This is a genomic window from Rhodopseudomonas infernalis, from assembly GCF_022271405.1.
Taxonomy (GTDB): Bacteria; Pseudomonadota; Alphaproteobacteria; order Rhizobiales; family Xanthobacteraceae; genus Rhodopseudomonas; species Rhodopseudomonas infernalis.
Genome location: NZ_JAJNAL010000003.1, coordinates 113,412 through 171,082 on the forward strand (window position 1 = coordinate 113,412; position 57,671 = coordinate 171,082).

Annotated in this window: 47 protein-coding genes and 1 pseudogene (2 of these 48 cut by a window edge); 21 read left to right on the forward strand and 27 right to left on the reverse strand. The window is 64.6% G+C overall.

Annotated features, from left to right (window positions below):
• Window positions 1–158, forward strand: the 3' portion of a protein-coding gene (locus tag LPW26_RS03945) for a GIY-YIG nuclease family protein (protein WP_238732978.1). The gene continues 127 nt to the left of window position 1, outside the view; 158 of the gene's 285 nt are visible here — the last part of the coding sequence; its start codon lies beyond the left edge, outside the window; it ends in the stop codon at window positions 156–158.
• 702 nt (window positions 159–860) lie between these two features.
• On the opposite strand, the gene LPW26_RS03950 is transcribed toward LPW26_RS03945, so the two are convergent.
• The 5 genes from LPW26_RS03950 to LPW26_RS03970 all read right to left on the reverse strand — a co-directional run bounded on the left by LPW26_RS03950 (window position 861) and on the right by LPW26_RS03970 (window position 5,372).
• Window positions 861–2,636: a B12-binding domain-containing radical SAM protein gene (locus LPW26_RS03950; protein ID WP_238732979.1), complete on the reverse strand. Its 1,776-nt coding sequence runs from the start codon at window positions 2,634–2,636 to the stop codon at window positions 861–863.
• Window positions 2,637–2,893: 257 nt separating this feature from the next.
• Complete coding sequence (locus tag LPW26_RS03955; RefSeq protein ID WP_238732980.1) at window positions 2,894–3,151, reverse strand: DUF3297 family protein; 258 nt, start codon at window positions 3,149–3,151, stop codon at window positions 2,894–2,896.
• The gene (locus LPW26_RS03960; protein WP_238732981.1) at window positions 3,148–3,624 is read right to left on the reverse strand and encodes a glutathione peroxidase; all 477 of its coding nucleotides are present in this window, start codon (window positions 3,622–3,624) and stop codon (window positions 3,148–3,150) included. Before LPW26_RS03960 ends, LPW26_RS03955 begins: the two co-directional genes overlap by 4 nt.
• A gap of 22 nt (window positions 3,625–3,646) precedes the next feature.
• Window positions 3,647–5,044, reverse strand: coding sequence for an amidase family protein (locus tag LPW26_RS03965; RefSeq protein WP_238732982.1), 1,398 nt, complete (start codon window positions 5,042–5,044; stop codon window positions 3,647–3,649).
• Window positions 5,045–5,114: 70 nt separating this feature from the next.
• Entirely contained in the window at window positions 5,115–5,372 is a 258-nt protein-coding gene (locus LPW26_RS03970; RefSeq protein ID WP_238732983.1) for a DUF6894 family protein, read from the reverse strand.
• 136 nt (window positions 5,373–5,508) lie between these two features.
• Here LPW26_RS03970 and pip point away from each other — a divergent pair, with 136 nt between their 5' ends.
• The 8 genes and pseudogenes from pip to LPW26_RS04010 all read left to right on the forward strand — a co-directional run bounded on the left by pip (window position 5,509) and on the right by LPW26_RS04010 (window position 15,094).
• Window positions 5,509–6,525, forward strand: coding sequence for a prolyl aminopeptidase (gene pip / locus LPW26_RS03975; RefSeq protein ID WP_238732984.1), 1,017 nt, complete (start codon window positions 5,509–5,511; stop codon window positions 6,523–6,525).
• Between the two features lie 21 nt (window positions 6,526–6,546).
• Window positions 6,547–7,214 (forward strand): annotated as a pseudogene (locus tag LPW26_RS03980) (hypothetical protein).
• A gap of 231 nt (window positions 7,215–7,445) precedes the next feature.
• Window positions 7,446–10,298, forward strand: a complete 2,853-nt coding sequence (locus LPW26_RS03985) for a bifunctional transaldolase/phosoglucose isomerase (protein WP_238732985.1) — start codon at window positions 7,446–7,448, stop codon at window positions 10,296–10,298.
• Window positions 10,299–10,459: 161 nt separating this feature from the next.
• Window positions 10,460–11,494 (forward strand): phosphogluconate dehydrogenase (NAD(+)-dependent, decarboxylating), encoded by a 1,035-nt coding sequence (gene gnd, locus LPW26_RS03990; protein ID WP_238732986.1) that lies wholly within the window; start codon window positions 10,460–10,462, stop codon window positions 11,492–11,494.
• Window positions 11,491–13,002 carry a glucose-6-phosphate dehydrogenase gene (gene zwf, locus LPW26_RS03995; protein ID WP_238732987.1) on the forward strand — a complete coding sequence of 504 codons (1,512 nt, stop codon included), beginning with the start codon at window positions 11,491–11,493 and terminating at the stop codon, window positions 13,000–13,002. Before gnd ends, zwf begins: the two co-directional genes overlap by 4 nt.
• Window positions 13,002–13,745 carry a 6-phosphogluconolactonase gene (gene pgl / locus LPW26_RS04000; protein WP_238732988.1) on the forward strand — a complete coding sequence of 248 codons (744 nt, stop codon included), beginning with the start codon at window positions 13,002–13,004 and terminating at the stop codon, window positions 13,743–13,745. The genes zwf and pgl overlap by 1 nt, the downstream gene beginning before the upstream one ends.
• A 25-nt stretch (window positions 13,746–13,770) precedes the next feature.
• Complete coding sequence (locus LPW26_RS04005; RefSeq protein ID WP_238733061.1) at window positions 13,771–14,277, forward strand: gluconokinase; 507 nt, start codon at window positions 13,771–13,773, stop codon at window positions 14,275–14,277.
• A gap of 4 nt (window positions 14,278–14,281) precedes the next feature.
• On the forward strand, window positions 14,282–15,094 hold the full coding sequence (locus LPW26_RS04010; protein ID WP_238732989.1) for an HAD family hydrolase: 813 nt from the start codon (window positions 14,282–14,284) through the stop codon (window positions 15,092–15,094).
• 6 nt (window positions 15,095–15,100) lie between these two features.
• On the opposite strand, the gene LPW26_RS04015 is transcribed toward LPW26_RS04010, so the two are convergent.
• A complete protein-coding gene (locus LPW26_RS04015; RefSeq protein WP_238732990.1) occupies window positions 15,101–16,906 on the reverse strand; it encodes a glycoside hydrolase family 15 protein in 1,806 nt (601 codons plus the stop codon).
• On the reverse strand, window positions 16,896–18,869 hold the full coding sequence (gene malQ / locus LPW26_RS04020; protein ID WP_238732991.1) for a 4-alpha-glucanotransferase: 1,974 nt from the start codon (window positions 18,867–18,869) through the stop codon (window positions 16,896–16,898). Before malQ ends, LPW26_RS04015 begins: the two co-directional genes overlap by 11 nt.
• Before the next feature lie 188 nt (window positions 18,870–19,057).
• On the opposite strand from malQ, the gene LPW26_RS04025 reads away from it, so the two are divergent.
• The 6 genes from LPW26_RS04025 to treY are packed head-to-tail and all read left to right on the forward strand — an operon-like array spanning window position 19,058 to window position 33,082.
• Window positions 19,058–21,013 (forward strand): alpha-1,4-glucan--maltose-1-phosphate maltosyltransferase, encoded by a 1,956-nt coding sequence (locus tag LPW26_RS04025; RefSeq protein WP_238732992.1) that lies wholly within the window; start codon window positions 19,058–19,060, stop codon window positions 21,011–21,013.
• 10 nt (window positions 21,014–21,023) lie between these two features.
• On the forward strand, window positions 21,024–24,320 hold the full coding sequence (gene treS, locus LPW26_RS04030) for a maltose alpha-D-glucosyltransferase (protein WP_238732993.1): 3,297 nt from the start codon (window positions 21,024–21,026) through the stop codon (window positions 24,318–24,320).
• Entirely contained in the window at window positions 24,317–26,467 is a 2,151-nt protein-coding gene (gene glgB / locus LPW26_RS04035; protein ID WP_238732994.1) for a 1,4-alpha-glucan branching protein GlgB, read from the forward strand. The genes treS and glgB overlap by 4 nt, the downstream gene beginning before the upstream one ends.
• Window positions 26,468–26,469: 2 nt before the next feature.
• Window positions 26,470–28,548 (forward strand): glycogen debranching protein GlgX, encoded by a 2,079-nt coding sequence (gene glgX, locus LPW26_RS04040; RefSeq protein WP_238732995.1) that lies wholly within the window; start codon window positions 26,470–26,472, stop codon window positions 28,546–28,548.
• On the forward strand, window positions 28,545–30,305 hold the full coding sequence (gene treZ / locus LPW26_RS04045) for a malto-oligosyltrehalose trehalohydrolase (RefSeq protein WP_238732996.1): 1,761 nt from the start codon (window positions 28,545–28,547) through the stop codon (window positions 30,303–30,305). Before glgX ends, treZ begins: the two co-directional genes overlap by 4 nt.
• The gene (gene treY, locus LPW26_RS04050) at window positions 30,305–33,082 is read left to right on the forward strand and encodes a malto-oligosyltrehalose synthase (RefSeq protein WP_238732997.1); all 2,778 of its coding nucleotides are present in this window, start codon (window positions 30,305–30,307) and stop codon (window positions 33,080–33,082) included. The genes treZ and treY overlap by 1 nt, the downstream gene beginning before the upstream one ends.
• A 43-nt stretch (window positions 33,083–33,125) precedes the next feature.
• Here treY and LPW26_RS04055 read toward each other — a convergent pair whose 3' ends face one another.
• On the reverse strand, window positions 33,126–33,437 hold the full coding sequence (locus tag LPW26_RS04055; RefSeq protein WP_238732998.1) for a polyhydroxyalkanoic acid system family protein: 312 nt from the start codon (window positions 33,435–33,437) through the stop codon (window positions 33,126–33,128).
• 175 nt (window positions 33,438–33,612) lie between these two features.
• Here LPW26_RS04055 and LPW26_RS04060 point away from each other — a divergent pair, with 175 nt between their 5' ends.
• A complete protein-coding gene (locus tag LPW26_RS04060; RefSeq protein WP_082364053.1) occupies window positions 33,613–33,777 on the forward strand; it encodes a DUF3309 family protein in 165 nt (54 codons plus the stop codon).
• A gap of 17 nt (window positions 33,778–33,794) precedes the next feature.
• Here LPW26_RS04060 and ligD read toward each other — a convergent pair whose 3' ends face one another.
• Window positions 33,795–36,515: a DNA ligase D gene (gene ligD, locus LPW26_RS04065; protein ID WP_238732999.1), complete on the reverse strand. Its 2,721-nt coding sequence runs from the start codon at window positions 36,513–36,515 to the stop codon at window positions 33,795–33,797.
• Between the two features lie 120 nt (window positions 36,516–36,635).
• Between ligD and ku the strand changes: the two genes are divergently transcribed.
• On the forward strand, window positions 36,636–37,514 hold the full coding sequence (gene ku, locus LPW26_RS04070) for a non-homologous end joining protein Ku (protein ID WP_238733000.1): 879 nt from the start codon (window positions 36,636–36,638) through the stop codon (window positions 37,512–37,514).
• A gap of 249 nt (window positions 37,515–37,763) precedes the next feature.
• Here the strand turns inward: ku and LPW26_RS04075 are convergent, their stop codons facing one another.
• Window positions 37,764–38,180: a DUF6496 domain-containing protein gene (locus LPW26_RS04075; protein WP_238733001.1), complete on the reverse strand. Its 417-nt coding sequence runs from the start codon at window positions 38,178–38,180 to the stop codon at window positions 37,764–37,766.
• 131 nt (window positions 38,181–38,311) lie between these two features.
• Window positions 38,312–38,578, reverse strand: coding sequence for a sulfurtransferase TusA family protein (locus LPW26_RS04080; RefSeq protein WP_238733002.1), 267 nt, complete (start codon window positions 38,576–38,578; stop codon window positions 38,312–38,314).
• A gap of 119 nt (window positions 38,579–38,697) precedes the next feature.
• Here LPW26_RS04080 and mobA point away from each other — a divergent pair, with 119 nt between their 5' ends.
• Both mobA and LPW26_RS04090 read left to right on the forward strand, forming a co-directional pair.
• A complete protein-coding gene (gene mobA / locus LPW26_RS04085; RefSeq protein ID WP_238733003.1) occupies window positions 38,698–39,318 on the forward strand; it encodes a molybdenum cofactor guanylyltransferase MobA in 621 nt (206 codons plus the stop codon).
• An 82-nt stretch (window positions 39,319–39,400) separates the two neighbouring features.
• A complete protein-coding gene (locus LPW26_RS04090; protein WP_238733004.1) occupies window positions 39,401–39,613 on the forward strand; it encodes a hypothetical protein in 213 nt (70 codons plus the stop codon).
• A 106-nt stretch (window positions 39,614–39,719) separates the two neighbouring features.
• On the opposite strand, the gene LPW26_RS04095 is transcribed toward LPW26_RS04090, so the two are convergent.
• Entirely contained in the window at window positions 39,720–40,772 is a 1,053-nt protein-coding gene (locus LPW26_RS04095; protein WP_238733005.1) for an alcohol dehydrogenase, read from the reverse strand.
• Window positions 40,773–40,848: 76 nt separating this feature from the next.
• Entirely contained in the window at window positions 40,849–41,811 is a 963-nt protein-coding gene (locus LPW26_RS04100; RefSeq protein WP_238733006.1) for an NAD(P)H-dependent flavin oxidoreductase, read from the reverse strand.
• 112 nt (window positions 41,812–41,923) lie between these two features.
• Between LPW26_RS04100 and LPW26_RS04105 the strand changes: the two genes are divergently transcribed.
• Window positions 41,924–43,486 carry an AMP-binding protein gene (locus LPW26_RS04105; protein WP_238733007.1) on the forward strand — a complete coding sequence of 521 codons (1,563 nt, stop codon included), beginning with the start codon at window positions 41,924–41,926 and terminating at the stop codon, window positions 43,484–43,486.
• Between the two features lie 148 nt (window positions 43,487–43,634).
• On the opposite strand, the gene LPW26_RS04110 is transcribed toward LPW26_RS04105, so the two are convergent.
• The 14 genes from LPW26_RS04110 to urtA form a co-directional block, all read right to left on the reverse strand.
• Entirely contained in the window at window positions 43,635–44,360 is a 726-nt protein-coding gene (locus LPW26_RS04110) for an urease accessory protein UreF (protein WP_238733062.1), read from the reverse strand.
• Entirely contained in the window at window positions 44,350–45,006 is a 657-nt protein-coding gene (locus LPW26_RS04115) for an urease accessory protein UreE (RefSeq protein WP_238733008.1), read from the reverse strand. Before LPW26_RS04115 ends, LPW26_RS04110 begins: the two co-directional genes overlap by 11 nt.
• Window positions 45,007–45,283: 277 nt before the next feature.
• A complete protein-coding gene (locus LPW26_RS04120) occupies window positions 45,284–45,583 on the reverse strand; it encodes a putative quinol monooxygenase (RefSeq protein WP_238733009.1) in 300 nt (99 codons plus the stop codon).
• A 35-nt stretch (window positions 45,584–45,618) separates the two neighbouring features.
• Window positions 45,619–45,918 (reverse strand): putative quinol monooxygenase, encoded by a 300-nt coding sequence (locus LPW26_RS04125; protein ID WP_238733010.1) that lies wholly within the window; start codon window positions 45,916–45,918, stop codon window positions 45,619–45,621.
• Between the two features lie 266 nt (window positions 45,919–46,184).
• Window positions 46,185–47,897, reverse strand: coding sequence for an urease subunit alpha (ureC, locus tag LPW26_RS04130; RefSeq protein ID WP_238733011.1), 1,713 nt, complete (start codon window positions 47,895–47,897; stop codon window positions 46,185–46,187).
• Window positions 47,894–48,430 (reverse strand): HD domain-containing protein, encoded by a 537-nt coding sequence (locus LPW26_RS04135; RefSeq protein ID WP_238733012.1) that lies wholly within the window; start codon window positions 48,428–48,430, stop codon window positions 47,894–47,896. Before LPW26_RS04135 ends, ureC begins: the two co-directional genes overlap by 4 nt.
• Entirely contained in the window at window positions 48,431–48,736 is a 306-nt protein-coding gene (locus LPW26_RS04140) for an urease subunit beta (RefSeq protein WP_238733013.1), read from the reverse strand.
• Between the two features lie 142 nt (window positions 48,737–48,878).
• Window positions 48,879–49,181: an urease subunit gamma gene (locus LPW26_RS04145; protein ID WP_238733014.1), complete on the reverse strand. Its 303-nt coding sequence runs from the start codon at window positions 49,179–49,181 to the stop codon at window positions 48,879–48,881.
• 47 nt (window positions 49,182–49,228) lie between these two features.
• Window positions 49,229–50,068: an urease accessory protein UreD gene (locus tag LPW26_RS04150; protein ID WP_406676956.1), complete on the reverse strand. Its 840-nt coding sequence runs from the start codon at window positions 50,066–50,068 to the stop codon at window positions 49,229–49,231.
• A 29-nt stretch (window positions 50,069–50,097) separates the two neighbouring features.
• Complete coding sequence (urtE, locus tag LPW26_RS04155) at window positions 50,098–50,793, reverse strand: urea ABC transporter ATP-binding subunit UrtE (protein ID WP_238733015.1); 696 nt, start codon at window positions 50,791–50,793, stop codon at window positions 50,098–50,100.
• A gap of 200 nt (window positions 50,794–50,993) precedes the next feature.
• Window positions 50,994–51,758 carry an urea ABC transporter ATP-binding protein UrtD gene (urtD, locus tag LPW26_RS04160; protein ID WP_238733016.1) on the reverse strand — a complete coding sequence of 255 codons (765 nt, stop codon included), beginning with the start codon at window positions 51,756–51,758 and terminating at the stop codon, window positions 50,994–50,996.
• Window positions 51,755–52,960 carry an urea ABC transporter permease subunit UrtC gene (gene urtC, locus LPW26_RS04165; protein WP_238733017.1) on the reverse strand — a complete coding sequence of 402 codons (1,206 nt, stop codon included), beginning with the start codon at window positions 52,958–52,960 and terminating at the stop codon, window positions 51,755–51,757. The genes urtD and urtC overlap by 4 nt, the downstream gene beginning before the upstream one ends.
• 175 nt (window positions 52,961–53,135) lie before the next feature.
• Complete coding sequence (gene urtB, locus LPW26_RS04170; RefSeq protein WP_249785050.1) at window positions 53,136–54,743, reverse strand: urea ABC transporter permease subunit UrtB; 1,608 nt, start codon at window positions 54,741–54,743, stop codon at window positions 53,136–53,138.
• A gap of 106 nt (window positions 54,744–54,849) precedes the next feature.
• On the reverse strand, window positions 54,850–56,166 hold the full coding sequence (gene urtA / locus LPW26_RS04175; RefSeq protein ID WP_238733019.1) for an urea ABC transporter substrate-binding protein: 1,317 nt from the start codon (window positions 56,164–56,166) through the stop codon (window positions 54,850–54,852).
• Between the two features lie 505 nt (window positions 56,167–56,671).
• Here urtA and LPW26_RS04180 point away from each other — a divergent pair.
• A protein-coding gene (locus tag LPW26_RS04180) for a DEAD/DEAH box helicase (RefSeq protein WP_238733020.1) crosses the window boundary here: on the forward strand, window positions 56,672–57,671 show its 5' portion. 476 nt of this gene lie beyond the right edge of the window; the window shows 1,000 of its 1,476 coding nt (coding positions 1–1,000); its start codon is at window positions 56,672–56,674; its stop codon lies beyond the right edge, outside the window.

A 57,671-nucleotide genomic window follows, 5' to 3' on the forward strand; every position in this document is an offset into this window, starting at 1 on the left:
GCACGGGCGCGCGCTCGACCCGCGGGCGAAGCTGGGTGCTGATCCACAGCGAACGCTTCACCAGCCGGCAGGACGCGATGAGCCGCGAATGGCACCTCAAGCGCGATCGCGCGTTCAGACGTAGCCTCGTTGCCAAGGCGCGGGGTCTGAAAGCCTGAGCGCTGGTTTCGGCGAAGCTGGTCTGTGCCGGTTTGCGACAGAGCCCCACCCGCATTTTAACGTTTGGAACAGCGGCGGAACGAACCGGGCCCGAATCGCATCGAATCAGCGTTCGGGCAGGTCTGGCCCCAAATGTAGGCCGCGATCCACAGGGCATGACACAAGCACTGCCATGATCGGGCGCAGCATGTGCGGTGCCGGTGCGCCAAGTGGTTAACGCAGATACGGACCACCAATCGCGATGCCCCCGCGGCTACGGGAGACTGACCGGAAAGATGCCCTTTGAAATCAGGCACTTTCGTCTGCACCCGTCATGCCCGGCCTTGTGCCGGGCATCCACGTCTTGCTGACGCAAACGCATCGAAGGCGTAGATGGCCGGGACAAGCCCGCCCATGACGGAATTTGTGCTCGGGATAACGGCTGCGCAATCGAGGAGACGGCGACGCTTAAATCAGTCCATTAAGCCCGCTCAAGGCCCCCGTGGATGACCAGACATGTCCCGCGGTGTGACAGGCGGGCAGCGCGACTTTAACGTATGGAACACGAGAAGAACGAAGCGGCGACGAATCACTACGAATCATCACTTGGCCGCTTTGGTTCCTACATGTCGGGGCCGATCAATCAGTCGAGACACAAGAACTGCACCAGGCAGCTCGCACTTTGCGTCGAAGCGCGGCTCAAACGTTAACGCTCGCGCTGGTCAGGCTGCGCCGCGGGTCAGGTTCAGCACCTTGGCGCGGTGCGCCACGGCCTGTTTGGCGGCTGCGGTGTGGGTGAACATCGCGAGCTCGGTCTCGTCGCCGTCCGACACCGGCGTCAGCGCTGCATCCATGTAGTCGTAGCGCTTGGGATCGCGCGCGACCCGGTAGGCGACCTTGCCGAGGCCCCACGCCGTCGACAGGATCACGCCCGTCTTGTGCGCCAGTTCGATCGCCAGCCGCGGCCAGAACAGCAGCGTATTTTCGCGCGGCAAGCCCGACCGCCGCTCGGAGGGATGCCGCAACCGGAACACGCCGCTCTGCAGCGGGTGAACGTTCTCGAGCGAGACCGCCAGCGAGAAGGTCAGCAGCAGCTTCACCATGCTGTCCATCTTGATGCCGGTCCTGCCGGCGCGGCGCAGCAGGGTTTCGATGTGGGCCGGTTCGTAATAGTGCCGCCAGGCCTGCTGATAGATATCTTCCCACTGCTGCTGCGACATTTTCGGGTGCGCGGTGCAGACGTGTTCGATGTCGTATTTGTTGAGGTCGGGATCCATCGCGATCCCGGCCTTCCACAGCTTCTGATGATCTTCCGACCCTGGGAGCGGCGTCAGGCAGAAGAACTCCAGGATGTCGATCGGAAGCTCGCGCTTGATGATGTCGAGATCGGTGAGAATGCTTTCGGGCGTATCGGCCGGAAAGCCGAGGATGTAGCCCGCCAGCGTGATGATGCCCTGCGCCTTCCAGGCCAGCAGCATTGCGCGATATTCGGTGATCTTGTTCTGCCGCTTGTTGGCGGCGAGCAGCGTCTCGGGATTGATACTCTCGAGGCCGAGAAACACGCGGGTGACGCCTGCGCGCTTCGCCTTCTCGATGAAGTTCGGGATCTTGTGACACAGCGTATCGACCTGGATCAGCAAGCCCAGCGGGATGCCCTGCTCTTCCTTCAACCAGATCAGCCGATCGAGGATCGCCTCCCAATCCTTGTTACGCGCGAAGTTGTCGTCGGTGATGAAGAACTTCGAAACGCCCTGCTTCCAGTTGGCGCGCACCAGCGCCTCGACATCGTCGGGCGAGCGATAGCGCGACTTGCGGCCCTGGACGTTGATGATGGTGCAGAACGAGCACTGATACGGGCAACCGCGGCCGGCATCGAAGGAGGTCGACAGACCGAGTGTGCGCTTCACGTTGGCGAGCGGCAGATATGGCACCGGCGTGCCTTCGATGCCGGGGAGATCGTCCAGATAGTTGTACAGCGGCTTCAGGTCCCCCTCGGCCGCGTCGCGCAGCAGCGTATCGATCCGGCCTTCCGCTTCGCCGGCGAAGATCGATACACCGAGGTCGCGGCAGGCATCGAGATCGACCGCCTTGCCGTCGAGCATCGACAGACAGCCCGAGACGTGAAAGCCACCGATCGCGACCGGGATGCCGGCCTGGCGGAACGGCCGGGCGATGTCGAGCGCGCGGGGATACTGGTTCGACTGCACGCCGATCAGTCCGACCAGGCCGAAATTGCCGTTCGCCGCGAACCTCTTCAGCAGCTTTGGAATGTCGATCCGGGTGTTGAACTCGTCCATCGCCTCGATGTCGATCTCGACATCCGGGCCGAGCACCTTCCGGGCGGCGCTTTCCTGCGCGATGCCATACACACTGGCCAGCGAGTTCGACGGGATGGTGGCGCGCCACCAGCGGATCACATAGCCGTCGTCGCCGTAGTGCGAAGGTTTGATCAGTAACAGCTGGAAGCGACGCTTCGGGCGGTCCTCGACTATCGACACCAGCCATCCCCCTGCAATCGACGTGATGAAACGAAGTCTGATCGGACGGCGTCGTTAACTAATTCAGCGGTGATGCTGCCGGGAATGAGGCGCCACCGCAAGCGCAAACGGCCCGCAGAGGCGCGGGCCTGCTATCCGCAGCCTCAACGTTGCGGAAATGCCGCAATTTCGCGGCCAAAACAGATCAAAACTGTCGTTACGATGTCACCAAGGCGCAATCAGTAACAAAACTCATCAGCGCGGGCGTGGTGGTGGCCTCAGCTGCGCGGCTTGATGAAGGGCTCGACGGGGCCATGGACCTTGATGGCAAGCTGGTTGCCGAAGCGATCCTTGGCGGTGCCGGCGGCGACGCGGATCCAGCCCTCGCTGACGCAATATTCGATGACGTTGGTCTTCTCCTGGCCCTTGAAACGGATGCCGACGTCGAGCGCGAGCACCGCTTCGTTGTAGTAGGGGCTGGATTCCTCGACCGAGAGGCGATCGGGCAGTTCGATGTTCTGAGTCTGGTCGGTCATAGCAACGTCTCGATTTCTTTGCCGAGCGATTCCGGCGTTGTGGTCGGCGCGTGACGCGATACCACACGGCCGCTCCGGTCGACCACAAATTTGGTGAAATTCCACTTGATCCCGGAGCCGAGCAGGCCGCCCTTCTCGCCCTTCAGGAATTTGTACAGCGGATGCGCCTGCGCGCCGTTGACGTCGATCTTGGCGAACATCGGGAAGCTGACGCCGTAATTGCGCGAACAGAACTGCGCGATCTGTGCCTCATCGCCCGGCTCCTGGGCGCCGAACTGATTGCAGGGAAAGCCGAGCACGGAGAAGCCGCGCGCCCCGTAGCGCTGCTGCAGAGCCTCGAGGCCCTTGTATTGCGGGGTGAAGCCGCAGGCGCTGGCTGTGTTGACGATCAGCAGAACCTGCCCTTCGAACTGTTTCAGCGAGATCTCTTCGCCGGCCAGCGTCTTTGCGGAAAAATCGTAGAGCGATGTCATCGCCTGGCGTCCTGTTACGTGTTCACTGCACCGGATCGATCGGCGAAGGCGGCGTGCCGCCGGCCTCGATCGCTTCACCGGCGAGCAGGCACAAATCCTCGCGATAGCGCCCGGCCACGAGCTGCACGCCGACCGGCACGCGCCCGACCAGGCCGGTCGACACCGTCAACCCGGGCAGTCCGACGAACGGGATGCCGACCTGCGGCATCTGCGCCGCCCAGACGCGCTTGAACGAGGCGTCGTCCTTGAGGTCGAGCCGCTGCGGGAACGGCAGTTCGCCCGATACCGGCATCAGCAGCACCGCGTAGCGCTGGAAGAACATCTCCCAGCCGCGCGTCAGCGTCGCGCGGCGGACCAGCAGCCGCGACAGCGTCGTCGCGTCGGTGATCTCGCGCGCGCGATTGCCGTTGAGGCAGGCGAGCGCACCCTCGTCGCCTTCGCGCTCGGCGGCATCGAGCATGCCCCGGTAGCCGTCGCCGAGCCAAAACTGCGCCTGCAGCTCGGCCGCCTCGCGCAGCGGCGGCGTGGCGTCGATCTGTTCGACCGCCCAGCCTGCGGCCTCGAGACGGCGTCCAGCGTCGATCACCGCCTCGCGGACTTCCGGTACGACCGCCAGATCGTCCGGCGCGACGCACAGCGCTGCACGCTTCTCGCGCGGCGGCCCCTGCAGCGGCGCCGGCACCCACCATGGGTCGCGCGCATCGGGCTGCGACAGGACCGCGAGCGCAAGCCGCAGGTCGGCGATGGTCCGCGCCAGCGGCCCGGAGACGGCGCTGATCTGCGGACAGATCGCGCGCTCCGGCGACGACGCGTTGTAGGCGGCGATACGGCCGAGCGTCGGCCGCAGGCCGTGGACGCCGCAGGCATAAGCCGGATAGCGCACCGAACCGGCGATATCGGTGCCGTGCGCGATGTGGCCGATGCCCGCTGTCAGTGCGGCGGCGGCTCCGCCCGACGAGCCGCCAGGCGTGATCGACGGATCGCGCGGGTTGAGGGTTTCGCCGTGCAGCTTGTTGGCAGTGAACCAGCGGTAGGAGAAGGCGGGCGTGTTGGTCCGGCCGACGATCACCGCGCCGGCCTTCAGCAGATTGTCGACCACCGGGTTGTTCGAGGCCGCGATCAGGTCGCGCTGCAGCGTTACGCCGTTCGTGGTGGCGAAGCCTTGCTGATCGACGTTGACCTTGACGGTGACCGGCACGCCGGCCAGCGGCCCGACATCGTCGCCGCGCTTGAACGCCGCGTCCACCGCATCGGCGCGTGCCCGCGACTCGTCGGGGCGGTGATCGATCACGGCGTTGATGGCGGGATTGACGGCGTCGAGCCGATCCAGCGCCGCCTGGGTCGCTTCGCGGGCGGAGAGCTTGCGGGCGCCGATCAGCGCGGCCAGTTCGGTAGCGGACAGTCGCCAGATCTCTTGCATGATCCCCCCGATTGACAATGACGTGATAATGCGAGCCTCGGCCCGGCGCCACCGTCAAATCGGGGACCCGTCAATGCCGATTCCGCGGCAGCACCGGCATATCGACCAGAGCTTCGCTGAAGGGAAAATCAAGCACGACCTGGCCCTCCTCGTCGGTGACTTCGAGGCTGGCGCGGATCAGGTCGACCTGCGCCGCTTCAGTCTTGATGATCTCCCTGATGGTGGCGCGCGCCACCTCCCAGGCGTGATCCGCGTCCCGCAGGTGTTCGCCTTCGGGATCGGGAATCAGCTCTGCGCCGATCCGAGTGTTGAAATAATACCTTGGCATCCAGCTTTCCGTTTTTCCTGGCGTCAAAAGTGAGGTCGCGCCCGGCGATCCGCAACCCTGTCCCCCGCATGGCCCCTTCCCGCGTCGCCGGCTTGCCATGCTCGCGTTCCGCCGCATTTGGCTGTAACCAAACGCCATGGCACCCGAAGCAGAACGCGAGATCCGTCTCGGCCACACCAGCGCGGCGGCGCCGCTTACCTCGCAGATGCTGGACGTCGGCGACGGTCATACAATCTATGTCGAGACCAGCGGCAACCCCAACGGTGTCGCGGCGGTGTATCTGCACGGCGGGCCCGGCAGCGGCTGTCAGCCGGATCATCGCCGGCTGTTCGATGCGAAACGCTTTCACGCCGTGTTGTTCGATCAGCGCGGTGCCGGCCGCAGCGGGCCGAAGGGCGGCCGCGAGGCGAACACGTTGCCGCACCTGATCGCCGACATGGAGGCGATCCGCAGCACGCTCGGCATCGCGCGCTGGCTGGTGGTCGGCGGCTCATGGGGGGCGACGCTGGCGCTGGCCTATGCGCAGGCGCATCCGGACCGCGTCAGCGGCATCGTGCTGCGCGCGACGTTCCTCGGCACGCGCGCCGAGCTCGAAGCCGCCTTCCTGGAAACGCTGCCGAGATTCTATCCCGACCTCCACGCCGACTTTCTGTCGCTGCTGCCCGAGGACGAACGCGCCGCGCCTCTCGATGCGTATTGGCGGCGCATCCTCGATCCCGATCCTGCGGTGCACGGCCCCGCCGCGCGCGCCTGGGGCGAAACCGAGTCGATCCTGTCGCAGATCGCGCCGAAGCGGACGCGGCTCGACCCACACAAGGCCGGCGATACACGGCCGATGCCGACGACGCCTTTCATGGAAGCGCACTACTTCGTCAATGACTGCTTCATGCGGCCGGATCAGCTGATGGCCGACGCGGACAAACTCGCCGGCATTCCGGGCATCATCGTGCAGGGCCGCTACGACCTGCTGTGCCCTCCCGCGACCGCACATCGGCTGAGCGCAGCCTGGCCCGGCACCGAGGTGCGCACCGTCGATGCCGCCGGTCATCTGCTATACGACCCGGGCATCCGCGACGCCGTGATCGCGGCGATCAACGACGTCGCGGACCGTAGCACTGGTTCCGGCTCGCGCAGCGGCCCATCATCGCATTGAAGGCAGGACAAGGATCGCTGGATGCCGCTCGTCGCCAAGGGAATGCTGCTGACGTCGATGGACATCGATGCCGCCGACGAGGCCGATTTCAACCGCTGGTACGACCGCGAACACCTCGCCGAGCGCGTTGCGATCGATGGCTTCCTGGAAGCGCGGCGCTACATCGCGGTGGATGCGGCGCCGAAATATCTCGCCTTGTACGCGACGCGTAGCTTCGATGTGCTGAGCAGCCCGCTTATCGAGTGGCACTTGCCAACCAGACCGAGTGGTCGAACCGCAATATCGCAAAGTTCAAAAACATGATCCGCGGTGTCGCACGGGTCACCGAAAGCCATGGTCAGGGCCGCGGCGCAGTGATCGGACTGGCGCGGCTGCGGCCTCGTGCCGGCAACGAGGCCGCGCTACGCGCCACGATCCTTGCCCCGCGCGACCTGCTGTCGCGAGACGGCCTGATCGCGATGCATCTGCTGGAGAACGATCCGACCTTGTCGCGGCCCCTGACCGACCCGCCGGGCGTCACTAGCCCGGGGGCCTCAGACTGGTTCGTGGTGGTCGAGGGCACCGACGAGGCCGCCGTCAAGACTGCGATGGCCGAACGGTTCGACAGCACCATTGGGCCGGAGCTGATTTCGGCGGGCGTGTACAAATTGCTGTGGGACCTTGCCCGGAGCGACCTTGCAGCGTCGTAAGAACGCAGCTTCCGGCGAATTGCCCGATCGGCAGGCAATCGTTCGGCCGGACTTTCATCCGGCCATCACAGCTTTGCGATAGCTCCTCATTCGGAACCCTTTGGCGGTTTGCGCGTCAACAAGCTTGGCAATGTCCGTCCGCACCCTATCGGGATGGATGTGTTGACAAGTTTCCGCTCTCGGACGGAAATGCAGGCGAGGCTTCCTCGCACCGAATGACAGACACAGAACATGAATCCCGTCAAAGCGCTCGAACAACACGGCCAGGCTATCTGGCTGGACTTCCTGGCCCGCGGCTTCATTGCCAAGGGCGATCTGAAAAGACTGATCGACGAAGACGGTGTGAAGGGCGTGACGTCCAATCCCTCGATCTTCGAAAAGGCGATCGGCTCGTCGGACGAATATGACGGCGCGATCGGCGCCGCGCTGAAGCAGGGCGATCGCTCGGTCGGCGAATTGTATGAAGGCATCGCGGTCGAAGACATTCAGCACGCCGCCGATGTGCTGCGCCCGACTTACGACCGGCTCGAAGGCCGCGACGGCTTCGTCAGCCTGGAAGTGTCGCCCTATCTGGCGCTCGACACCAAGGCCACCATCGTCGAAGCCGAGCGGCTGTGGGCCGCGGTCAAGCGCGAAAACCTGATGATCAAGGTGCCGGCGACCCGCCAGGGTCTCGCCGCCATCAAGCATCTCATTTCGAAGGGCATCAGCGTCAACATCACGCTGCTGTTCTCGCAGCAGGTTTACCGCCAGGTCGCGGAAGCCTATCTGTCCGGCCTGGAAACGCTGATTGCCAATGGCGGCGATCCGGCGCGGGTCGGCAGCGTCGCGAGTTTCTTCGTCAGCCGCATCGACAGCGCAGTCGACAAACAGCTCGACGACAAGATCGCGCAGGCCAACGATCCGGAAGAAAAGGCGCGGCTCGAAAAGCTCAAGGGCAAGATCGCGATCGCCAACGCCAAGCTTGCGTATCAGGACTACAAGCAGATGTTTTCCGGCGATCGCTGGGCCAAGCTGGAAGTTTGCGGGGCCAAGCCGCAGCGACTGCTGTGGGCTTCGACCGGCACCAAGAACAAGGCCTACAGCGACGTTCTCTACATCGAAGAACTGATTGGCCCCAACACGGTCAATACCGTGCCGCCGGCCACGCTCGACGCCTTCCGCGATCACGGCAAGCCGCGCGATAGCCTGGAAGAGGATGTCGATGAAGCAGCCGCGGTTCTGAAGGATCTCGAGAACGCCGGCATTTCGCTGCAGAAGATCACCGAAACGCTGGTCACCGAAGGCCTGCAGCTATTCTCCGATTCGTTCGACAAGCTGCTCGGCGCGGTCGCGTTCAAGCGCAACACGGTGCTGGCCGGCGAGGTCGGCACCCAGAACATCGCCCTGCCCGCCGATCTGGAGAAATCCTACAAGGCGCAGGCCGACGAGTGGCGCAAGACCGGCAAGATCCGTCAGCTCTGGGATCACGACAAATCGGTGTGGACCGGCGGCGACGAAGACAAGTGGCTCGGCTGGCTGAACGCCGCCGAGGCGGAGGCCGGCAAGCTCGCCGACTACGCCGACTTCGCCAAGTGGGTGAAGGCCCGCGGCTTCACCGACGCGGTCGTGCTCGGCATGGGCGGCTCGAGCCTCGGTCCCGAAGTGCTCGCGCAGACCTTCCCGCAGCAGAGCGGCTTCCCGAAGCTGCACGTGCTGGACTCGACCGATCCGGCGCAGGTGCGCGCGCTGGAGGCCGGCGTGTCGCTGGGCACCACGCTATTCATCGTCTCATCGAAGTCGGGCGGCACCACCGAGCCCAACGTGATGAAGGACTACTTCCTGTCGCGCGTCGGTGAGACCGTCGGGGCCGATAAAGCCGGCCAGCACTTCGTCGCCGTCACCGATCCGGGCTCGTCGATGGAGAAGGTCGCGACCGAACAGAAATTCGCCCGCATCTTCCACGGCGACCCGACCATCGGTGGCCGCTACTCGGTGCTGTCGCCGTTCGGCATGGTGCCGGCCGCAGCGGCCGGGATCGACCTCGCCAAGCTGCTCGAACTGACGCTGACGATGGTGCGGTCCTGCGGGCCGGACGTGCCGCCCAGCGAGAACCCGGGCGTCCAGCTCGGCCTCGCCATGGGCTGCGCCGGCCTCGCCGGTCGCGACAAGGTCACGATCAATTCGTCCAAATCGATCGCCGACTTCGGCGCTTGGGCCGAGCAGCTGATCGCCGAGTCGACCGGCAAGGATGGCAAGGGACTGATCCCGATCGACGGCGAGCCGCTGGCGGAGCCGTCCACCTACGGCAACGACCGGGTGTTCGTCGATCTGCGCGTCGAGGGCGAGACTGACGCCGCGCACGACACCAAGCTCAAGGCACTGGAAGCGGCCGGGCATCCGGTGGTGCGGATCGTGCTGAAATCGCCGGTCCATATCGGTCAGGAGTTCTTCCACTTCGAACTCGCTACAGCGGTGGCGGGCGCGATTTTGGGGATCAATCCGTTCAATCAACCGGACGTCGAGTCTGCCAAGATCAAGACCCGCGAATTGACCGCGGCGTTCGAAACATCCGGCGAGCTACCGGCGGAGAAGCCCGCGATGTCGACAGCCGATGTCGATCTCTACACCAGCGAGTCGAACGCGGCGGCACTCCGCGAAGCCGGCGCCAACGGCACGCTCGACTCCTGGATCAAGGCGCATCTGTCGCGTGCCAAGGCCGGCGACTACGTCGCCCTGCTGGCCTACATCGCGCGCAATGCCGAACATATCGATACGCTGCAGGGCATGCGGCTCGCCATCCGCGATCGCCGCCATGTGGCGACCTGCTCCGAATTCGGCCCGCGCTTCCTGCACTCCACCGGACAGGCCTACAAAGGCGGACCGGACAGCGGCGTCTTCCTGCAGATCACCGCGGACGATGCCCAGGACCTGCCGGTACCGGGCCAGAAGGCCAGCTTCGGCGTGATCAAGGCGGCGCAGGCGCGCGGCGATTTCGACGTGCTGACCGAACGCGGCCGTCGTGCCCTGCGGGTTCACCTCAAGGGTGATCTCGAAGGCGGACTGAAGGCCCTCGACGCCGCGGTCCGCGCGGCGCTGAACTGATAGCAAAGGCCCGTCATTGCGAGCGAAGCGAAGCAATCCAAACCACACGTTCTGAGCTGGATTGCTTCGTCGCTTCGCTTCTCGCAACGACGACAACTTTTGCAGAGCGACAACGAGGCTGCGCAATCAAGCGCAGCCCGAGGACAGCTGGAGACTTCGGCATGCAGCTCGGCATGGTCGGCCTCGGACGAATGGGCGGCAACATCGTTCGCCGCCTTCTGAAAGATGGCCACAGCGCCGTGGTTTATGACCGGGATCCGGCAGCGATCGAGGCGTTAGTTAAGGACGGCGCGACGGCCGCCAGCAGCCTCGAGGATCTCGTCGGCAAGCTCGACGCGCCGCGTGCGGTGTGGGTGATGCTGCCGGCAGGCCAAATCACCGAGACGACGATCGAACAGGTCGGCAAGCTGCTCAGCCCGGATGACGTGATCATCGACGGCGGTAACACCTTCTGGCAGGACGACATCCGCCGCGCCAAGGCGCTGCGCGAAAAATCGGTCGCCTATGTGGATGTCGGCACCTCCGGCGGCATCTGGGGTATCGAGCGCGGCTACTGCATGATGATCGGCGGCGACAAGACCGTCGTCGACCGGCTCGACCCGATCTTCGCGACGCTGGCGCCGGGTATCGGCGACATTCCGCGCACGCCCGGCCGCGACGACCGCGACCCGCGCGCCGAACAGGGCTACATCCACGCCGGCCCGGTCGGCGCCGGTCACTTCGTCAAGATGGTCCACAACGGCATCGAATACGGCCTGATGCAGGCCTATGCCGAAGGCTTCGACATCCTCAAGAACGCCAATATCGACGCACTGCCGAGCGAACATCGCTTCGATCTCGATATCGCCGACATCGCCGAAGTGTGGCGACGCGGCAGCGTGATCCCGTCCTGGCTGCTCGACCTCACCGCCTCGGCGTTGGCCCGCAACGTGGCGCTCGATAGCTACTCGGGCTTTGTCGAGGATTCCGGCGAAGGGCGCTGGACCATCAACGCCGCCATCGACGAAGCCGTGCCGGCCGAAGTACTCACTTCGGCGCTGTTCGCCCGCTTCCGCTCGCGCAAGGAACATACGTTCGCCGAGCGGATCCTGTCGGCGATGCGCGCCGGTTTTGGCGGCCACAAGGAGCCGCAGCAGCACCCCGACGCCGCTCATCAGGCCGCCCCGCAAGAGAAAATGAAATCGGAGAACGTGTGACCAGCCAGCCCAACGCGCAGATCCCGGAGGGCTGCGCCTTCGTCATCTTCGGCGTCACCGGCGACCTCGCCCACCGGCTGGTCATCCCGGCTCTCTACAATCTTGCGGAAGCCAATCTGCTTCCGGAGAAATTTTGCGTCGTCGGAATCACCCGCAAAGAAATGTCGAGCGAGGATCTGCGCGCCAGCCTGATGCATGGCCTGCGCAAATTCGCGACCCGACCGGTGAACGAAGACGTCGCCGACAAGCTGCTGTATTGCGTCACTTCGGTGAGCGCCGATCCGTCGGATCCCTCGTCGTTCGACCGCCTGCGCGAACGGCTTGAAAAGCTCGAGGCCAACCGCAACACCGGTGGCAATCGTCTGTTCTATCTGGCGACGCCGCCCGACGCGTTCGCGCCGATCTCGACCGAACTCGGCCGCGCCGGCCTGCTCAAGGAGGAAGACGGCGCCTGGCGCCGGCTGGTGGTCGAGAAGCCGTTCGGCACCGACCTCGCCTCCGCCAAGGCGCTCAACGAGCATCTGCTCGGCATCGTCAGCGAGCATTCGCTGTACCGGATCGATCATTATCTCGGGAAGGAGACGGTGCAGAACATCCTGGTGCTGCGCTTCTCCAACGGCATGTTCGAGCCGATCTGGAATCGCGAGCACATCGACCACGTTCAGATCACGGTCGACGAGAAGCTCGGGGTCGCGCATCGCGGCAGCTTCTACGACAAGACCGGCGCGCTGCGCGACATGGTGCCGAACCATCTGTTCCAGCTGCTGTCACTGGTCGCAATGGAGCCGCCGTCGCATTTCAACGCGCACTCCGTGCGCTCGGCGAAGGCCGAAGTGCTTGCCGCGATCCAGCAGCAGACCGAAGAAGAAGCACTGCGCAATTCCGTGCGCGGCCAATACACCGCCGGCAAGGTCGGCGACACCGAGATCGGCGACTATCGCGCCGTGCAGGATGTCGACCCGGGCAGCAGCACCGAGACCTACGTGGCGCTGAAACTGACGATCGACAACTGGCGCTGGGCCGGCGTGCCGTTCTATCTGCGCACCGGCAAGGCGCTCGGGACCAAGCGCACCGAGGTCGCGATCAAGTTCAAACAGGCGCCGTTCGCGATGTTCCGCTGCACGCCGGTCGAGGAGCTGTCGCAGAACTATCTGATCATCGGCATCGAGCCGGTCGAGGGCATCGCGCTGCAGTTCAATACCAAGATTCCAGGCCCGACGATCGCGATCGACGGCGTCGAGATGACGTTCCGTTACAAGGACTACTTCAAGGTCGCGCCGAGCAACGGCTACGAGACGCTGCTGCACGACTGCATGATCGGCGACAACATCCTGTTCCAGCGCGCCGACGGCGTCGAAGCCGGCTGGCAGGCGGTGCAGCCGTTCCTCGACGCGTGGGAGAAGGCCGGCGCCGAGGGTCTGGAGAGCTACCCGGCCGGCAGCGAAGGCCCTGAAGAGGCGGAGGCGCTACTGGAACGCGACGGCCGCAACTGGCGGGAGCCCGGCTAGTGCAGGTCGGTGATCGCCAGATCGTGGTCGCTGCCGACGCCGAGGCGCTGGCGCGGCTGGCGGCGCAGCGTCTGATCGCGCGCATTGCCCTGCATCACGATCGCCCGGCGATCTGCCTCACCGGCGGCTCCGGACCGCAGCGGATGTTCGAACTGCTGGCCACCGAATTCGAAGATCGAATTCCCTGGGCGCAGGTACATTGGTTCATCAGCGACGAGCGCGTGGTGTCGTTCGATGATCCGCTCAGCAACATGGGGACGGCGAAGCGCGCGCTGCTCGATGGCCGTGCACCTGCGGCGAACATCCATGCAATTCCGGCCAGCAATGGCGCCGACCCCGACGAGGTCGCGCGCCGCTACGAACGCGAGTTGCAGGAGTTCTACCGCGCAGCGACGCTCGATCCGGCGCGGCCGCTGTTCGATCTGGTGCTCGGCGGCGTCGGCCCGGATGGCCACACCGCGTCGCTGTTTCCCGGTTGGCCGCAGCTTTTGATCGCCGACCGCTGGACCGCGGGCGTGGACCACGCGCATGTCGAGCCGTTCGTGCCGCGCGTCACCCTCACCTTTCCGGCGCTCGCCTCGTGCAGCGAGATGCTGTTCTTGCTTCATGGCGCCGGCAAGCGCGGCATCGCCGAGCGCGTGTTCGCCGGCGAAGATCTTCCGGCCGGCCGCGCCCGATCGAACGGCGAGACCGTGTGGCTGATCACCGAGGACGCGCTGCCGGAGACCATTCGTGACCGCTGACGTGGCGCCGCGGGCGCTGATCGTGATGGGCGTGTCGGGCTCCGGCAAGACCTCCGTGGGCAAGGCGCTCGCCGACCGGCTCGGCTGGACCTACGAGGATGCCGACGACTTTCATCCTCCCGCCAACGTCGCGAAGATGAGCGCCGGTCACCCGCTCACGGACGACGACCGCTGGCCATGGCTGCGGGCGATCGCAGCCGAGATCGATCGTGTCGCCGAGGGCGGAGGCCATGTCGTGTTCGGCTGCTCGGCGTTGAAGCGCATCTATCGCGACATTCTCGTCCACGGCCGCGCCGATATCCGCATCGTCTATCTCGACGGCAGCCGCGAGGTGATTGCCGACCGGATCGCAGCGCGCCGCCACCACTTCATGCCGCCGGGTCTGCTCGACAGCCAGTTCGCAACGCTGGAGCCGCCGGGTGCGGACGAGAAGCCGATCGCGGTCGGCATCGACTGTTCGATCGAACAAATCGTCGACGGCATCGTGGCGCAGCTTCCGGCGGCCACAACCCATCGATCCGTCGTGGAGTAAACCAATGTCCCGCATCCGCCTCGTGGTTTCCGACGTCGACGGCACCCTCGTCACCTCCGACAAGCGTCTGACGGACGGCACGCGTGCGGCGGTAGCGAAGCTGCAGGAAGCCGGCATCGGCTTCACACTGACGAGCAGCCGACCGCCGGTCGGAATGCGGATGTTCAGCGAGCCGCTCGGAATTTCGCTGCCGCTGGGCCCATTCAACGGCAGTTCGATCGTCGATCCATCGCTGGCGGTGATCGAGCAGCATCTCATTCCCGCCGACGCGGCCGCCAAGAGCATCGCTCTGCTGGAGCGGCACGGTGTCGATATCTGGCTGTTCACCAACGACGACTGGTACATCCGCCGCGACGACGGCAAATACGTGCCGCACGAGCAGCGCACCATTCTGTTCGATCCGACTCAGATCGACGACTTCACGCCGCTGCTGGCGAAGGCCTGCAAGATCGTCGGCGCCAGTCCGGACTTCGCGCTGCTGGAGCGCTGCGAGCCGGAGCTGCAGGGCGTGCTTGGCGACAGCGCGCTCGCGGTCCGCTCGCAGGACTACTACCTCGACGTGACGCCGCCGGCCCAGAACAAGGGCACCTTCGTGCAGGCGATGGCGAAGCGGCTGAGCATTCCGGCCGAAACCATCGCGACCCTGGGCGACATGCAGAACGACCTTCCGATGTTCAAGGTCAGCGGCCTGCCGATCGCGATGGGCAATGCGTCCGGCAGCGTGCAGCGACTGGCGGCTCACGTCACCGGCAGCAACGACGAAGACGGCTTTGCGTCTGCCGTCGACTTCATCCTCGCCCGCAACGCGGCGAGCTGAGCTGCATCATTTCGAACGCTGCAGCGCCGGCTTGTCGCTCGCGCCCATCGCGGTGCAGAGATTGTCGGCCGTGACGATCAGCGCGATATGGGTCAGCGCCTGCGGGAAATTGCCGGTCTGCCGGCGCGCATCCGGATCGTACTCCTCGGCCAGTAGCCCGACATCGTTGGCGACGCCGACCACGCGGTCGAACAGCTCCTTGGCCTTGTCGAGCTCGCCGGCCAGCAAGTAAGCATCGGCCAGCCACAGGCTGCAGGCGAGAAATGCACCCTCGACGGGCAACGGCTCGTCCGGCGTTTCGCGCGGATCGTGGCGCAGCACGAAGCCGCGGTGCATCAGGTGTTTTTCGGTCGCCGCTAACGTTCCGAGCACGCGCGGGTCGTCGGGAGGGAGAAATCCGACGGCCGGCAGCAGCAGCAGGCTGGCGTCGAGCATCTGCGAGCCATAATGCTCGACGAACGAATTTTGCGCCTTGTCGAAGCCCTTGTCGCAAACGTCGCGATGGATTTCATCGCGCAGCGCGCGCCATTTATCGACCGGAGCTTTCAGTCCGAATTTTTCGGAGCTCTTGATGCCGCGATCGAATGCGACCCAACTCATCACCTTCGAGAAAACGTAGTGCTTGCCGGCACCGCGACGTTCCCAGATGCCGCTGTCGGGCTGTTGCCAGACCTCGGCCAGATGCTCGAGCACCGCGCGTTCCATCGACCAGGTCTCGCCGTCGAGCTCCAGACCCGCCATGCGCCATTGGTGAAATGAATCGATCAGCTCGCCATAGACGTCGAGCTGCAGCTGGCCGTGCGCGGCATTTCCAATCCGCACCGGCTGCGCGCCCTCGTAGCCAGGTAGCCAGTCGGCCTGCCATTCCAGCAGACGCCGATGGCCGTAGATCGAATACATGATCTGCAGCTCGGCGGGCGCGCCTGCCGCGGCACGCATCAGCCAGTCGTGCCAGTCGGACGCCTCGGCGGTGTAGCCATTGTTCATCAGCGCGAACAACGTGAATGTCGCGTCGCGCAGCCAGCAGAAGCGATAGTCCCAGTTGCGGGAGCCGCCGAGCTGTTCCGGCAACGACGTCGTCGGTGCGGCGACGATGCCGCCGCTGGGCCCGAAGGTCAGCGCCTTAAGCGTGATCAGCGACCGCATCACCAGTTCGCGATGATCGCCCTGGTACGTGCAGCGGCCGGACCACTCTGCCCAAAAGGCCTCGGTGTCGCTGAGCGCGTCGGCCGGATTGATGGGCTTCGGCACCGGCAAATGCGACGGTCCGTAGCTCAACACGAACGGGACGGTCTCGCCGGCGCAGACCGAGAAATCGGCGACCGTGGTCATCGCCTCGCCGTGAGTTAGAATCGGCGAGCGAAGGACGGCCATATCCGGCCCGCAGATCGCGAGCAGATCGCCGGCTTGTTCGCCGCGCTTCACCCAGGGGACGTTGACGCCGAAGCCGAACCGCAGCACGAGGTGCATCCGCACCTCGACCTGACCGGCGTCGCCACGCACCAGCCGTACGATATCGGAGGCTGAACCGCGCGGTGGCATGAAGTCGATCAGGGTGACGACGCCGCTGTCGGTCTCGAATCGCGTCTCAAGGATCAGGCTGTCACCGCGATAACGCCGCGACGTGCTGGTGATCGCGTGCTTCGGGCTAATCTGCCAGTGGCCATGGCTGTCGTCGCCGAGCAGCGCTGCGAAGCAAGCGTCGGAATCGAAATATGGCCAACACAGCCAATCCATCGAGCCGTTGCGCCCGACCAGCGCCGCCGTTTCGCAATCTCCGATCAGGGCGTAGTCTTCGATCTTACCCGGCAACGGCGTTCGCCGTGTGCCGGCGCTCCGATGTAGCGGCAATCAAGGCCTGCCTGTTGATTGCGGAGACGATCTCGTCGAGGCCAGCCGGCAATCGGCGGCGCCAGTTCGGATGCTCGAACACCGTCCCGGGCACGTTCGGCTGATCGATCACGCCGAGCAGATCTTCCAACGAGATCGCCAGGAGCCGCGACGGCGTGCGCGACAGGAAGGTGAGAACCGCGTAGATATCCTCGTGCTGAATTCCCTGCTGCCGCAGCACATCTCCCAGCATGTTCAGCGCATTCCGCCGCGCATCATCGCTCTCGCCTGGATCAACGCCAATCGAGCGCTTGAACTGCAGATCGGCGAAGCTTCGCCAGCCCGAATAGGTGGCGAGATCGTGCGTATTGAAGGTCACCAGCGCCTCGGGCAGGTAATGGTCGATGCCGTAGAACCAGCCCTGATGATAATCACGTTCGAACATCATCACGCGATACGACCAGATGCCCCAGTCGGCCAGGCGCTCGCGAAACCCCTCCGGGACCGTCCCGAGGTCCTCACCGATCACCACGCAACGATTGGCGACGCTTTCCTGCGCCGTGACGGCCAGCAGTGCGTCGAACGGCATGGTGACGTACACGCCGCTGTCGGCCGCATAGCCGTGCGGCACGAGATAAAGCCGGTTCAAGCCGAGGACGTGATCGAGCCGGATCGCGCCGGCATAGCGCATCGAGGCGCGCAACATCTCGCGGAAGGGCGCGAAGCCGGTCAGCTCGAGTCCCGCCGCGTTGAATCCGGCGAGCCCCCAATTCTGCCCGGCCGAGTTGAGTTGGTCCGGCGGCGCGCCGACCGACAGATGACGCGAGATCGCCACCTGCTCGTTCCAGGCGTCGAAGCCATCACTCTGCACCCCGACTGCGACGTCGAGATACAAGCCGACGTCCATGCCGCTGGCCGACGCGAGATCGTGACAGGCGCGAAGCTGGTCGTCCGCACACCACTGCACGTATTCGATGAATTCGATGTCCGCGCCATCTTTGCCCGCGCGTAGCTCGGCGCAGCGGGCATCGTCGGGATGCTGCCATTCCGCCGGCCATTCCCACCACGGCTTGCCGAATTTGTGGCGCAACGTTTCGAAGCAGGCGAACCGCGTCAGCAGCGGCGCGCGCTCGTGTCTGAATTCTTCGAAGGCGGCACGGCGGCCCGCACCAGGGGCCGCGCGGAAGGCCTCATAGGCGGCGCGCAGCCCGCGCCATTTCAGGTCGGCGACAGCGTGATAGTCGATCAGTTCGGCATCGCGTAAAAGCGCCGCCGCGTTCTCGGCACCGGGCAGTTCGAGATGGCTGAACTCGGGAAGCCCCTCGATATCGATATAAAGCGGATTGAGAAACAGCCGGCTGTTAGGCGAATATGGGCTGCAGTCGCCGGGCCGATCGTCAAACAGCACGTGCAGCGGGTTAAGCCCGATACCGCCCGCGCCGAGCTCTGCGGCAATCTCGATCAGCCGCGCCAGATCGGCGAAATCTCCAATTCCCCAATTGCGCGCCGATCGCAGCCCGTAAAGTTGGACGGCGACGATCCACGCTCGCTCGAAGCTGCCACGATAGGCCGCATCCGGCGACACCAGCAGCGGCGCGCTCTCGGTATGCCCCTGAGCGTCCGCGAGCTGCAGGCGGTAGGTGCCGGCCGCGAGATGCTCCGGCAACCCGAGGTCGCGCCCGGACGCGGTCCCGGACGCCAACGTCTGCTCGTCTGCGACAATTGTCCACGCCACCGGTCCGGAATTGTCCGAGCGAAGCTGCGGCCGTGCGCCATCGCCGTCACGCAGCACTGCGACGTGATCAAGCAACACATGCGGAGCACGCGCCGGCATAGCATCGAGAATAATCTGGAGAGCCGCCGGCGGGGTGACATGACGCTGCCCCTGACCGTCGAAAAACTCGGTTTGGATGCCGAGTTCAGCCGCTTTGGTGAACAAATCCATCAGGCACGCTGTCTGGGGGCAGCGCCGGGAGCGCCGCGAATCCGTCAATTCCGAACAGGATAGTCCTGTGCAACGCGATTGCGTAGGGTCGGTTCCCGGAACCTTGGCGTTCCAGAAGCTTTGTAACCGGACGACGGCCCGTTGTTCGTTTTTAAGGGGATGGGACGCCAGTCCTATACGGCATCACCGTGAACAAATCGACCCAAGCGATTCAGACCGCCACCACCGGCGGCGCTTTCCACATCGAAGACATCTACCCCATCATTGATGGCGGCCGTTTTCCAGTCAAAAGGATCGTCGGCGAGCCGATCGAGGTGTGGGCGGACATCTACCGCGACGGCCATGAGGTGATGGCCGCAGCCCTGATCTGGCGCCGCGAGCAGGATCAGGAATGGCAGCGGACGCCGATGCGGCATTTTGTCAATGACCGCTGGACCGCCACCTTCTCGCCGGATCGTATTGGACGATATGTCTATGCGATCGAGGCCTGGACCGACGAGTTCGCGACCTGGCGGCATGGTGTCGAGTTGAAGGTCAAGGCTGGCCAGGATGTCGCGCTGGACGCACTGGAAGGCGCCGGCATGCTCACCCGCGCCCTGCACGGCGGCGCCGAGGCGCTGGCCGTCGTGCATCGGTATTGCGAGGACTATTTGCAGACCGGCGAAGTCGCCCCCCTGCTGTCCGCAGAGTTGCGCGACGCCATGGCCGGGAGCCAGGGCCGTCCGGATCTGTCGCGATCCGACCTCCTGCCTTTGATGATCGACCGCGACCGTGCCCGCAACGGCGCGTGGTACGAAATGGTGCCGCGCAGCCAGAGCAAGGTGCCCGGTCAGCACGGCACCTTCCGCGATTGCGTCGAGCGGCTGCCCGACATCGCCGCGATGGGGTTCGACGTGCTTTACTTCACGCCGATCCACCCGATCGGCCGCGTCAACCGCAAGGGGCGCAACAATTCGCTCAAGGCCGAGGCCGGCGATCCCGGCAGCCCCTATGCGATCGGCGCCGAGGAAGGCGGCCACGACGCCGTGCATCCCGAACTCGGCACGCTGGACGATTTCCGCGCACTGCTCGATGCCTGCAAGCTGGTGAATCTCGAAGTGGCGCTGGACGTCGCCGTGCAGTGCTCGCCGGATCATCCGTGGCTGAAGCAGCATCCGGACTGGTTCAAGCGCCGGCCGGATGGCTCGATGAAATACGCCGAGAATCCGCCGAAGAAATACGAGGATATCGTCAATCCGGATTTCACCTGCGACGACGCCGGCTCGCTGTGGAATGCGCTACGCGATGTCATCCTGTTCTGGGTCGACCAAGGCGTGAAGATCTTCCGGATCGACAATCCGCACACCAAACCGATGCGGTTCTGGGAGTGGATGATCCGCGAGGTGCAACTGCGCCACCCGGACGTGCTGTTCCTGGCCGAAGCCTTCACCCGGCCCAAGCTGATGAAGGGCCTGGCCAAACTCGGCTTCAGCCAGTCCTACACCTATTTCACCTGGCGCACCCAAAAGTGGGAAATCGAGGAGTATCTGCGCGAGCTGACCCGCTATCCCGAGCGCGACTTCTATCGGCCGAACTTCTTCGTCAACACCCCGGACATTCTCCCCTTCCATCTGCAGGGCGGAGAGGTGTGGATGTTCAAGGCGCGCCTTGCTCTCGCCGCGACGTTGTCATCAACCTATGGCATCTACAACGGCTTCGAACTGATCGAGCACGAGCCGATTCCCGGCAAGGAGGAGTATCTCGACTCCGAGAAATACGAGATCAAAGTGCGGGACTGGGACAAGCCCGGCAACATCAAGCCTTATATCCGTGACATCAATCAGGCTCGGCGTGCCAACCCGGCGCTGCAACAGATCAGCAATCTCCGCTTCCTCGATATCCAAGATCCCAATGTGACCGGCTTCGTCAAATACTCGAACGATCTCACCAATGTCGTCGCTGTGGCCATCGCCCTGACCGGCGAGCCGCACGATGTGTGGTTTGCCCTTGGCGACACCCAGGTCGAGGTCGGCGGAGAGCGCCGCCCGGTCGCCGCGGTGGAAAACCTGCTCACGGGGGAGCGCTACCCTGTCGAATGGGGCGGGCTGAATTTACGGATCGACCCGCAACGCGATCCCGCCGTGCTTTTCCGCTGCCTCGCCTGACAGGTCCCACATGAATTTGATGTCTCCGATCGACCAAACCGCCACCGACACTGCGGCCAACGACGAGGTCTGGTACAAAGACGCCATCATCTACCAGCTGCACGTCAAGGCGTTCGCCGACAGCAACAATGACGGCATCGGCGATTTCGCGGGCCTGACCGAGAAGCTGGATTATCTGCAGGAGCTCGGCGTCAACACGCTGTGGCTGCTGCCGTTCTATCCGTCGCCCCAGCGCGACGACGGCTACGACATCGGCGACTACGGTTCGATCAATCCCGACTTCGGCACGATGAAAGACTTCCGCCGCTTCATTGCCGAAGCGAAGCGGCGTGGCCTGCGCGTGATCACCGAGCTGGTGATCAACCACACCTCGGATCAGCACGCCTGGTTCAAGCGGGCGCGGCGCAGCCCGAAGGATTCCAGCGCACGCGACTGGTATGTCTGGAGCGATACCGACCAGAAATATCAGGGCACGCGGATCATCTTCACCGACACCGAGAAGTCGAACTGGACCTGGGATCCGGAAGCCGGCCAGTATTACTGGCACCGCTTCTTTTCGCATCAGCCCGACCTCAACTTCGACAATCCCCGCGTGGTCAGCGCGGTGGTCAAGGTGATGAAGCGCTGGCTCGACACCGGCGTCGACGGCTTCCGCCTCGACGCGATTCCCTATCTGTGCGAGCGCGACGGCACCAACAACGAAAATCTCCCCGAGACGCATTCGGTGATCAAGCAGCTGCGTGCGGAGCTCGACGCCTATGCCAAGGGCAAGGTGCTGCTGGCCGAGGCCAATCAATGGCCGGAGGATGTGCAGGAATATTTCGGCCAGGGCGACGAGTGCCACATGGCCTATCACTTCCCGCTGATGCCGCGCATCTACATGGCGATCGCGCAGGAAGACCGTTTCCCGATCACCGACATCATGCGGCAGACGCCGGAGATCCCGGCCAACTGCCAATGGGCGATGTTCCTGCGTAACCACGACGAACTGACGCTCGAAATGGTGACGGACGTCGAGCGCGACTATCTGTGGAAGACCTATGCGGCCGACCCGAGGGCGCGCATCAATCTCGGCATCCGCCGCCGCCTTGCGCCGCTGATGGACAACGACCGGCGCAAGATCGAGCTGATGAATTCGCTGCTGCTGTCGTTCCCCGGCACCCCGATCATCTATTACGGCGACGAGATCGGGATGGGCGACAACATCTATCTCGGCGACCGCAACGGCGTTCGCACGCCGATGCAGTGGTCGCCGGACCGCAACGGCGGCTTCTCCCGCGCCGACCCGGCGCGGCTGTATGCGCCGCCGATTATGGATCCGGTCTACGGCTACGCCTCGGTCAACGTCGAAGCGCAGGCGCGCAGCCTGTCGTCGCTGCTCAGCGCCACCAAGCGGCTGATCTCCGTCCGCAAGTCGACGGTCGCGTTCGGACGCGGCACCATGACGTTCATCCGTCCGAGCAACCGCTCGGTGCTGGCCTATGTGCGTCAGTACGAAGACGAAGTAATCCTGTGCGTCGCCAACCTGTCACGCTCCGCGCAGCCGACCGAACTTGACCTGTCGCCGTGGAAGGAGCGCGTGCCCCAGGAAATGCTCGGGCGCACCAAATTCCCGCCGATCGGCGAACTGCCCTACATGATCACGCTGGCGCCGTACGGCTTCTACTGGTTCAAGCTCGAGGAACGGGACACGTCGGAGCACATGGCGCCCGCAGCGACGGCGCTGGAGTTCGAAACGCTGGTCGTGCCGGTCGGCGCCACCTGGATGTCGCTGGCCCGCACCCGCGGCGTGTTCGAGCGCGATGTGTTGCCGTCGTTCCTGTCGCGAACCCGGTGGTTTCCCGAGCGGTCGATGCGGGCGATTCAGCCGCGCGTCACCTCGGCCATTCCGTTCTCCACGACCCACGACAATCGCCCCTGGTTGGCATTCTTCGAGGCCAGCGTGCGCGGCGTGACCGGGCGCTACGTGCTGCCGATGCAGATCAACTGGGAGCGCTTCGACCGCGAGCGCTACAATCCGCGCGCTTTCGCGGCGGTGCGCCAGGGATCGCGCGAGGGCACGCTGGTCGACGTCGCTGCCGATCCCGAATTCACCGCGATGCTGCTCGACAATCTGCGCGAGGCCGTCACCATCGAGAACGAAGGCGATCGTCTCGAATTCCGGCCGGGCTCGCGACTGGCCGAAAAGAAGGCCGGCCCCTACGAGCAGATCCGCGCGGTCTCCACGGAGCAGTCGAATTCGACCGCGCTGGTGGACGAAACCTATGTGGTCAAACTTTACAGGCGGCTCGAAGCCGGCACCAATCCCGAGATCGAGATGGGCCGCTTCCTCACTGAAACCGCCGGCTACGCCAACACCCCGTCGCTGCTCGGCAGCATCGAACTCGTCGAGGGCGACAAGACCAGCGCGATTGGGGTGGTGCACGAGTTCGTCGCCAATCAGGGCGACGGCTGGGTGATGACGTCCGGCTATCTCGACCGCTATGTCGACGATCAGCGCGTGATGATGAACCCTGACGGGGAGACCTTCAGCGAGGAGCTGTCGCCCTATCTGCGCTACATGCAGCAAACCGGCCGTCGTCTCGCCGAAATGCACATCGCGCTTGCCAGCCACCCTGAGGTGGCGGACTTCGCGCCCGCGCCGATCGGAGGCGACGATGTCCAGCGCGCAACCGAGACGGTTTCGGCAGATGCTGTCCGTGTGCTGGATGAACTCAGCCGCAGGCGCGACAGCCTGAAGGACGGCGACCGCGCGCTGGTCGATGAATTTCTCGCCTTGCGCGACAGCCTGGCGGAGCGATTGCCGAAGATTCAGCCGGAGCATGGCGGCCTCAATATCCGCCATCACGGCGACTTCCATCTCGGCCAAATGCTGATCGTGAAGGAAGACGTCTTCATCATCGACTTCGAAGGAGAGCCGCGGCGCTCGCCGGCCGAGCGGCGTGCAAAGGCGCCGGCCGCGCGCGACGTGGCCGGGCTGGTCCGCTCGATCGACTATTCGACAACGGCGGCGCTCGAGCGGGCGCTGAAGACGCATCCGGAAGAGGCCGGCAAGATCGTCGCCGCGCTCGACTCCTGGCGTGTGCAAGCCACCGATGCGTTCCTGTCGGCGTACCGCGACACCATGGCGGACAGCCAAGTCTGGCCTGCCGATCCGGCGGCCGCCGATCGCCTGCTGGACTTCTATCTGATCGAAAAGGCATTGTACGAGATTGAGTATGAGCTCGCCCATCGCCCTGACTGGCTCCGCGTGCCGCTGGCTGGCATCCTTCGCATCCTGACTCGGCAGCCCGAGGAGAATACATGACTGCGCAATTGACGGACGAGGCATACGCGGTCCTCGAAGGCCGCCATAGCGACCCCTTCCACTATCTCGGGGCTCATCCCGAGAACAATGGTGTCGTGGTGCGCACCTTGCTACCCGACGCCTCCGCCGTGGAAGCAATCGGCGAGCACGGCGAATCCGCGCCGCTCGAGCGCGTGCACGATGCCGGCCTGTTCATCGGCTCGCTGCCGAACGGTTCGCACCGCTACCGGCTGCGAGCCCGGTTCGGCGACGCCACTGTCGAACTCGAGGACACCTATCGGTTTCCGCCGATCCTGACCGACTTCGATTTATATCTGCTCGGCGAAGGCACCGACCAGCGACTGTACGACAAGCTCGGCGCCCACCCCATGGTGCTCGAAGGCGTCTCCGGAGTCGGCTTCGTGGTGCTCGCGCCGAATGCGCGCCGCGTCAGCGTGGTCGGCGATTTCAATTTCTGGAATCCGCGCCGCCACCAGATGCGGGTGCGCGGCAACGGCTATTGGGAGCTGTTCATCCCCGGCGCCACCGCCGGAGACCACTACAAATACGACATCTCCGGTCCGCATGGCGAGCAACTGCCGCAGAAGGCCGATCCCCTCGCCTTCGCGGCCGAGCTGCGCCCGAAAACCGCGTCGATCGTGTTCGATACCAAGACGCTGCCGCATCCGCGGCCAGCGCCCGCGAACATCAATGCGCTGAGCGCGCCGATGTCGATCTACGAGGTGCATCTCGGTTCGTGGCGGCGCAAGGACGGCGAACAGTGGCTCACCTATCTCGAGCTTGCCGAGCAACTGCCGGCCTATGTGCGCGATATGGGCTTCACTCACGTTGAGTTTCTCCCGGTCAGCGAGCATCCGTTCGACGGCTCGTGGGGCTATCAGCCGACCGGTTTGTTCGCACCGACGTCGCGGTTCGGCACACCGGAAGACTTTTGTGCGCTGATCGACGCCTGCCATGCTCATGGCCTCGGCGTGCTGCTCGACTGGGTGCCGGGCCACTTCCCCGATGACGCTCATGGTCTCGGCAATTTCGACGGCACCGCGCTATACGAGCACGCGAACCCGATGCAGGGCCGCCATCTCGACTGGGGCACGCTGATCTACAATTACGGGCGCACCGAAGTCGTCAACCTGCTCGTCTCCAACGCGCTGTTCTGGCTGGAGCGCTATGGCATCGACGGCCTACGCGTCGATGCGGTGGCGTCGATGCTGTATCTCGACTACAGCCGCCCGGCCGGTGGCTGGATCCCGAACAAGTTCGGTGGCCGCGAGAACATCGAGGCGATCGATTTCCTGCGTCGCTTCAACGCCGAAGTTTATGCCAAATTCCCCAACGCCACGACGGCGGCCGAAGAATCCACAGCGTGGCCGCAGGTGTCGCGCCCGGTCGAATTCGGCGGCCTCGGCTTCGGCTACAAGTGGAACATGGGGTGGATGCACGACACGCTGAATTACATCAGCAAGGATCCTATCCACCGGAAACATCACCACGACCAGATCCTGTTCGGCCTGCACTACGCGTTCTCCGAGAACTTCATCCTGCCGCTGTCCCACGACGAGGTCGTGCACGGCAAGCGCTCGGTCCTCGGCCGGATGCCGGGCGACGAATGGCAGCGCTTTGCCAATTTGCGTGCCTACTACGCCTTCATGTTCGGTCATCCCGGCAAGAAGCTGATGTTCATGGGCTGCGAGTTCGGCCAGGAGCGGGAATGGAATCACGATCGCTCGCTCGACTGGCACCTGCTCGAGACGCCCAAATATGCTGGCATACAGGCGCTGATCCGCGATCTGAACAAGCTGTACCGCGACCTGCCGGCGCTGCATCAGCTCGACTGCGACCCGTACGGCTTCGAGTGGATCATAACCGAGGACTCCGGCCGCAACGTGTTCGCCTGGATACGCAAGGGCAACGACGCCAAGGCGCGATGCCTGGTCGTGGCCAACTTCTCGCCCACCGTCTATCGGGACTATCGCGTCCGTGTGCCGTTCCCGGGGCGCTGGCGAGAGGTGTTGAATTCGGACGCGGCCATCTATGGTGGCAGCAATGTCGGGAACAGCGGCGAAGTTCGCACCCTTGACGGGCTGGTTCCCGAGCTTAGTCTGACGCTTCCGCCCCTCGCCGCGATCTTTCTGACGCCGGAAGACTAACGATGCGCCTCACTGCCGGAAGCTGCTCTCGTCTTGGGGCGACCTGGGACGGGCGCGGCACCAATTTTGCGCTGTTCTCAGCCAATGCCCATAAGGTCGAGCTCTGTTTGTTCGACAGTCAGGGCCGCCGAGAACTCGAGCGGATCGAACTTCCGGAGCGTACCGAAGACATCTGGCACGGCTACCTCAACGACGTCTCTCCCGGCCAGCTCTATGGCTATCGTGTGCACGGCCCTTACGATCCCGAAAGCGGCCATCGCTTCAACGCCCACAAGCTCCTGCTCGACCCCTACGCCAAGCGGCTGTTCGGTCGGCTGGTGTGGAGCGACGCCCACTTCGCCTACCGCACCGGCAGCCCCCGCGAGGACCTGTCTTTCGACCGCCGCGACAACGCGCGCGGAATGCCCAAGGCGATGGTGATCGACGAGACTGGCGGCTTTTCCCGTCACGAAAGTCGTCCCGGAATCCCATGGGAAGACACCATCATTTACGAAGCCCATGTGAAGGGACTGACGCAGCAGCGCGAGGATGTCCCGCCGGGATTGCGCGGCACGTTCGGCGGCCTGGCCGCGCCGGCGATGATCGACCATTTCAAACGGCTCGGTGTCACCGCAATTGAACTTCTCCCCATTCATGCGCTTATCGATGACCGCTCGCTGGTCGAGAAGAAGCTGGTGAACTACTGGGGATACAATACGATTTCGTTCTTCGCCCCGGAGCCGCGCTATGCGGCGGACAACCCGCTCGACGCGTTCCGCACCACCGTGGCGCGGCTGCACGATGCCGGGATCGAGGTGCTTCTCGACGTCGTCTATAACCACACCGCCGAGGGCAACCACCTCGGACCGACACTGTCCTTCCGCGGCATCGACAATGCCTCGTACTATTGGCTGTCGCGCGACAATCCGCGCTACTACGACGACTTCACCGGCTGTGGCAGTTCTGTGAACCTGCAGCACCCGCGCGTGCTGCAGATGGTGATGGACAGCCTGCGCTACTGGGTCGAAGTCTGCCACGTCGACGGCTTTCGCTTCGATCTCGCCACCACGATGGCGCGCGGCCCGAACGGCTTCGAACGCAATTCCGGTTTCTTCACCGCGATCCGTCAGGACCCGGTGCTGGCGTCGGTCAAGCTCATCGCCGAGCCGTGGGACCTCGGCATGGGCGGCTATCAGGTCGGCGCGTTTCCCTCACAATGGTCGGAGTGGAACGATCGCTATCGCAGCGCGATGCGCCGTTACTGGAGCGGCGAAGGCAGCCTGATCGGCGAAGTGTCGCGGCGGATGACGGGATCGTCCGACATCTTCAACCACGACAGCCGGATGCCACGCGCCAGCATCAACCACGTCACCGTGCACGACGGCTTCACCCTCGCGGATCTGTTCAGCTACAACGAGAAGCACAATCTCGCCAACGGCGAGGACAACCGCGACGGCTCGAACGACAACCACAGCAATAACTGCGGTCATGAAGGCCCGACCGACGATGCGGACATCGTCGCGCTGCGCCGGCAACTCCGGAGGAATCAGGTCGCCTGCCTCTTCCTCGCTCAAGGTGTGCCGCTGCTGCTCGCCGGCGACGAAGTCGGCAATTCGCAGAAAGGGAATAACAACGCTTACTGTCAGGACAACGAGATCGGCTGGGTCGATTGGAGCGGGCTGAATAGCGAAGGCGACGACATGGTCGATTTCATCGGCCTAATGACCGAGCTGCGGGCCCGCTTCCCGCAACTACGCTCGCGGCGCTGGCTCGACGGACGACGCGATGACGGCAGTTACGGCGTGGTGTGGCTGACCCCATCCGCCGCGGAAATGACCGACCAGGATTGGGCATTTCCGGACGGGCGCTTTCTGGCCTACGTGCTCAGCCCGACGCAGCCAGGAACAAGTGCGATCTTCATCGTTTTAAACTCCGGCAGCGAAACAATCCCATTTTTGCTGCCGAAGCTGCCCGAGTATCAGAACTGGCATCAGCTGTTCGACACCACGAAGGACACCGTCCAGGTGGCTCCGCTCGAATCGGGCAGCGCGTCGTCCGCACCACCTCGATCCGTCATGGCGTTTTCTGGAGCCCCTGCATGAACAGCCGAAGCCACGGCCCTCGCCTCACTGCGAATGGAGTCGAATTTCGGTTGTGGGCCCCGCAGGCCAAACGCGTCGACGTCGTGCTCGACCGCGCTTACCCGATGCAGCAGGACAAGGGCGGCTGGTTCACAGTCGAGATTGACGGCGTCCGTGGCGGCGCTCGCTATCGCTTCCGCATCGACGACAGCAACGAGGTGCCCGATCCCGCTTCGGCGTTCCAGCCCGAGGACATTACGGGCCCGAGCGAGGTGATCGATCACTCGACCTATCCTTGGCGCGCTGCCGATTGGCGCGGGCGGCCGTGGGAAGAGACCGTCGTGCTCGAGGCACATGTCGGCACCTTCACGCCGCAGGGCCGCTACCGCGCTATTATCGACAAGCTCGACGATCTGGTTGCAACCGGTATCACCGCGCTGGAGCTGATGCCCCTCGCCGATTTTCCCGGCAAGCGCAACTGGGGCTATGACGGCGTGCTGTGGTACGCGCCCGACAGCGTCTACGGCCGCCCCGAAGACCTCAAGGCGCTGATCGACGCCGCGCACGAGCGCGGGCTGATGGTGTTTCTCGACGTCGTCTACAATCACTTCGGCCCCGAGGGCAATTACATCGGCCAATATGCGCCGACGTTCTTCTCGGACTCGCACACGCCCTGGGGCAACGCGATCAACTACGATGTCGAGCAGGTCCGCGCCTTCACGATTGAAAATGCGGCGTACTGGCTGCGCGAATATCGCTTCGACGGCCTGCGGCTCGACGCCGTCCACGCCATTCCCGACCAGGGCGAAATCCCGATGCTGTACGAGCTCAGCCGGGAGGTCGGCAAACTCGCGGCGGAGACCGGGCGGCATCTGCATCTCGTGCTGGAGAATGACGACAACATCGCCGCCCAGCTCGATCCGACGATCGATCCCCACCGCGGCCAGTATCGCGCGCAGTGGAACGACGACTATCATCACGCCTGGCACGTCGCGCTGACCGGCGAGACACGGGGCTACTACTCCGACTACGCCAAAGGGCCGCTGCAGCATGTCGCCCGCTCGCTCGGCTCGGGATTCGTCTATCAGGGCGAGCCATCGGAGCATCGCGGCGGCGAACCGCGCGGCGAGCCCAGCGGCGAGCTGCCGCCGCTCGCTTTCGTCAACTTCCTGCAAAATCACGATCAGATCGGCAACCGTGCGCTGGGCGATCGGCTGGAAAGCCTCGCCCGCCCCGAAGCCGTCGAATCCGCACTGGCGATCACGCTGCTCGCGCCGACCGTGCCGATGCTGTTCATGGGCGAGGAATGGGGGTCGCAGGCGCCCTTCCCGTTCTTCTGCGACTTCCATGGCGACCTCGCCGAAGCCGTGCGACAGGGCCGCCGCCGCGAATTCGCCGGGGCCTACGAAAAGTATGGCGACGACGTTCCCGATCCGCTCGATGAGTCGACGTTCAAGAGCGCGGTGCTGAACTGGAGCGAGCGCAACGAGGGAGCTTTCGCGCAGCGGCTGGCGCTGGTGAAGCATCTTCTTGCGGTTCGCCACGAGACGCTGGTGCGCCGCCTGCGCGGGGCCAAATTCGGCGACGCTGAGGCGACCGAGCAGGGCCTGCTGACCGCCGACTGGCGGCTCGGCGACGGCGCCACGCTCCGGCTTGCTGCCAATCTCTCGGACCAGCCCCTCGAGGCGAAACACCCAGTTGGAACCAAAGTGTGGGGCGACGATTGGGACGGGACCATTCCGCCGTGGGCGGTTTCCTGGCGCCTCGAAGAGACCTGATGTCCCCCCAAATCCCGACCGCAACCTACCGCATTCAGCTCACCGCCGACTTCGGCTTCGACGACGCGGCGGCGATCGTCCCCTATCTCAAGGCGCTTGGTATCTCGCATCTCTACGCGTCGCCTTTTACCAAGGCCCGCAAGGGGTCGAGCCACGGCTACGACATCGTCGACCATACCAAGCTGAATCCCGAGCTCGGCGGCGAGGAAGGCTTTGCGCGGCTTTCGGCGGCGCTGAAGCAGAACGACGTCGGGCTGATCCTCGATTTCGTGCCGAACCATGTGGGTGTGCATTTCGCCGACAATCCGTGGTGGCTCGACGTGCTGGAATGGGGGCCCGCATCGCCGCATGCTGCCTCGTTCGACATCGATTGGGAGGTTCTGCCGTTCCGGAGCCGCGGCGGCGTGCTGCTGCCGATCATCGGTTCATCGTACGGAAAGGCGCTCGAAGCCGGCGAGATCGAGCTGCGCTACGATGCCGACGAAGGCAGCTTCTCGGCCTGGTACTTCGAACACCGCCTGCCGATCGCACCACAGCGCTACGGCGATATCCTGCGGGCGGTCGTGCGCGAAGCCGATGCGGCCGAGCAGCCGGCCGGCAAAGCGTTGCTCGACCTGGCGACGCGCTATCGCGGCGTCAGCCATCCCGACCGGAAAGAGGCGCCCGCCTTCAAGGCAGCGCTCAAGGCGGTCGACGGGAGCGCGGCGCTGATCGAGAAAGGCCTCGATGCGTATCGAGCCGGCGAAGGCCGCTCGACGCAGATCCAGGCATTGCACAATCTGCTCGAGCGCCAGCACTATCGGCTCGGGCATTGGCAGCTCGCCACCAGCGAGATCAATTATCGCCGGTTCTTCGACGTCAACACGCTGGCTGGTCTGCGCGTCGAGGACGCCGGCACGTTCGAGGCGATCCATAAGCTGGTCAAACGCCTGGTGGCCGATGGACAGTTGCAGGGTCTCCGGCTCGATCATATCGACGGTCTGCGCGATCCCGCGCAATATTTCCAACGGCTGCGCAAGCTGACGCGCGATGCGCGCGGCCCTGCCGCCGCGCCGCTCTACATGGTCATCGAGAAGATCCTCGGCGAAGGCGAGAAGCTGCAGCGCTTCGCCGGCGTTCACGGCACCACCGGCTACGAGTGGTTGAACGTCATCACCCAGGTGCTGGTCGATGGCGCCGGCCTTGCGCCGCTCGACGAGATCTGGCGTCAGATCAGCAACACTTCGCCGGATTTCGATCCCGTGCTGATGCGCGCCAAGCGCCGCGTGCTCGAAACGCTGCTGCTCAGCGAGTTCACCGTGCTGACGCGCGTGCTGTCGCGGATCGCAGGTGGCCACTACTCGACTCGCGACTTCTCGGCCGACAATCTGCGGCAGGTGTTCGAGCTCTACGTTTTGCATTTCCCGGTCTATCGCACCTACATCACCGGCAACGGCCCGACCGAACCGGATCGCGCGCTGATCGACCGCACCATCGAAAAAGCCCGCGCCGATTGGTACGGCGCAGACGATGGCATCTTCGACTTCCTGCGCGACGCGTTGACGATGGACCTGTTGAAGCCCGGCCGCGGCGCGCACAGCAAGCCGCGGGTGCGCCGTTTCGCCCTCAAGGTTCAGCAGTTCACCGGACCGACGATGGCGAAGTCGCTGGAGGACACAGCGTTCTATCGCTACCACCGCCTGCTGGCCCTCAATGAGGTCGGCGGCGAGCCCGCCGCGCATGCGCTCACTCCGGGTGACTTCCACGCGCTGATGACCGAGCGCGCCAAGGACTGGCCGCACGGCATGACGGCGACCATGACGCACGACGCCAAGCGCGGCGAGGATGCCCGCACGCGGATCCTGGCGCTCGCCGAAATGCCCGGCGAATGGGCCGCCACCGTGTCGAAATGGAAGGTGATGAACGCGCCGCATCTGGTGACCGCGGATGGTCTGCGCGCCCCCTCCGCGACGTTCGAATACATGCTGTATCAGGCCCTGCTCGGCGCCTGGCCGCTCGACGACGATCCGGATTTCCCGGCGCGGATGCAGGCTTTTGCTCTCAAGGCCGCCCGCGAAGGCAAGGAAGACACCAACTGGATCAATCCTCATGCGGCCTATGAGGATGGCATCAAGACCTTCATCGAACGCATTCTTGATCCAGCCCAGTCCGGACCGTTCCTGGACTCCGTGAAGGCCTTGTCGCAGCGGCTCTCGGTGATGGGCGCCTTGAATTCGCTGAGCCAGATCACGCTGAAGGCGATGATGCCGGGCGTGCCGGATTTCTATCAGGGCACCGAGTTCTGGGACTTCTCGCTGGTCGATCCCGACAACCGCCGCCCCATCGATTTCTCGGCGCGCAGCAAAGCCCTGGAGGCACTATCCAAGCCGGATTGGAGCGCGCTGACGGCGCAGTGGCAGCAGGGTGGCCTCAAGCTGGCGTGGACGCACCAGTTGTTGAAGCTGCGCTCCGATCTGCCGGACGTGTTCACCGATGGCGACTATCGTCCGCTGACGATCACCGGCCCCCACGCCGACCACGTGATCGCGTTCGCCCGCACACATGGCGCCGACGCCGTCATTGTCGCGGTCGGCAAGAACTTCGCGCCGCTGTCGGATCAGGGCCGGCAATGGCCGCGCGGCGACGCGTGGGATGCGACCATCGAGACCGAGGGGCTGAGCCTCGAGGGCGGCTCCGGCGCGCAAGGACTGCCGCTCCGCGAGCTGTTCCAGGACCTGCCGGTAGCGGTGCGGCACGTGCGCGTGGCGGATGGTCGCCCGACCCGCCGGAAGGCCTGACATGATGGGCTGAACCCGGGAGGGTCCGGCCCATCATCTCCTCTTATTTCTTCTTTTCGAGCAGCAGATGGCCGCGGTCCTTGATGGCTCGCTGCGCCACGTCGGCAAACTTCTGCAGCAGCCACGGCAGTCGCACTTCGACGACGACGTGATCGTCCGCCACGTCGACCTGACCGGCCGCAACCTGGCCAAGCGCCCGCACCCGAAACATCATGCGGTCGCCTTCCCAATGCTCGTGATCCACCTTCAGAACCGGCACTTTCACGGCCGCCTGACTGAGCCCGGCACGCAGCCGGCGGCTCGCTTCCTCGCGGCCGAGGCGATGGGGGATCGATACGACAAGCGGGGCTGACATCGCGGCTTCCTTCCGTCCGGCATAACTAATCATTGGTCATGTAGGGGCCGCCTACCGAAATAACAGGGCGGAAGAGATCCTCGCGGGTTCAATTGCAGGAACCTTCCCTCCTGCAGCGTGTTTCTGCTGCAACAGGCGGAGCACTCGGGCGGTCCGTCGCGACAAGGAGAGCGACATGTCTATCGGCACAATCATCCTGATCATTCTGATCATTGCCTTGCTGGGCGGCTTCAGCGGCATCGGCGGCGGCCCGTTCTACGGTACCGGTTATTACGGCGGCGGTGGTCTCGGCTTGGTCATCATCATCCTGGTGATCCTCCTGCTGCTCGGCAAGATCTAAGCCAGCATCTGCGAATCTCAGGCCCCGCTGGAGGCGAGCGATCTGATCGCCGGCTTCAGCGGGGTTACGGCCTTGTCGTAGTCGGCCCAGGCCTTGGTCTTGCGCAGCAAGGCCGGCACGGTTTCGACGGTGTAGCGTTTCGGGTCCAGCCCCGATTTGACCTGCGCCCATGTGAGCGGCATCGACACCGGGGCGCCTTCGCGGGCGCGCGGTGACAGCGGCGCCACCGCCGTCGACATCCGGTCGTTGCGCAAGTAATCGAGAAAGATCCGTCCCTCGCGCTGCTTCTTCGACATGTTGAGCAGATAGCGTTCCGGACTATCTTCGGCCATCTGCGCGCACACCGTTTGCGCGAAGGTCTTGGCCTGCTTCCAGTCGACGTCGTCTTTCGGAGAGAGCGGCACCACCACGTGCAGTCCCTTGCCGCCGGTGCTCTTGCAGAACGTCGCCAGCCCCAAAGCTTCGAGTCGCTGCTTCATCTCGCGCGCAGCGCCGATCACCTCGTCGAATCCGACCTCCGGCGCCGGGTCGAGATCGAACACCAGCCGGCCGGGTACGTCGTAGCGATCCGGCGCACAATTCCACGGATGCAGTTCGAGCCCGCCGATCTGCGCCACCGCAATCAATCCCTCGACGCGGTCGATCTGCACATAAGGCTTGCGATCGCCGGAGACCTTCGCCAAGTCGATCAGGTTCGACATCCCAGGCATCGCATGGCGCTGAAAGAAGTGCTCGCCGTTGATCCCGTCAGGCGCCCGTACGATCGAACATGGCCTGCCCTTGATGTGGCCGATCAGCCAGTCGCCGACGGCCTCGTAGTAGGCCGCGAGATCCGCCTTTGACACGGCATCGCTGATCTTGCTGGCCGGCCACAGCTCCTTGTCCGGCTTGGAGATCACCACGCCCATCACCTCGGCGCGGCCAGCGGACCCAGCACGCTTGGCAGCCGCGGGCGCCGGCTTACGCTTCGGCGCTGCTTTGCCCGCCTTCGCGGATTTCCCTTTCGGCTTCGGCTCGGCGATCTCGACCCGAGCGGGCACCTCGGCCTCCACTTCCGCGGCCGGCTTGTCGGCCCGCAGGCCCTTGAACGCGGCCTGCCGCACCATGCCGCCGCCGGTGAAGCCGGCAAACTCGATTTCGGCGACAAGCTCCGGCGCCACCCAATGGACGTCGCGCGTCTTGCGCGGCGCGTTCTTCCCGGTGAAGGGATTGTCCTTGGTCTCCCGCGCTTTCAACTCGGGCAGGATGCGCTTGACGACGTCCTGCCCGTAGCCGGTGCCGACGATGCCGACGTAAGCGAGTTGTCCCTCGCGATGCACGCCGACCATCAGCGAGCGGAATTTCCCCGCGGTGGTCTTCCAACCGCCGATCACCACCTCATGCCCGGCCCGGCACTTCGCTTTGGTCCAGCTCTCGCTACGGCCGGAGCGATACGGCGCGTCGAGCTTTTTCGAGACGATGCCTTCGAGCGACAGCTTGCAGGCAGATTGCAGGATCGCATCCCCGCCTGTCTCGAAATGATCGACGTAGCGGATCAATCCTTCTTTGCGCCGGCCACGCGCCGCCTTGAGCAGCGCCGCCAGCCGCTCCTTGCGTTCGCTGAGTGGCAGGGCGCGCAAATCCTCGCCCTCGGCATAGAGCAGATCGAAGGCGAAACAGATCAAATTGCTGGTGTCGCCATCGGACAGCGCGGCCTGCAGCGCCGCGAAGTCGGGATGGCCATGATGATCGAGCGCGACGATCTCGGTATCGATGATGGCGTCCGGAAAGTCGGCCGCTTCGTCCGCGATGGCTTGAAACTTCCCGGTCCAGTCCAGACCCTTGCGCGTCATCAGCGCGGCCTTGCCGTCAGCGACGCGCAGCTGCATTCGGTAGCCGTCGAACTTGATTTCGTGTGCCCACCCTTCGCTGCCCGGCGGCCGATCGACCGAGACGCATAGCTGGGGCGGGATGAAATCCGGCATTGCGGCGCGCTTGGCGCTGGTGTGCTTGCCTGCTGGCTTGGCGGCCTTTTTCGGCGTCGGCCGCTTGGCTTTGGACTGACCCTCGCTATTCGCGGCACGCGCGTCGGCGGCCAATCCTTTGTTCGAATCCCAGACCGCATCGGCCTTCACCCGCGCGTCCTTGCCGGTCATGAACGGCTTCGGCGCGCGTCCCTTGCCGTCCGCGATCTGCGCCATGGCGCGGCCGGACGCGACCGAGCGATCCTCGTCCAGCACGCTTTCGCCCTCGCCCTCGCGTGCATACTCGTCGCGGTGCTTGATCAGCAACCAGTTGGTCCGCTTGCCGCCGTTACGGTCATGGCGCATCCGCACCAGCACCCAGCTGCCGTGCAGTTTCTCGCCGTTCAGCGTGAACTTCAGATCGCCCTTCTTGAAGCCGCGGTCGGGATCGTCGCTCTCCCAGTAGCCACGATCCCACAGCAGCACCGTGCCGCCGCCATATTGCCCTTCCGGGATCGTCCCTTCGAAATCCCCGTAGTCGAGTGGATGGTCTTCGACCTCGACGGCGAGCCGCTTATCGTGCGGATCGAGCGACGGCCCCTTGGTGACGGCCCACGACTTGAACACGCCGTCGTATTCCAGCCGGAGATCGTAGTGCAGCCGGGTGGCGTCGTGCTTCTGAATGACGAAGCGGCGCCGCTGCGAGGGCGCGACCGCAACGTCGCCCGACGGCTCGGCCGTTTGTTCGAAGTCGCGCTTCTTGCGATACAGCGCGAGGTTCTTGTGGGGCGCCATGATGATCTCCCGATGGGATGCGACTGACCGATGCGGAACCAAAACAGAAGCGTCCGGTTGAAGTTCCCGACCGCTTCTAACTGTTCACGCCCGCATCGCATTCCCACCTCGGAGAGCATCATGGCCCCGCGCCGCGCCTACTGGAAGGGCTCGCTCAAACTGTCCCTCGTCACCTGCCCGGTCGCGCTCTATCCGGCCTCGACCAGCGTCGAGAAGACCCGCTTCCACATGATCAACACCGAGACCGGCAATCGCCTCAAACAGCAGATGATCGACGAAGACACCGGCGAGGTGGTCGAGAAAGATCAAAAGCGTCGCGGCTACGAAGTGCGCAAGGGCAAGTACGTCGAGATCGAGAAGGAAGAACTCGAGGCGGTCCAGATCGAGAGCAGCCACACCATCGAAATCGACAGCTTCGTGCCCGCCGACGAGATCGACAAGCGCTACCTCAATCATCCCTATTACATCGTGCCGGAAGGCAAAGCGGCGATCGATGCGTTCGCGGTGATCCGCGATGCGATGAAGGACAAAGGCCGAGTGGCGCTGGCGCGCATCGTGCTAACCAATCGCGAACACGTGCTGGCGATCGAGCCGCTCGGCAAGGGCCTGCTCGCCACCACGCTGCGCTACCCCTACGAACTGCGCGACGCCGACGAATATTTCGACGACATCAAGAGCCCGAAGATCTCGAAGGACATGGTCGAACTCGCCGGCCATATCCTCGATACCAAGGCGGCGCATTTCGATCCGTCGAAATTCAAGGACGAGTACGAGACGGCGCTGAAGGCCCTGGTGAAGCGCAAGGCCGCCGGCAAGTCGATCAAGCCCCCCGAACCCGAGGAGACGTCCGACAACGTGGTCGATCTGATGGACGCGTTGCGCCAGAGCCTGGGTGGCAAAAAGAGCGGCAAGCCTGCCGCGCGACGCGCGTCACCGCGTGGCGGTCGCGCCGCCAAGAAAGCTCACCGCTCAGCGGCGCGGTCTCGCAAAGCGAGCTGACAGCAGCCGCGTTCGAGAAGCGCTGACGGTTTACGGCTCACGGCCACTTCTCTTCACGGTCTCACACACCTTCCCCTCCACGAGTCATTCCGTGTCGCGAGCACAGCTCGCGAACCCGGAATCTCGGCTCCGAGCACAGCATTCCCGAACAGTCGCCAACAGAACCAGGCCTCTTCAATCGTGCAGGCGGCGGCGAGATTCCGAGTTCGCCGCTTCGCGGAGCCCCGAAATGACGTGGGGAGAGATATTCTACGACTTCTTTTTCGAAGCCTTCTTGGCCGACTTCTTGGCAGACTTGCGACCAGCAGATTTTCGGGCGGACGCGCTCTTGCTCGGCGACTTCTTGGACGATGAGTTCGTGCTTCGCTTCGCCGGGCTCTTGGTAGCCTTCTTGGTCGTCTTGGCCTTTTTGGTCGCGGTCTTGGCGGTCTTCTTCGCCACGCCCTTGGCGCTCTTCTTGGTGGCCTTCTTGCCCGAGCTCTTCGCCGACTTCTTGCTCGGCACCTTCTTGCCTTCGGCGCGGGCTTCGGACAGGCCGATCGCGATCGCCTGCTTGCGGCTCTTCACCGTCTTGCCGGAGCGCCCGCTTTTGAGCGTGCCGGCGTTTTTCTTCTTCACGGCGCTCTCGACATCGTCGGACGCGGCCTTCGAGTATTTCCGGGCCATACAAGCCTCCCTTGCTAGTAAGTTGGCCTAATTGTTCCGGCTGATAATAAGTTCCAGAACGCTGAGGCGTGTACACGCCGAAGCCGTCGTCCACAGCCGCTCTGGAAATGCAAACTCGTCCGCGCGCTGATTCAATCGATGTTTGTCGCCGGCGATGGGCCTTCATCCTTCGCCGGCATCTTCTCGATGACGAACGCGATCACCGCGTCGTTGCGCGCGGTGCTTTCCAGGCGATCGCCCGTCTGTTGAATCAGCACGGGGATATCGACCAGAGACATCGGATCGGTGCAGCGCACTTCGAGCCGAGCGCCGACGTCGAGCTGAGCCAACGCCTTGCGCGTTTTCAGCGCCGGCAGCGGGCATTTCAATCCGGTGAGATCAAGCACGATCATGGTCATCGCCGGCGACGATGGCCAAGCCGCGCGACCGCGTCAATTGCCTTGCTGTTCGTCTTATTGCGGAGATGTGCCGTCGCAGGCTATGAGGCGGCCGTGCGAAAACTAGCTGAGAGAAGACCATGCCCGACCCCCTCGCCACCTCCGCTGTGATCCTCGCCGGCGGCTTGTCGCGTCGCATGGGCGGCGGCGACAAGGCCTTGCGCGACGTCGCGAGACGCAGCCTGCTGGCGCGCGTGATCGAGCGTCTGGCTCCGCAATGCGAGAGGTTAGTTGTCAACGCCAACGGCGATCCCACACGGTTTGCAGCGTACCGCCTGCCAGTGGTGAGCGATCCGGTCGCTGATTTCCCCGGGCCGCTCGCGGGCGTCCTCGCCGGTTTCGACTGGCTCGATGCACATCATCCAGACGCGCAGTGGATGCTCAGCGCGCCGGCGGATTGTCCGTTTCTGCCGCACGATCTGGTCGCGCGGCTGCATCAGGCGCGGATCGATCAGCAGGCGCAGATCGCAATCGCCGCATCGGCCGACCACACGCATCCGGTGATCGCGTTGTGGCCGCTCGACATGCGCAGCGATCTGCGGCGCGCGCTGCTGGCCGACGATGTCCGCAAAGTCGATCGCTTCACCGCCCGCTATGCGCGCGCGGTGGTGGAATGGCCGACCGATCCGTTCGACCCCTTCCTGAACGTCAACTCCCCGGACGACCTCGCCGAGGCGGAGCGGATCGTCGCAAAGGGCTGATCAGTAGCGCGAGTTGATGCTCGGAACACTGTCTCCGCGTCTGCGTTGGAATGTCGCAGATTCCATTCTCCGGGAGACAAGCATGAAGCGCATCGCTCTGTGTGCCGCGATCCTCGCGGTGGCGTTCACGTCGGCGGCCGAAGCCAAGGGCTGCATCAAGGGCGCCATCGTCGGGGGCATTGCGGGCCATTTCGCCGGCCACGGCAAACTCGGCGCCGCGGCAGGCTGTGTGATCGGCCACCACGAAGCAAACAAGGCAGACAAGAAGGCTCAGCCGCAGAACGGACAGAACTAACTGCCGGCATGAGCCCGCTGTCCGCGAGCATCGCGAAGCAATCGAAGCCCCAAATCCGGGCTCGATTGCTTCGCTGATTCCGCCATAGTGCCGGCTCGGCGCGCTGCTACGGCGTCAGCACCGCGCGCCCGATCAGCTTGCCCTTCTGCAGGTCAATTAACGCCTGGTTGGCATTCGGCAACGGCATCGGTGTAACGGGGATCGGCGCAATCTTCTTGGCACGGACGAGGTCGAGCAACTCCTGCGTCTCGGCGAGATTGCCGACGTAGCTGCCCTGGATGGTGATCGCCTTCATCGGAATGAACGGCAGAGCCCACGGCGCGCCGCCGCCGAACAGACCGACAATCACCAGCTTGCCGCCCTTCGTGAGACAATCAAAGCCAAGCTGCGCGGTCTGCGCATTGCCTACCAGATCGAGCGCGCCACGGATCGGCATGCCGGCCTTGGCCATGATCTGCTCCAGCGCGTCGGGCGCTGCGCCGTCGACCGAGGCGAGCGCGCCGGCTTTCTCGGCCGCCTCACGCTTGGAGGCGTCGATATCCACCATGATGGCGCCCTTGCCGCCCATCGCCTTGAGCAGCGACAGCGCCATCAGCCCCAGGCCGCCGGCGCCGAAGATCACGATGGGCTCGTCGAGGCAGAAATCGAGCTTCTTCAGCGCACTGTAAGTCGTGATGCCCGAGCACGCATAGGGCGCCGCCGTGACCGGATCGAGGCCTTCGAGGCTGAGCAGATAGCGCGGATGCGGAACGATCAGTTCGTCCGAGTAGCCGCCGTCGCAATACACGCCGAGAAATCGCGGCTTGAGGCACATGTTCTCGTCGCCGGCCTTGCACACCGCGCATTGGCCGCAGCCGATCCACGGATAGACCAGCGCAACGTCGCCGATGTTCGCGTCCTTGGCGTCGGGTCCCGCCGCAACAATCTCGCCAACCGTTTCGTGGCCCATCGTCAGCGGCAGAGCGACGCCGCGATCCTGAAGCGACAGCCGTTTGCGGCCGTGGCCGAGTTCGTAGCCGCCTTCCCAGATGTGCAGATCGCTGTGGCAGACGCCGGCGGCCTTGACGCGGACCAGCACCTGCGTGCCGGTCAATTCCGGCGTCGGCCGGTTGTCTTCGCTGAGCGGCTGACCGAAACCGGTGACACGGAAGCTCTTCATGGCGTGTTCTCCCTATTATTGTTGCGGCCGAATATGTCACGACGCCGCAGGGCCGTCGACCCGCGCCGCGCGTTGCTTATGCTGCCGAGCGAAATTCACCGGCAGTTTGCTGCACAAGCTCAGCCACCGTCACGACGCCGCCGACGCCCGACGCCGAATGGCCCGCGCTCCAGATATCGCGCCAGCGCTTCGGCCGCTGCTCGCGCGCGCCGACATCGATGTCCTTTCCGATGTCGATCGCGCCGCGCTCCGGCAGATCGTTTGGATCGAGCCCCGCCGCGACGATCGAAGGCCGCAGCATGTTGGTCTGCAACCCGGTGAACGCCTTGGTGAGCAGAATGTCGTCGGCCGAGGAGTCGACCAGCATCGCCTTGTAGCGCGGATCGGCGAGACTCTCCTGCGTGGCGATGAATTTGGTACCCATGTAGCCGAGATCGCAGCCGAGCGCCGTGGCGGCACGCAGCGCGACGCCGTCACTGATTCCGCCGGCAAGCACGATGACGCCGTCGTAGAATTTGCGCACCGCGCGAACGAAGGCGAACGGATTGAGCCAACCGGTCTGCCCGCCCGCGCCTGCCGTCAGCAGCACGAGGCCATCCGCGCCCGCTTCAGCCGCACGCTCCGCATGACGAATACTCGCGACGTCGGCCAACACCATCGCGCCGGCGTCATGCAGCGGCTTGATAACCGGCTCGGGCGAGCCGACGCTGGTGATGACGATCTCTGGCTTGTGCGCGAGCAGCACGGCCAGGTCGTCGGCGAGCCGCGCGTTGGAGCGATGCACGATGAGATTGGGACACCAGGGAGCCGCGCGCTTCCCCGCTTTGTCCGCATGCGCCTGCGCGCTCTGTTCGATCGTGCCGATCCAACTATCCAATTGTTCCGTACTGCGGCAATTCACCGTCGGAAACGAGCCGATCACGCCGTGTGCGCACGCGGCAGCGACCAGATCGACGCCAGATACCAGGAACATCGGTGCCGCGATCAGCGGCAACTCGAGCCGGTCGCGGAATTTGCTGAGACGATCGGCTGCAGCCAAGGTCGTTCCTCCAATATCATCTTTGGTGTTTCGCCGCGTGACCGGCGTGCTACTCTTGAGGCGAACATTGGCATGCGCAAAAGCCGATGACAAACATTCGGGAGCAAGCCCCATGACCAACGCCCTCAACGCCTTTCCGACTGCCGGCACGCAGACGCTGCGCGCGCTGTCGCGCTATCCGACGCGGACCGCGTTCAGTTGGCCGGGCGGCACGCTGGGCTATCGCGGCGCGGTCGACATGATCGGCAGCATCCAGAAAGTATTCATGGGGCTCGGCGCGCAACCCGGCACGCGCGTCGCAATGCTCACCGCCAACCGTGCTGAAACGTGGTGCGCTGGCGTCGCCGCGCAGCTCAGCCGTTTCGCCATCACCTGGCTGCATCCGCTCGGCTCGCGCGAAGATCAGATCGACCAGATCGAGGACTCCGGCGCCGAGATCCTGGTGATCGATGCGGCTGCCTTTCTGCAGCGCGGTGGCGAGCTGGCGATGCAGGCGCGCGGCCTGCGCCACGTCTTCACCGTCGGCTGCGCCGATTACGGCCTCGACCTGCTGGTCGCGCTCGACAAAGCTGGCAGCGCCACGCCGAAAGATTTCGCGCAGCTCGACGACGTTGCCGTGCTGAACTACACCGGCGGCACCACCGGAAAATCCAAGGGCGCGTTGCGCCGGCATCGCGAGAACGCCGGCTTCGCCAGCGCCATCCTGGCCGATTTCGAAATCCCGATGGACCCGCGCTATCTGACCGTGGCGCCGATCAGCCATGTCGCGGGCACCAAGGTGCTGCCGGCGTTGATGCGCGGCGGCACCATCCACATGATGAAGGGCTTCGATCCCGAAGCGGTGCTGCAGACCATCCAGCGCGAGAAGATCAACTTCACGCTGTTCGTGCCGACGATGATCTACGTGCTGCTCGATCATCCCGCGCTGGCGAAGACCGATCTGAGTTCGCTCGATCTGGTGCTGTACGGCGCCTCGCCGATGTCGCCGACACGGCTGATCGAAGGCATCGAGCGGATCGGTCCGGTGTTCTCGCAGCTTTACGGCCAGACCGAGTGCTATCCGGTGTCGGTGCTGCGCAAGGCCGATCACGATCCGAAGCAGCCCGAGTTGTTCCTGTCGTGCGGCTTCCCGATCGCTGCGTGTGACGCGCGGATTCTCGACGACAACGATCAGGAAGTTGCGGACGGCGAAGCCGGCGAGATCTGCGTGCGGGCGCCGCACGTGATGAAGGAATACTGGAAACGTCCGGAGCAGACCGCTGAGACGCTGAAGAGCGGCTGGCTGCACACCGGCGACATCGCCAAGCGCGACGACCGCGGCTACATGTACATCCTCGACCGCAAGAAGGACATGATCGTGTCCGGCGGCTTCAACATCTTCCCGCGCGAAGTCGAGGACGTGTTGTCGACCCACAGCGGCGTCGCGATGGTCGCGGTCGTCGGCGTGCCCGACGACAAATGGGGCGAAGCCGTCACCGCGGTCGTCGTGACCAAACCCGGCGTACAGCCGGACGAACGCGAACTGATCGAGCTGGTAAAGACCCGCAAGGGCTCGGCGCATGCGCCGAAGCAGATCAAGTTCGTCACCGAAATGCCGATGACCGGCGTCGGCAAGATCGACAAGAAGGTGCTCCGCGCGGAATTCTGGCAAGGCCGCGATCGGATGGTTGGGTAGTTCCTCTCCGCCGTCATTCAGGGGCGCACGCAGCGCGAACCCGGAATCTGACACGCAAACAACCTCGAGATTCCGGGTTCGCGCAGCTTCGCTGCGCGCCCCGGAATGACGCTGTGCCTGTTACTCGCACCACGAGCCGGCAGGCATCCTACGACCGGAACAGCCGGGTGTACTGCGTTTCGTGACGCAGGCTGGCGAGGTCGGCGCGGAAGGTGGCGCTGCCGAGGTCGTCGAGCGAAGCTGTCAGCGCACGCTCACCGGTGCTGATGACCACCGGTTCGAGCGCGGCGAGGACGCGCTGGCTGTCGGTCTGACCGAGCGGGACCAGCCGGGCGCCAGCCGAGATCCAGTTCGAGACCACCGCGTGCAGGAATGCGTGCAGCGTGGCGGCGAGCGGCACGCCGTGCACGGCGCTGATGAGACCGACCGCGACCGGATAGGCCAGCGCGCCGTCACAGGCATTCACGGCACGGTCCAGCCCATCGCTCGCCCAAGCGTTGCGGACGATTTCGATAAAGGCGCGGCCCTGCGCGGTGGTTTCGAGATGACGCTCGGCCGAGGGCACGAAGGCGACGGCCAGTTCGGCGACATCGCGCAGCGCCTGAGCGTTGCCCGTCACCGTGGTGCGGTAGGCATGAGCGAGGAACACGCCGTCGCAGAAACCCGCGCCGTGTTCGAGCATCGCCGCCAGCCAGTCGCGCAGGCTCGTTGCGTCGGTGACGTCGCCCGCTTCCACGGCCCATTCGATGCCGCTCGAATAGGAGAACGCGCCGACCGGAAACGACGGCGACAGCCACGTCATCAGCCGGTACAGCGCCGCGCCCTGCTGCGCCGACAGCGGCTCGCTCGCCGAGGCGCCCGGCTCAGTGCTCATGCTTGTGGGAATGGCCGTGCGCGTGGCCATGATCGTGGCCGCAGTGCTCGTCGTGCACGTGGCGATCGTGATCATGACCATGGGAGTGATCATGGCCCTGATGCCCATGACCGTGATCATCATGACCGTGATGGCCGTGATCGTGATCGTGATGGTCATGGTGATCGTGGCCATGATGGCCGTGATCGGCATGGCCATGCGCGCCGCTGTCGTGCGCCGGCGCATAGGCGCCGCCTTCGGGATCGAACGGCGCCTCGATCTCAACGGCCTTGCCGCCAAGCCCCTTCACCATGTCGGCGATGACGTGATCGCGGCGGATGCGGAGCGCCCTGGCCATGATCTGCGTCGGCAGATGCCGGTTGCCGAGATGCCAGGCCAGCCGCACCAGATGCAGCGGATCGTGGCCGCGGATTTCCAGCAGCGGCTCGGGCGCGGCAACGACTTCGATCAGCCGGCCGTCGTCGAGCACCAGCGCGTCGCCGCCGCGCAGCGCGACCGCGTGTTCGAGGTCGAGCAGGAATTCGAGGCCGCGGGTGCCGGTCATCGCCATGCGCCGCCGATGCCGGTCGTCAAACGCCAGCACCACGGTGTCGGCCGCCGGCCGCGTGAAGTGATATTGCCCGTAGACTTTGCTGGCTCGAATCATGGCGTGCTCATCGCATATCAGGACGAGCCAAGAGCTTTAGAGCATTTCCCGGGCGAGGGAAATCCGGATCGCGCGGCAGGGCGAGGACTGACGAGGCCGCTTAACGGCTGTGCGCAGCTCCGCGCGAGTGACCACCTTTCCCCGTCGTCATTGCGAGGAGCGAAGCGGCGAAGCAATCCAGAGGCTCAGCACACCGGTGCTGGATTGCTTCGCGGAGCCTGTCATCGGGCCGGCCGAAGGCCGGACCCGTTGGCTCGCAATGACGCGGAGAGGCCTCTCAGAACGTCTCGATCTTGGCGTCGCTGATGATCTCGATCACCGTCGGCGAGGCCTTGAGCGGCGCCGACAATTCGCGCCACACCTTCATGTGCGGCGCGCGGGCGTGGGCGTTGAGATCCTCACGGCTTTCCCAGCGCTCGACCACCACGAAGGTGTTCGGATCGTTGATCGAGATATGGTTCTCGTAAGCGATGCAGCCCTTCTCCTTGCGGGTCTCGGCAATGCACGCCTTGGCGCCGGCGATGAAGGCGTCACGCGACTCCGGCTTCACCTGCGTGGTGGCGACGACGTAGATCATGGGGATTGTCCCTTCTCGTTGGTCGCGAACGCCGCTTACTTCACGTCCACCTTGGCGGGCGTGATGATCTCGATCTTCGGCGGCGCCGAAAGGCACTTCGCCGCGGCGCGGCCGAACGCCTTGAAGTGCTCCGTCTTGCCGTGCGGTCCGAGCGCCTCGACGTTTTCCCACTGCTCGACGAACACCATCTGGGTCGGATCGGTGACGCTCTCGTGCAGATCGTAAGCGACGTTGCCGGGTTCCTGGCGCGTGCCGGCGATGCACTCCTTGGCGGCGGCGATCAGCTCGGCCCGCATCTCGGGCTTCACGGTGAGTGTGGCGACGACATAGATCACGGATATTCCTCCCGGCGGTTTTTCGTTGCGGCGCGAGCGCCGTGCGCGACCATAGGCGGATGACTGCGGGGATGCAAAGGGCGCTGGGTGGCACCCTCACGTTGGCGGCCCCTGCATAAGCGACGAGAGTGGTCGTAGCCCGGATGCAGCGACGCGAAATCCGGGACAGCGCCGGTGTATCGCACGACGTCGAGGCTGCGGATCCGGTGCCCTCGATTGCGCTTCGCTTCATCGAGGCTACGGTGAGCCACGACGGCTTCCTCGCCTCAGAACATGAAGTAACGCTGCGCCAGCGGCAGCACGTCGGCCGGCGCGCAGGTGAGCAGTTCGCCGTCGGCGCGGACTTCGTAGGTTTCGGGGTCGACTTCCAGCTTCGGCGTGGCGTCGTTGTGGATCATGCTCTTCTTGGAGATGCCGCCACGGACGTTGCTGATCGGGACCAGCGTCTTGGCGATGCCGAGGTCGCGGGCGAGATTGCCGGCGGCGGCCGCCTGCGAGGTGAACACCACGGACGACGCGGTCAGCGCCTTGCCGTAGGCGCCGAACATCGGCTGGTAGTGCACCGGCTGCGGCGTCGGGATCGAGGCGTTGGGATCGCCCATCGGTGCGGCGACGATGCTGCCGCCCTTGATGATGCAATCCGGCTTGACGCCGAAGAACGCTGGCGACCACAGCACCAGATCGGCCATCTTGCCGATCTCGACCGAGCCGATCAGCTTCGACACGCCATGCGCGATCGCGGGGTTGATGGTGTACTTGGCGATGTAGCGCTTGACCCGGAAATTGTCGTTGCGCGACGAGTCCTGCGATAGCGCGCCGCGCTGCTTCTTCATCTTGTCGGCGGTCTGCCAGGTGCGGATGATCACTTCGCCGAGCCGGCCCATCGCCTGGCTGTCCGACGACATCATCGACAGCGCGCCGAGGTCGTGCAGGATATCTTCGGCGGCGATCGTCTCCTTGCGGATGCGGCTTTCGGCGAACGCCAGATCCTCGGCGATCGACGGATCGAGATGGTGGCACACCATCAGCATGTCGAGATGTTCGTCGATGGTGTTACGGGTGAACGGCCGCGTCGGATTGGTCGACGACGGCAGCACGTTGGGCAGCGAAGCCACCTTGATGATGTCCGGCGCGTGGCCGCCGCCGGCGCCTTCGGTGTGGAAGGCGTGAATGGTGCGGCCCTTGAACGCCTTCACGGTGTCCTCGACGAAGCCCGACTCGTTGAGCGTGTCGGTGTGGATCATCACCTGGACGTCGTACGCATCCGCCACGATGAGGCAGTTGTCGATCGCCGCCGGCGTCGTGCCCCAGTCCTCGTGCAGCTTCAGCGCGCAGGCGCCGCCTTCGATCATTTCCTTCAGCGGGCCGGGCAACGCGGCGTTGCCCTTGCCCGAGATGCCGAGATTGACCGGGAAGGCGTCGAACGACTGAATCATCCGGCCGATATGCCAAGGCCCCGGCGTGCATGTCGTCGCGAACGTGCCGTGCGATGGGCCGGTGCCGCCGCCGAGCATCGTGGTGACGCCGCTCATCAGCGCGTGCTCGATCTGCTGCGGGCAGATGAAATGGATATGGCTGTCGAAGCCGCCGGCGGTGAGGATCTTGCCCTCGCCGGCGATCACGTCGGTGCCGGGACCGATGATGATGTCGACATTCGGCTGGATGTCCGGATTGCCGGCCTTGCCGATCGCCGCGATCATCCCGGCCTTCAGCGCCACGTCGGCCTTGACGATGCCCCAATGGTCCACGACTAGCGCGTTGGTGATCACCGTGTCGGCGGCGCCGTCCGCATTCGTCACCTGCGACTGGCCCATGCCGTCGCGGATCACCTTGCCACCACCGAACTTCACCTCCTCGCCATAGGTCGTGTAGTCCTTCTCGACCTCGATGATCAGATCGGTGTCGGCGAGCCGCACACGGTCGCCGGTGGTCGGGCCGAACATGTCGGCATAGACGGAACGTGAAATCCTGGTGCTCACAACACAGCCCTCGCACGCGCGGCGGTTTCGTTGAAGAGATGGTCGAGGCGTTCGTTGGCGCCGCGGCAGCCGGCCGCGACCTGCTCGGCCCATTCGAGATAATCGATCAGCCGCTCGCGTTCCCATTCGTCCGGCGGCGAGAAGATCAGCGACCGCACATTGCTGATCTTGTCGGCGAGCTTGATCATACGGGCGCGCGGCGCCAGATGCGGCGCATGCTCGACCTGATGGCGCTTGCGCACCGCGCGCGGCAGCGACATGTCATCGGTGCATGCGACCACGAGCTCGGCGACATCTTCGCTGAAGCGCTCGACGAGATCGTCGCGGCTGGTGTCGGAATCCTCGATGGCATCGTGCAGCCAGCCCGCGGCGACCAACGCGGCGTCGCCGCCATCGGTCGCGGACGCCAGCATCTCGGCGACTTCGGCGAGGTGATTGAGATAGGGCTCGCGCGACGAGCCCTTGCGCCGCTGCCCGGCATGGCAGCGGGCGGCAAAATCGGCAGCGCGTGAGACCAGCACGAGATCGGTCATCTACAACTTGCCCATCACATCGCCGCGGAAGCCGTAGATCACGCGCTTGCCGGCGAGCGCGACGAGCTGCACGTCGCGGCTCTGGCCGGGCTCGAAGCGGACCGCGGTGCCGGCCGCGATGTCGAGCCGCATGCCGCGCGCCTTGTCGCGGTCGAAGCGTAGCGCCGGGTTGGTTTCGAAAAAATGGTAGTGCGAGCCCACCTGGATCGGCCGGTCGCCGGTGTTGGTCACCGTCAGCGTCACCGTGGCGCGCCCGGCATTGAGTTCGATCTCGCCGTCTTCGATGAACAGTTCACCGGGAATCATGGACTTCTCCAAACGAAACAGCCCCGTCATTGCGAGCGAAGCGAAGCAATCCAGAGGAGGCATATGTTGCCTGGATCGCTTCGTCGCTTCGCTCCTCGCAATGACGAACGAGAGGATCTTTGCGAACAAGCCTGGGCATCGACTACCTGATCGGCTGGTGCACGGTGACGAGCTTGGTGCCGTCGGGGAACGTCGCCTCGACCTGGATGTCGTGGATCATCTCGGCGATGCCGTCCATGCACTGCGCCCGGGTGAGCACCTGTGCGCCCGCCTGCATCAGCTCGGCGACGGTGCGGCCGTCGCGGGCGCCTTCGACGATGAAATCGGTGATCAGCGCGATCGCCTCGGGATGGTTGAGCTTGACGCCGCGCTCGAGGCGCCTGCGCGCCACCATCGCCGCCATTGAGACCAGCAGCTTGTCCTTTTCGCGGGGGGAGAGATTCATGAAGGCACTCGATCGATTGCAGAGGTCGTTGAGCGAACTGAATGTTACTAACTGAACCACAGCCGCGGCAGCGCGCGGCCGGCGGCGCGGCGCAGCACCGCGACCATGTCGGCGCGCAGCTTGGCCGCATCTTGAGCGCAGAACCGCGCCATTGCAATTCCATTCCAAGCGGTGATGCCGACCTCCGCACCGAAGGAATCCGCATCCGCGCGCAGCCGCTCGACCAGCGCGGCATCGCTCGGCGCGATCAGCGCGGTCCCGATGGCAACGCCGCCTTTGGCGACCGCCGGACGATCCAATAGCGCGCCGATGTCGCCATCGAGCCGGACGGTTTCGGCGAACACAAGCTTGCCGCCGAGGCGCAGCCGCCAGCGGTCGACGAAGCGGCCCGTCCGCACCGTCTCGCCCATCGCCGAGCGGCCGAAGATCACGGATTCGCACAGCAGCAGCGAGGCGCCGGCGGCGAGGTCGATATCGATCCGCCGCTCGACGCGGGCCTGATCGAACAGGATGGTCTCCTGCGGCAGCCACGCCAGATGCCCGCCATCCGCAACGCTCAGCGCGATGTCGATCTGTGCGGCGGGGCCATGCGAGCGATAGATCTTTTCGGCCGCAGCCGTGGTCAGCGTCAGCCGCGCACCCTCGCCGACCGCAATGCCGATCCCGAAGCGATCACCACCGGCGACGCCGCCCGCAGTGTTGACCAGCACCGCGGACAGCCCCTGCTGCTCCGGCGAGGGAAATCGGACGCGCAGCGAGCCGGATTCGTGGAGCTCACCCCGCCGCGTCGCGCCGTCCACGGCGCGGACGTCGAACGCCACCGTGCCTTGCGCGCGGTTGCCGTCGAACACCGCAGACTGCGCCCCGTTGGTTTCGGTCTGCATCATGCCCCCTCGCGGCCGGCCGCCGCGAATGATCAGAGCGCCATCTGCCGGCTGATCTCGGCGGGATCGAGGGTGGCGCGATCGCAGGTGTATTTCACTGCGCCGCGATCCATCACCGCAAAGCTGTCGCCGAGCTCACAGGCGAAATCGAGATATTGCTCGACCAGCACAATGGCGATGTTGCCGAGGCTGCGCAAATAGGAAATCGCGCGGCCGATGTCCTTGATGATCGACGGCTGGATGCCTTCGGTCGGCTCGTCGAGTAGCAACAGCTTGGGTCGCATCACCAGCGCACGGCCGATCGCCAATTGCTGTTGTTGCCCGCCGGAGAGGTCGCCGCCGCGCCGGCCGAGCATCGAGTTCAGCACCGGAAACAGCGAGAACACATCGTCGGGGATCGATTTGTCGGCGCGCTTCAGCGGCGCGTAGCCGGTCTTGAGATTTTCCTCGACGGTGAGTAGCGGAAAGATCTCGCGGCCCTGCGGCACCAGCGAGATGCCGCGCCGCGCCCGCTCATAGGGCTTGAGATGCGAGATGTCGGCGCCGTCGAACTGGATCGACCCCGACGCGATCGGCTGCTGCCCGACCATCGCGCGCAACAGACTCGTCTTGCCGACGCCGTTGCGGCCGAGCACGCAAGTGACCTTGCCAGGCTCCGCCGCGATCGACACCCCACGCAGAGCCTGCGCCGCGCCGTAGTAGAGGTTGATGTTGTCGACGGTCAGCATGGGGCTGCCTCAGACTGCGTTGGGCGGACGGCGGCAATCCCATTACCGTTGTCATCCCCCGCGAAAGCGGGGGATCCAGTACGCCGTGGCGCTTCGGTAAGCAAGGAGTGCTCTGGAATACTGGGTCGCCCGCCTGCGCGGGCGATGACGGGGAGCGGATGTGGGAGCGTCGCGTAAAACATCCTGGGAATACTCATCCGTCACCGCCCCAAATACACTTCAACCACGCGCTCGTTCGCCGACACGTCGTCGATACTTCCTTCCGCAAGCACGGTGCCTTCGTGCAGACACGTCACCTTGACGCCGAGCTCGCGGACGAAGGTCATGTCGTGCTCGACGACGACCACGGTCTTGTCGTGGCTGTTGATCTCTTTGAGCAGTTCCGCTGTCTGATGGGTCTCGACGTCGGTCATGCCGGCGACCGGTTCGTCGACCAGCAGCAACTTCGGGTCCTGCGCCAGCAGCATGCCGATTTCGAGCCACTGCTTCTGGCCGTGCGACAGGTTGCCGGCGAGACGGTCGCGGGAGTCGCCGAGCTTGATGATCTCGAGCACGCGGTCGATCCGCTTGCTCTCCGGCTCGCTACGCCGCCAGAACAGCGTGCCGCGGACGCGGTGATCGACGTTGAGGGCCAGCAACAGATTGTCCTCGATGGTCTGGCTCTCGAACACCGTCGGTTTCTGAAACTTGCGGCCGATGCCGAGCGTGGCGATCTGCGTCTCGTCGAGCTTGGTGAGGTCCGTGGTGCCGTCGAATACGACCTCGCCTTTGTCGGGCTTGGTCTTGCCGGTGATGATGTCCATCATGGTGGTCTTGCCGGCGCCGTTGGGGCCGATGATGGCGCGCATCTCGCCGGGCTCGAGCGTCAGCGACAGATTGTTGATGGCGTGGAAGCCGTCGAACGAGACATGGACGCCGTCGAGATACAGCATCGCCGAGGTGGTGCGGGTTTCCAGAAGGCTCATCGCTTCACCATGGTCGGTTCGATCACGCCGTCCTCGCGCGCTGCACTCTCTGCCGCCGCGGCGACGGCGCCGTCGCGCTGCGCCTTGTCTTGCGCCGCGCCCTTCTCCTTGCGGGCTTCCCACCAGGCGTTGAAGGTGCCGATGATGCCCTTGGGCAGAAGCAGCGTCACCAGCACGAACAGCGCGCCGAGCATGAACAGCCAGTACGGCGCCAGCGGCCCGGAGGTGAACACGGTCTTGGCGTAGTTGACCACGATGGCGCCGAGCGCGGCGCCGACCAGCGTGCCGCGGCCGCCGACCGCGACCCAGATCACCGCCTCGATCGAATTGGCCGGGGCGAATTCGCCGGGGTTGATGATGCCGACCTGCGGCACATACAGCGCGCCGGCGACGCCGGCCATGCAGGCCGACAGCGTGAACACGAACAGCTTGTAGGATTCGACGCGGTAGCCGAGGAACCGGGTGCGGCTCTCGGCGTCGCGGATCGCGATCAGCACCTTGCCGAGCTTCGAGGTCACCACCGCGCGGCAGATCAGGAAACCGATCGCCAGTGCCAGGCAGCTCAGCATGAACAGCGCCGCCCGGGTGCCGTCGGCCTGGACGTTGAAGCCGAGGATGTCCTTGAAGTCGGTCAGGCCGTTATTGCCGCCGAAGCCGAAATCGTTGCGGAAGAAGGCGAGCAATAGCGCGTAGGTCATCGCCTGCGTAATGATCGAGAGATACACGCCGGTGACACGTGAGCGGAACGCCAGCCAGCCGAAGCAGAACGCGAGCAGGCCCGGCACGATCAGCACCATCAGCGCCGCGAACCAGAACATGTCGAAGCCATACCAGTACCACGGCAGTTCCTTATAGTTCAGGAACACCATGAAGTCCGGCAGAACTGGGTTGGCATAGACGCCGCGGGTGCCGATCTGGCGCATCAGATACATCCCCATCGCGTAGCCGCCGAGCGCGAAGAACGCGCCGTGGCCGAGCGAGAGGATGCCGCAATACCCCCAGATCAGATCGATCGAAAGTGCCAGCAGCGCGTAGCAGACGTATTTGCCGAACAGCGAGATCAGATAGGTCGGCACATGCAGCACCGAGCCTTCCGGCAGCAGCAGGTTTGAGAGCGGCAGCAAAATTCCGACGGCGGCAAGGATGAGCAAGAAGACCGTCGCGCTGCGGTTGAGCGAGCGGGTGAGAATATGCGGGGTCATGCGCGCGGACCTCGCGGCGCGACGAGGCGCGCTCCCCTCCCCCTTGCGGGGAGGGGTCGGGGGTGGGGGGCCGCGAGCACGGAGTCCGTGGCAAGTGCCCTCACCCCAGCCCTCTCCCGCAAGCGGGAGAGGGAGTCAGGCTGCGGGGCGGAGCGGATATCGTGCACAACACTCATCATGCCTCCACCGCCCTGCCCTTCAGTGCGAACAGGCCGCGGGGGCGTTTTTGGATGAAGAGGATGATCAGCACCAGGATGGCGATCTTGGCCAGCACCGCGCCGGCGACCGGCTCCAAGAACTTGTTGGCGATTCCGAGCGTGAAGGCGCCGACCAGCGTGCCCCACAGATTCCCGACGCCGCCGAACACCACCACCATGAAGCTGTCGATGATGTAGCTCTGGCCGAGATTGGGCGAGACGTTGTCGATCTGCGATAGAGCCACGCCGGCAATGCCGGCGATGCCGGAGCCGAGGCCGAAGGTCAGCGCATCGACCCGCGAGGTGGCGATGCCCATCGACGCCGCCATGCGGCGGTTCTGCGTCACGGCGCGCATCTCCAGGCCGAGCGAGGTGTAGCGCAGCATCGCCAGCAGAATCGCGAACACCGCGAGCGTGAAGCACAGGATCCACAGCCGGTTGTAGGTGATGGTGATCTGGCCGAGCTCGAACGCTCCCGACATCCAGGAGGGATTGCCGACTTCGCGATTGGTCGGGCCGAACAGCGTCCGCACCGCCTGCTGCAAGATCAGCGACAAGCCCCAGGTGGCGAGCAGCGTTTCCAGCGGCCGGCCGTAGAGGAAGCGGATCACCGTGCGCTCAATCAGCACGCCGATCGCCCCCGCAACCAGGAAGGCGAGCGGCACCGCGATCAGCAGCGAGTAGTCGAACAGCGCCGGATAGCTGGTGCGGATGGTCTCCTGCACCACGAAGGTGGTGTAGGCGCCGAGCATCACCATTTCGCCATGCGCCATGTTAATGACGCCCATCACGCCGAAGGTGATGGCGAGGCCGATCGCGGCGAGCAGCAGCACCGAGCCGAGCGACAGCCCGTACCAGGCATTCTGCACCATCGACCAGATGGCGAGGTTACGTTCGATCGCCGCCTTGGCGCTGGCAATGCCGCTGGTCACCGCAGCACTCTGCCCGCCAGGCACGCCGGTCAGCAGCGCCATCGCCTCCTGATCGCCGCGCGCCTTGATGGTGGCGATGGCGTCGAGTTTGTCGACGTCGGAGGCGTCGGTCTTGAACAGCAGGATCGCGGCGCGCGCCTCGGCGAAGGCCTGCCTGGCGGCGGCGTTCTTCTCGGCCTTCAGCGCGGTCTCGACGGTCGGCAGCATGGTTTCGTCGTGGGTCTTGAACACCGACTGCGCCGCCTGGATACGCTTGCCCAGATCCGGCGACAGCAGCGTCAGCCCGGCCATCGCGCCCGCGACGGCACGGCGCAACTTGTTATTGAGGCGGACGGCGCTCGCCTTGGCGGGCAGCGCGGCGACGGCATCACCAGTCGCCGCATCAGTGATCTTGCCATCGTCGGCCTTGATGAAGGCTGCCTTGCTGTCGGGGTCGGCATAGAGCTTGCCGTCCTGCAGCGCGATGATGATCGGGGCGGCGCGCGGATTGCCGCTGGCGATCAGCTTGCCGATCGCGTCCTCGGTGTCGGAGAAGGAGTCCTGCGAAAACTGCGCGATCGCGTCTTCATAAGGACCGGCGAAAGCCGGCAGGGCGGCGAAGCTCGCGCAGGCGATCGCCACGGCGGCGAACACGAGGCGCAATGAACGGATCAATGGCACTGAATTATCCCGGCAAGGATGAAGGTGCGTCGGAGCAGGATCGAAAGGGCGGCGCGCGCTGGCGTCGCCGCCCTTTCGTCAGGCGTCAATCAGCGGGCGATCAGGAGCCGCCGCACTTCTTGGTCACGGTGTTGTAGTTGCCGCACTTCAGCGTCACCCAGTCGCCGATCAGGTCCTTGGAGCCGTCGAGCTCCTTCGACCAGGCGTCGCCGGGCACCAGGCCGGGGGTCTTCCAGACCACGTCGAACTGGCCGTCACCCTTGATCTCGCCGATGAACACCGGCTTGGTGATATGATGGTTCGGCAGCATTTCCGAGGTGCCACCGGTCAGGTTCGGGGCCTTGGTGCCCGGGAGCGTGTCGATCACCTTGTCGGCGTCGACGGTGCCGGCCTTCTCGACCGCCTTCACCCACATGTTGAAGCCGATCACGGTGGCTTCCATCGGGTCGTTGGTCACACGCTTCGGGTTCTTGGTGTAGGCCTGCCAGGCCTTGATGAACTTCTCGTTCTCCGGGTCCTTGATCGACTGGAAATAGTTCCAGGCGGCCAGATGGCCGAGCAGCGGCTTGGTGTCGATGCCGGCGAGTTCTTCTTCGCCGACCGAGAACGCCACCACCGGAATGTCGGTGGCCTTGATGCCCTGGTTGCCGAGCTCCTTGTAGAACGGCACGTTGGCGTCGCCGTTGATGGTCGAGACCACCGCCGTCTTCTTACCGGCCGAGCCGAACTTCTTGATGTCGGCCACGATCGTCTGCCAATCGGAATGTCCGAACGGCGTGTAGTTGATCATGATGTCTTCCTGCTTGACGCCCTTCGACTTCAAGTAGGCTTCGAGGATCTTGTTAGTGGTCCGGGGATAGACGTAGTCGGTGCCGGCCAGCACCCAGCGCTGCACCTTTTCCTCTTTGGCCAGATAGTCGACCGCGGGGATCGCCTGCTGGTTCGGTGCGGCGCCGGTGTAGAACACGTTGCGCTCGCTCTCCTCGCCTTCGTACTGCACCGGATAAAACAGGATCGAGTTCAGTTCCTTGAACACCGGCAGCACCGACTTGCGCGACACCGAGGTCCAGCAGCCGAACACTACCGAAACCTTGTCCTTGGTGATCAGCTCTCGCGCCTTTTCGGCGAACAGCGGCCAGTTCGACGCCGGATCGACCACCACGGCCTCGAGCTTCTTGCCGAGCACGCCGCCCTTCTTGTTCTGCTCATCGATCAGGAACAGCACCGTGTCCTTCAGCGTGGTTTCGCTGATCGCCATGGTGCCGGACAGAGAGTGCAGAACGCCGACCTTGATGGTGTCATCGGCAGCCTTCGCGGGCGCAAAGCTCGACAGACCAACGGCCAGACCCGCGGCCGCGGCCAGCCAAGCGCGGCGGCTCAACGGCGCCTTTCTCGAAAATTTAGGTTCGATACGCATGCGATTGTAATCTCCCTGGACGCAGAATGATGCTCGGCCCCACGGCCGTCTGCAGCGAAGGAATCGCAAGAAGCATGCCATTCAGGCAGCAGCGCTTAACCTCCTGATAACAGATCGGAAAACATCGCTGCTCAAATCACGCACATTGCGCAACTGCACAAAATTTACGCCTCGAAGCTGCACGTGAGTTGAACAATAAGCGCAGATTGTGTGCAGCATTCTTGCGCGTGACCAAATTCTACGCCTGACCTGCTCAGTTCGGAGCGAACACGATTGGACCTTGAAAGCGCCGCCTTGATGTTCCATATGTCTCTCAAGACCTTGAGAATCGTTCAGGTCGCCGCGAGCCGCGTGTTCTGATCCCCCTGCTCCTGCTATCGGACAGCGGTTTCTGGCTCGTCTTTCAGCCGATTAGAGCCCACGCTCCAAACACGCGAGCGTCCCGGTTTGTGCCTGCTCCCGACAAGCGTCGGGCGCCTGGTTTCACAATGGAAAGAACCATCTTTTGACCTCGTTTCAGGATTTCGGCCTCGCCGATCCCATCTCCCGTGCGCTTCAGGAAGAAAATTACCACACCCCGACGCCGATCCAGGCGCAGACCATTCCCCTCGCCCTCGCCGGCCGTGACGTCGTCGGCATCGCCCAGACGGGCACCGGCAAGACCGCCTCGTTCGCGCTGCCGATCCTCCACCGTTTGCTCGACAACCGTATCAAGCCGCAGCCCAAGAGCTGCCGCGTGCTGGTGCTGAGTCCGACCCGCGAACTGTCCGGCCAGATCCTCGACAGCTTCAATGCCTATGGTCGCCACCTCCGCCTGAACGCCACGCTGGCGATCGGCGGCGTGCCGATGGGCCGCCAGGTCCGCGCGCTGATGCAGGGCGTCGATGTGCTCGTGGCGACGCCGGGCCGTCTGCTCGACCTTGTCCAGGGCAACGCCCTGAAGCTGTCGCATGTCGAATTCCTGGTGCTCGACGAAGCTGACCGCATGCTCGACATGGGCTTCATCAACGACATCCGGAAGATCGTCGCCAAGCTGCCGATCAAGCGCCAAACGCTGTTCTTCTCTGCCACCATGCCGAAGGACATTGCCGACCTCGCCGAGCAGATGCTGCGCGATCCGGCCCGCGTCGCGGTGACACCGGTGGCGTCGACCGTCGAGCGCATCAACCAGCGCGTGATCCAGCTCGATCATTCGGCCAAGCCCGCGATGCTCGCCTCCATCCTGCAGCAGGACGGCGTCAACCAGGCGCTGGTGTTCACCCGCACCAAGCACGGTGCCGACAAGGTCGTGAAAGGCCTGCAGCGCGCCGGCATCACCGCCGACGCCATCCACGGCAACAAGTCGCAGAACTATCGCGAGCGCGTCCTTGCGTCATTCCGCACCGGTGAGTTGCGGACGCTGGTGGCGACCGACATCGCCGCTCGCGGCATCGACGTCGACGGCGTCTCGCACGTTGTCAATTTCGACCTGCCGAACATCCCCGAGACCTACGTCCATCGCATCG

What these genes read in the sequence shown, in the direction of transcription:
- gnd (WP_238732986.1), top strand. Translation starts at nt 10,460, where the DNA reads ATGCAGCTCGGCATGGTCGGCCTCGGACGAATGGGCGGCAACATCGTT.
- LPW26_RS04105 (WP_238733007.1), top strand. Translation starts at nt 41,924, where the DNA reads ATGACCAACGCCCTCAACGCCTTTCCGACTGCCGGCACGCAGACGCTG.
- treZ (WP_238732996.1), top strand. Translation starts at nt 28,545, where the DNA reads ATGAACAGCCGAAGCCACGGCCCTCGCCTCACTGCGAATGGAGTCGAA.
- LPW26_RS04005 (WP_238733061.1), top strand. Translation starts at nt 13,771, where the DNA reads ATGGGCGTGTCGGGCTCCGGCAAGACCTCCGTGGGCAAGGCGCTCGCC.
- ligD (WP_238732999.1), bottom strand. Translation starts at nt 36,515, where the DNA reads ATGGCGCCCCACAAGAACCTCGCGCTGTATCGCAAGAAGCGCGACTTC.
- LPW26_RS04135 (WP_238733012.1), bottom strand. Translation starts at nt 48,430, where the DNA reads ATGACCGATCTCGTGCTGGTCTCACGCGCTGCCGATTTTGCCGCCCGC.
- urtE (WP_238733015.1), bottom strand. Translation starts at nt 50,793, where the DNA reads ATGCTGACCGTCGACAACATCAACCTCTACTACGGCGCGGCGCAGGCT.
- urtA (WP_238733019.1), bottom strand. Translation starts at nt 56,166, where the DNA reads ATGCGTATCGAACCTAAATTTTCGAGAAAGGCGCCGTTGAGCCGCCGC.
- LPW26_RS03985 (WP_238732985.1), top strand. Translation starts at nt 7,446, where the DNA reads ATGAATCCCGTCAAAGCGCTCGAACAACACGGCCAGGCTATCTGGCTG.
- LPW26_RS04140 (WP_238733013.1), bottom strand. Translation starts at nt 48,736, where the DNA reads ATGATTCCCGGTGAACTGTTCATCGAAGACGGCGAGATCGAACTCAAT.
- LPW26_RS04090 (WP_238733004.1), top strand. Translation starts at nt 39,401, where the DNA reads ATGAAGCGCATCGCTCTGTGTGCCGCGATCCTCGCGGTGGCGTTCACG.
- LPW26_RS04095 (WP_238733005.1), bottom strand. Translation starts at nt 40,772, where the DNA reads ATGAAGAGCTTCCGTGTCACCGGTTTCGGTCAGCCGCTCAGCGAAGAC.
- urtD (WP_238733016.1), bottom strand. Translation starts at nt 51,758, where the DNA reads ATGAGCCTTCTGGAAACCCGCACCACCTCGGCGATGCTGTATCTCGAC.
- glgX (WP_238732995.1), top strand. Translation starts at nt 26,470, where the DNA reads ATGCGCCTCACTGCCGGAAGCTGCTCTCGTCTTGGGGCGACCTGGGAC.
- LPW26_RS04060 (WP_082364053.1), top strand. Translation starts at nt 33,613, where the DNA reads ATGTCTATCGGCACAATCATCCTGATCATTCTGATCATTGCCTTGCTG.
- urtC (WP_238733017.1), bottom strand. Translation starts at nt 52,960, where the DNA reads ATGACCCCGCATATTCTCACCCGCTCGCTCAACCGCAGCGCGACGGTC.
- LPW26_RS03955 (WP_238732980.1), bottom strand. Translation starts at nt 3,151, where the DNA reads ATGACCGACCAGACTCAGAACATCGAACTGCCCGATCGCCTCTCGGTC.
- LPW26_RS04055 (WP_238732998.1), bottom strand. Translation starts at nt 33,437, where the DNA reads ATGTCAGCCCCGCTTGTCGTATCGATCCCCCATCGCCTCGGCCGCGAG.
- LPW26_RS04110 (WP_238733062.1), bottom strand. Translation starts at nt 44,360, where the DNA reads ATGAGCACTGAGCCGGGCGCCTCGGCGAGCGAGCCGCTGTCGGCGCAG.
- malQ (WP_238732991.1), bottom strand. Translation starts at nt 18,869, where the DNA reads ATGGATTTGTTCACCAAAGCGGCTGAACTCGGCATCCAAACCGAGTTT.
- ku (WP_238733000.1), top strand. Translation starts at nt 36,636, where the DNA reads ATGGCCCCGCGCCGCGCCTACTGGAAGGGCTCGCTCAAACTGTCCCTC.
- LPW26_RS04115 (WP_238733008.1), bottom strand. Translation starts at nt 45,006, where the DNA reads ATGATTCGAGCCAGCAAAGTCTACGGGCAATATCACTTCACGCGGCCG.
- LPW26_RS04145 (WP_238733014.1), bottom strand. Translation starts at nt 49,181, where the DNA reads ATGAATCTCTCCCCCCGCGAAAAGGACAAGCTGCTGGTCTCAATGGCG.
- pip (WP_238732984.1), top strand. Translation starts at nt 5,509, where the DNA reads ATGGCACCCGAAGCAGAACGCGAGATCCGTCTCGGCCACACCAGCGCG.
- treS (WP_238732993.1), top strand. Translation starts at nt 21,024, where the DNA reads ATGAATTTGATGTCTCCGATCGACCAAACCGCCACCGACACTGCGGCC.
- treY (WP_238732997.1), top strand. Translation starts at nt 30,305, where the DNA reads ATGTCCCCCCAAATCCCGACCGCAACCTACCGCATTCAGCTCACCGCC.
- LPW26_RS04120 (WP_238733009.1), bottom strand. Translation starts at nt 45,583, where the DNA reads ATGATCTACGTCGTCGCCACCACGCAGGTGAAGCCGGAGTCGCGTGAC.
- glgB (WP_238732994.1), top strand. Translation starts at nt 24,317, where the DNA reads ATGACTGCGCAATTGACGGACGAGGCATACGCGGTCCTCGAAGGCCGC.
- mobA (WP_238733003.1), top strand. Translation starts at nt 38,698, where the DNA reads ATGCCCGACCCCCTCGCCACCTCCGCTGTGATCCTCGCCGGCGGCTTG.
- LPW26_RS03970 (WP_238732983.1), bottom strand. Translation starts at nt 5,372, where the DNA reads ATGCCAAGGTATTATTTCAACACTCGGATCGGCGCAGAGCTGATTCCC.
- LPW26_RS04080 (WP_238733002.1), bottom strand. Translation starts at nt 38,578, where the DNA reads ATGACCATGATCGTGCTTGATCTCACCGGATTGAAATGCCCGCTGCCG.
- LPW26_RS03965 (WP_238732982.1), bottom strand. Translation starts at nt 5,044, where the DNA reads ATGCAAGAGATCTGGCGACTGTCCGCTACCGAACTGGCCGCGCTGATC.
- LPW26_RS04075 (WP_238733001.1), bottom strand. Translation starts at nt 38,180, where the DNA reads ATGGCCCGGAAATACTCGAAGGCCGCGTCCGACGATGTCGAGAGCGCC.
- LPW26_RS04010 (WP_238732989.1), top strand. Translation starts at nt 14,282, where the DNA reads ATGTCCCGCATCCGCCTCGTGGTTTCCGACGTCGACGGCACCCTCGTC.
- LPW26_RS04150 (WP_406676956.1), bottom strand. Translation starts at nt 50,068, where the DNA reads ATGATGCAGACCGAAACCAACGGGGCGCAGTCTGCGGTGTTCGACGGC.
- LPW26_RS03960 (WP_238732981.1), bottom strand. Translation starts at nt 3,624, where the DNA reads ATGACATCGCTCTACGATTTTTCCGCAAAGACGCTGGCCGGCGAAGAG.